At 66.9% G+C, this 57,671-nt stretch carries 45 protein-coding genes (2 of these 45 cut by a window edge); 22 read left to right on the forward strand and 23 right to left on the reverse strand.

The genetic code is table 11. The annotated features are described in order from the left end of the window. Positions 1-138, reverse strand: the 5' portion of a protein-coding gene (locus GZH52_RS06100) for a glycosyltransferase family 2 protein (protein ID WP_163315597.1). 906 nt of this gene lie to the left of the window's left edge; 138 of the gene's 1,044 nt are visible here — the first part of the coding sequence; its start codon is at positions 136-138; its stop codon lies off the left edge, out of view. Between the two features lie 239 nt (positions 139-377). Between GZH52_RS06100 and GZH52_RS06105 the strand changes: the two genes are divergently transcribed. Beyond that, a complete protein-coding gene (locus GZH52_RS06105; protein WP_163315598.1) occupies positions 378-1,157 on the forward strand; it encodes a DUF8692 domain-containing protein in 780 nt (259 codons plus the stop codon). A 50-nt stretch (positions 1,158-1,207) separates the two neighbouring features. On the opposite strand, the gene GZH52_RS06110 is transcribed toward GZH52_RS06105, so the two are convergent. From GZH52_RS06110 to siaA, 11 genes are all read right to left on the reverse strand, one after another. Further along, positions 1,208-1,939: a peptidylprolyl isomerase gene (locus tag GZH52_RS06110; protein WP_163315599.1), complete on the reverse strand. Its 732-nt coding sequence runs from the start codon at positions 1,937-1,939 to the stop codon at positions 1,208-1,210. 92 nt (positions 1,940-2,031) lie between these two features. Then, the gene (msrB, locus tag GZH52_RS06115) at positions 2,032-2,430 is read right to left on the reverse strand and encodes a peptide-methionine (R)-S-oxide reductase MsrB (RefSeq protein WP_163315600.1); all 399 of its coding nucleotides are present in this window, start codon (positions 2,428-2,430) and stop codon (positions 2,032-2,034) included. A gap of 15 nt (positions 2,431-2,445) precedes the next feature. Continuing rightward, the gene (locus tag GZH52_RS06120; protein WP_163315601.1) at positions 2,446-3,537 is read right to left on the reverse strand and encodes an aromatic ring-hydroxylating oxygenase subunit alpha; all 1,092 of its coding nucleotides are present in this window, start codon (positions 3,535-3,537) and stop codon (positions 2,446-2,448) included. Positions 3,538-3,746: 209 nt separating this feature from the next. Beyond that, a complete protein-coding gene (locus tag GZH52_RS06125) occupies positions 3,747-3,986 on the reverse strand; it encodes a DUF2789 family protein (RefSeq protein WP_163315602.1) in 240 nt (79 codons plus the stop codon). 224 nt (positions 3,987-4,210) lie between these two features. Then, positions 4,211-5,404: a hypothetical protein gene (locus tag GZH52_RS06130; RefSeq protein WP_163315603.1), complete on the reverse strand. Its 1,194-nt coding sequence runs from the start codon at positions 5,402-5,404 to the stop codon at positions 4,211-4,213. A gap of 205 nt (positions 5,405-5,609) precedes the next feature. Next, positions 5,610-6,671: an AI-2E family transporter gene (locus GZH52_RS06135; RefSeq protein ID WP_163315604.1), complete on the reverse strand. Its 1,062-nt coding sequence runs from the start codon at positions 6,669-6,671 to the stop codon at positions 5,610-5,612. 58 nt (positions 6,672-6,729) lie between these two features. Further along, the gene (gene dsbD, locus GZH52_RS06140; protein ID WP_163315605.1) at positions 6,730-8,505 is read right to left on the reverse strand and encodes a protein-disulfide reductase DsbD; all 1,776 of its coding nucleotides are present in this window, start codon (positions 8,503-8,505) and stop codon (positions 6,730-6,732) included. 42 nt (positions 8,506-8,547) lie between these two features. Then, positions 8,548-9,327, reverse strand: a complete 780-nt coding sequence (gene siaD, locus GZH52_RS06145; RefSeq protein WP_163315606.1) for a biofilm regulation diguanylate cyclase SiaD — start codon at positions 9,325-9,327, stop codon at positions 8,548-8,550. Beyond that, positions 9,324-9,707: a biofilm regulation phosphoprotein SiaC gene (gene siaC / locus GZH52_RS06150; RefSeq protein WP_163315607.1), complete on the reverse strand. Its 384-nt coding sequence runs from the start codon at positions 9,705-9,707 to the stop codon at positions 9,324-9,326. Before siaC ends, siaD begins: the two co-directional genes overlap by 4 nt. Positions 9,708-9,724: 17 nt before the next feature. Further along, entirely contained in the window at positions 9,725-10,267 is a 543-nt protein-coding gene (gene siaB / locus GZH52_RS06155; protein ID WP_163315608.1) for a biofilm regulation protein kinase SiaB, read from the reverse strand. Further along, on the reverse strand, positions 10,264-12,267 hold the full coding sequence (siaA, locus tag GZH52_RS06160) for a biofilm regulation protein phosphatase SiaA (protein WP_163315609.1): 2,004 nt from the start codon (positions 12,265-12,267) through the stop codon (positions 10,264-10,266). Before siaA ends, siaB begins: the two co-directional genes overlap by 4 nt. A 131-nt stretch (positions 12,268-12,398) precedes the next feature. Between siaA and GZH52_RS06165 the strand changes: the two genes are divergently transcribed. After that, complete coding sequence (locus GZH52_RS06165) at positions 12,399-13,217, forward strand: alpha/beta fold hydrolase (RefSeq protein ID WP_163315610.1); 819 nt, start codon at positions 12,399-12,401, stop codon at positions 13,215-13,217. A gap of 47 nt (positions 13,218-13,264) precedes the next feature. Here the strand turns inward: GZH52_RS06165 and GZH52_RS06170 are convergent, their stop codons facing one another. Next, entirely contained in the window at positions 13,265-14,464 is a 1,200-nt protein-coding gene (locus GZH52_RS06170) for a branched-chain amino acid ABC transporter substrate-binding protein (protein WP_163315611.1), read from the reverse strand. A 340-nt stretch (positions 14,465-14,804) separates the two neighbouring features. Here GZH52_RS06170 and GZH52_RS06175 point away from each other — a divergent pair, with 340 nt between their 5' ends. After that, the gene (locus tag GZH52_RS06175) at positions 14,805-16,418 is read left to right on the forward strand and encodes an EAL domain-containing protein (protein WP_163315612.1); all 1,614 of its coding nucleotides are present in this window, start codon (positions 14,805-14,807) and stop codon (positions 16,416-16,418) included. A 48-nt stretch (positions 16,419-16,466) separates the two neighbouring features. On the opposite strand, the gene GZH52_RS06180 is transcribed toward GZH52_RS06175, so the two are convergent. From GZH52_RS06180 to GZH52_RS06200, 5 genes are all read right to left on the reverse strand, one after another. Continuing rightward, positions 16,467-17,696, reverse strand: coding sequence for a branched-chain amino acid ABC transporter substrate-binding protein (locus tag GZH52_RS06180; protein WP_163315613.1), 1,230 nt, complete (start codon positions 17,694-17,696; stop codon positions 16,467-16,469). A gap of 134 nt (positions 17,697-17,830) precedes the next feature. Beyond that, complete coding sequence (gene hemH / locus GZH52_RS06185; RefSeq protein WP_163315614.1) at positions 17,831-18,919, reverse strand: ferrochelatase; 1,089 nt, start codon at positions 18,917-18,919, stop codon at positions 17,831-17,833. Positions 18,920-18,963: 44 nt separating this feature from the next. Next, positions 18,964-21,258: a DNA translocase FtsK gene (locus GZH52_RS06190; RefSeq protein WP_163315615.1), complete on the reverse strand. Its 2,295-nt coding sequence runs from the start codon at positions 21,256-21,258 to the stop codon at positions 18,964-18,966. 62 nt (positions 21,259-21,320) lie between these two features. After that, a complete protein-coding gene (locus GZH52_RS06195) occupies positions 21,321-22,421 on the reverse strand; it encodes an anhydro-N-acetylmuramic acid kinase (protein WP_163315616.1) in 1,101 nt (366 codons plus the stop codon). Positions 22,422-22,438: 17 nt separating this feature from the next. Next, positions 22,439-23,779 carry a M23 family metallopeptidase gene (locus GZH52_RS06200; RefSeq protein WP_163315617.1) on the reverse strand — a complete coding sequence of 447 codons (1,341 nt, stop codon included), beginning with the start codon at positions 23,777-23,779 and terminating at the stop codon, positions 22,439-22,441. 248 nt (positions 23,780-24,027) lie between these two features. On the opposite strand from GZH52_RS06200, the gene GZH52_RS06205 reads away from it, so the two are divergent. The 7 genes from GZH52_RS06205 (at position 24,028) to GZH52_RS06235 (ending at position 33,224) form a co-directional block, all read left to right on the forward strand. Beyond that, on the forward strand, positions 24,028-25,044 hold the full coding sequence (locus tag GZH52_RS06205) for a hypothetical protein (RefSeq protein WP_163315618.1): 1,017 nt from the start codon (positions 24,028-24,030) through the stop codon (positions 25,042-25,044). Further along, entirely contained in the window at positions 25,035-26,717 is a 1,683-nt protein-coding gene (gene recJ, locus GZH52_RS06210) for a single-stranded-DNA-specific exonuclease RecJ (protein ID WP_163315619.1), read from the forward strand. Before GZH52_RS06205 ends, recJ begins: the two co-directional genes overlap by 10 nt. Before the next feature lie 9 nt (positions 26,718-26,726). Continuing rightward, positions 26,727-28,190: a DNA recombination protein RmuC gene (locus GZH52_RS06215; RefSeq protein WP_163315620.1), complete on the forward strand. Its 1,464-nt coding sequence runs from the start codon at positions 26,727-26,729 to the stop codon at positions 28,188-28,190. Between the two features lie 3 nt (positions 28,191-28,193). Next, entirely contained in the window at positions 28,194-29,120 is a 927-nt protein-coding gene (locus GZH52_RS06220) for a LysR family transcriptional regulator (RefSeq protein WP_163315621.1), read from the forward strand. Between the two features lie 76 nt (positions 29,121-29,196). Next, a complete protein-coding gene (locus GZH52_RS06225; RefSeq protein WP_163315622.1) occupies positions 29,197-30,327 on the forward strand; it encodes an adenosine deaminase family protein in 1,131 nt (376 codons plus the stop codon). Continuing rightward, positions 30,324-31,643, forward strand: coding sequence for an NCS2 family permease (locus GZH52_RS06230; RefSeq protein WP_163315623.1), 1,320 nt, complete (start codon positions 30,324-30,326; stop codon positions 31,641-31,643). Before GZH52_RS06225 ends, GZH52_RS06230 begins: the two co-directional genes overlap by 4 nt. 114 nt (positions 31,644-31,757) lie before the next feature. After that, the gene (locus GZH52_RS06235) at positions 31,758-33,224 is read left to right on the forward strand and encodes an SLC13 family permease (RefSeq protein ID WP_163315624.1); all 1,467 of its coding nucleotides are present in this window, start codon (positions 31,758-31,760) and stop codon (positions 33,222-33,224) included. 64 nt (positions 33,225-33,288) lie between these two features. Here the strand turns inward: GZH52_RS06235 and GZH52_RS06240 are convergent, their stop codons facing one another. Further along, the gene (locus GZH52_RS06240; RefSeq protein WP_163315625.1) at positions 33,289-33,783 is read right to left on the reverse strand and encodes a GAF domain-containing protein; all 495 of its coding nucleotides are present in this window, start codon (positions 33,781-33,783) and stop codon (positions 33,289-33,291) included. Position 33,784: 1 nt separating this feature from the next. Beyond that, positions 33,785-34,684: an esterase/lipase family protein gene (locus GZH52_RS06245; protein ID WP_163315626.1), complete on the reverse strand. Its 900-nt coding sequence runs from the start codon at positions 34,682-34,684 to the stop codon at positions 33,785-33,787. Positions 34,685-34,964: 280 nt separating this feature from the next. Between GZH52_RS06245 and GZH52_RS06250 the strand changes: the two genes are divergently transcribed. From GZH52_RS06250 to cobA, 9 genes are all read left to right on the forward strand, one after another. After that, the gene (locus tag GZH52_RS06250; RefSeq protein ID WP_163315627.1) at positions 34,965-36,215 is read left to right on the forward strand and encodes a CmpA/NrtA family ABC transporter substrate-binding protein; all 1,251 of its coding nucleotides are present in this window, start codon (positions 34,965-34,967) and stop codon (positions 36,213-36,215) included. 10 nt (positions 36,216-36,225) lie between these two features. Next, positions 36,226-37,098: a nitrate ABC transporter permease gene (gene ntrB / locus GZH52_RS06255; protein ID WP_163315628.1), complete on the forward strand. Its 873-nt coding sequence runs from the start codon at positions 36,226-36,228 to the stop codon at positions 37,096-37,098. Position 37,099: 1 nt separating this feature from the next. Then, positions 37,100-37,894 (forward strand): ABC transporter ATP-binding protein, encoded by a 795-nt coding sequence (locus GZH52_RS06260; protein WP_163315629.1) that lies wholly within the window; start codon positions 37,100-37,102, stop codon positions 37,892-37,894. Positions 37,895-37,964: 70 nt separating this feature from the next. After that, positions 37,965-38,540: an ANTAR domain-containing response regulator gene (locus tag GZH52_RS06265; RefSeq protein WP_163315630.1), complete on the forward strand. Its 576-nt coding sequence runs from the start codon at positions 37,965-37,967 to the stop codon at positions 38,538-38,540. Positions 38,541-38,603: 63 nt separating this feature from the next. Next, a complete protein-coding gene (locus GZH52_RS06270; protein WP_432417432.1) occupies positions 38,604-40,118 on the forward strand; it encodes a helicase HerA-like domain-containing protein in 1,515 nt (504 codons plus the stop codon). Between the two features lie 215 nt (positions 40,119-40,333). Further along, positions 40,334-42,766, forward strand: a complete 2,433-nt coding sequence (nirB, locus tag GZH52_RS06275; protein WP_163315632.1) for a nitrite reductase large subunit NirB — start codon at positions 40,334-40,336, stop codon at positions 42,764-42,766. Between the two features lie 25 nt (positions 42,767-42,791). Then, positions 42,792-43,118, forward strand: coding sequence for a nitrite reductase small subunit NirD (gene nirD / locus GZH52_RS06280; protein ID WP_163315633.1), 327 nt, complete (start codon positions 42,792-42,794; stop codon positions 43,116-43,118). Positions 43,119-43,131: 13 nt separating this feature from the next. Further along, positions 43,132-45,798: a nitrate reductase gene (locus GZH52_RS06285; RefSeq protein WP_203525639.1), complete on the forward strand. Its 2,667-nt coding sequence runs from the start codon at positions 43,132-43,134 to the stop codon at positions 45,796-45,798. Positions 45,799-45,815: 17 nt separating this feature from the next. Then, positions 45,816-46,571 carry a uroporphyrinogen-III C-methyltransferase gene (gene cobA, locus GZH52_RS06290; RefSeq protein WP_163315635.1) on the forward strand — a complete coding sequence of 252 codons (756 nt, stop codon included), beginning with the start codon at positions 45,816-45,818 and terminating at the stop codon, positions 46,569-46,571. 3 nt (positions 46,572-46,574) lie between these two features. On the opposite strand, the gene GZH52_RS06295 is transcribed toward cobA, so the two are convergent. Genes GZH52_RS06295 through GZH52_RS06305 form a run of 3 tightly spaced genes read right to left on the reverse strand, consistent with a single transcriptional unit; the run spans position 46,575 to position 52,358 of the window. Beyond that, complete coding sequence (locus GZH52_RS06295) at positions 46,575-47,987, reverse strand: efflux transporter outer membrane subunit (protein ID WP_163315636.1); 1,413 nt, start codon at positions 47,985-47,987, stop codon at positions 46,575-46,577. After that, positions 47,984-51,148 (reverse strand): efflux RND transporter permease subunit, encoded by a 3,165-nt coding sequence (locus tag GZH52_RS06300; RefSeq protein WP_163315637.1) that lies wholly within the window; start codon positions 51,146-51,148, stop codon positions 47,984-47,986. The genes GZH52_RS06295 and GZH52_RS06300 overlap by 4 nt, the downstream gene beginning before the upstream one ends. A gap of 16 nt (positions 51,149-51,164) precedes the next feature. Further along, positions 51,165-52,358: an efflux RND transporter periplasmic adaptor subunit gene (locus tag GZH52_RS06305; protein WP_163315638.1), complete on the reverse strand. Its 1,194-nt coding sequence runs from the start codon at positions 52,356-52,358 to the stop codon at positions 51,165-51,167. Between the two features lie 442 nt (positions 52,359-52,800). On the opposite strand from GZH52_RS06305, the gene GZH52_RS06310 reads away from it, so the two are divergent. The 3 genes from GZH52_RS06310 to GZH52_RS06320 form a co-directional block, all read left to right on the forward strand. Continuing rightward, a complete protein-coding gene (locus GZH52_RS06310; RefSeq protein ID WP_163315639.1) occupies positions 52,801-54,393 on the forward strand; it encodes an OmpP1/FadL family transporter in 1,593 nt (530 codons plus the stop codon). A 130-nt stretch (positions 54,394-54,523) separates the two neighbouring features. Further along, a complete protein-coding gene (locus tag GZH52_RS06315; RefSeq protein WP_163315640.1) occupies positions 54,524-56,899 on the forward strand; it encodes a 3-hydroxyacyl-CoA dehydrogenase/enoyl-CoA hydratase family protein in 2,376 nt (791 codons plus the stop codon). A 100-nt stretch (positions 56,900-56,999) separates the two neighbouring features. Continuing rightward, positions 57,000-57,671, forward strand: partial view of an acetyl-CoA C-acyltransferase gene (locus GZH52_RS06320; RefSeq protein WP_163315641.1) — the 5' portion only. The gene runs 531 nt beyond the window's last position; 672 of the gene's 1,203 nt are visible here — the first part of the coding sequence; the start codon lies at positions 57,000-57,002; its stop codon lies beyond the right edge, outside the window.

A 57,671-nucleotide genomic window follows, 5' to 3' on the forward strand; every position in this document is an offset into this window, starting at 1 on the left:
GTCGGTCGAGCCGTCGTCGACCACGATCAGCTCGTAGTCGTCAAAGTTCTGCGTCAGTACCGAGCGCAGGCAGCGTCCGATGTATTTATCGATATTGTGCGCGGTTACGACGACCGAGAGCAGTGGCTGTTTGGGCATGGGGTTGTCGCGGGAAGAAGGCGTCAGATCGTGTGGGCCGTTTTTGTTTCCTTCTGTTGACATAGACCTTGCATTCATGACGTGCAAGCCTTTGTCATGAAAATTGACTGCTTGAATATCTATGGGTATCGCTTAGCGTTGGGAGATGGGGGCAGTCAGGGTAAACCGGTGGTAAAAAGTGTGCCGGCGGCCTGTCTGTGCAGGCGTGTGGCATGAGGCTGACGGGAAAGGCGGGGGGTATGTCTGCGAAGGTCATCAGGTTCGACGTCAACCGTATCGTTCGCGTGCTGTGTACGGCGGTAGTCGTGCTCTTGGTGCTGAGCGTGCTCTTCGAGTGGCTGAAGCTGCAGCGGGGAGCCGAGCGGGTGTTCGGTATCCGTAACTTTTTTGCCGTCGACGAAGAGTTCAACCTGCCTAGCGTGTTCTCTTTTCTCGACATGCTGTTTGCGGCCTTGCTGCTGTTCCTGCAGGCGAGGCTGGAGCAGGGTGTCAAATTGAAACGCTACTGGACGGGGCTCGGTTGCGTGTTTGTCTACTTGGCGTTTGACGAACTGTTGTCGATTCACGAGCGGCTGGGACCGATCATGCGCGCCGAGTTCGGTGCCACCCATGGTGCGTTTTACTTTGCCTGGGTGCTGGCCGCGCTGCCGCTGCTTGCCGTATTCGGGCTGGTCTACCTGCGTTTCTTGCTGTGGTTGCCCAGACGCTTGGCGCTCGGACTGGTACTGGCCGGCACCGTATATCTGGGTGGTGCCCTCGGCGTGGAGATGATCGGCGGCTGGTACTCGGAGCAGTACGGCGAGCAGAACCTCGGCTACAAGTTGATCACGACCCTGGAGGAAAGCTGCGAGATGTTCGGCGTCTTGTTGCTGGTGAGGTTGATGCTGCACCAGTTGGCGCCCAGGGGCGCGGTCAGCGTCGACTTCAACGTGGCGGCGCAGCCGGCATTGCAAACGGGAACGGACGGAGTTTCTTCCGGCAGCGCGGCCGGCAGCGGGCTCTGGCAGAAGCGCAGGTAGGTGCGCGGACAAGAAAAAACCGGGGCAAGCCCCGGTTTTTTCGTTCCGGCTTACAGTGCCGGCATCGTGTAGCCTTCGATCTTGGCGTCGCGCACCAGCGAGGCCAGGTACTCGTGCATCGCCTTGCGGCCGGCCATTTCGTTCAGGTACTGGATCAGGCGCGGCTTGATCTCGTCGAACGACACGCTGCCACCTTCGTGGCGGGCGTCGACCTGCACGATGTGGTAGCCGAACTGGGTCTTCACCAGCTCGGGGGCGAGTTCGCCCGCGGCGGTGCCGAACACGGCCTGCTCGAATTCGGGGACCATCTGGCCGCGGCCGAAGCGGCCGAGGCTGCCGCCTTGCTGGCCGGACGGGCAGGTCGAGTGTTCGCGCGCGAGCGTCTCGAAGCGCTCCGGGTTGGCCTGCAGTTCGGCGAGGATGCCCTCGGCCTTGGCCTTGACCATGGAGTCGGCGAAGTCGTCGGCGCCTGCGGCAAACAGGATGTGGCGCGCTTCGGCGCTGTCGCCCTGGCTGAACTGCTCGGGGTATTGCTGGTAGAACGCCAGTGCGTCTTCCTCGCTTACCGGGGTGTACGCGAGTTCCTTGTCGAGCAGCGCGCCGATCGCCTCGCCCTCGTTGTCGCCTTCGATGCCGCTCGCGCGCGCCTTCTGCAGCAGCAGCTGGTGCAGGACAAGCTGCTGGATGGCGCCGTCGCGCGGGCTCGGGTTGTCCTGGTGGTTGGCAAGTTCTGCCTCGATCTGCGCTTCGCTGAGTTCGACGCCGTTAACGGTAATGGCCATGAAAAATCCTGTCTAAATAAAATGGCGCGCCGCCTGGCGCGCGCGGGAAACTTACCACAGCCAGGTGGGGACTGTCGTGCGAAAGGCAAGCGCTAAATATCGACTTCGAAGGTCAGTGCGAGGGAATTGATGCAGTAGCGCTCGCCGGTCGGCGGCGGGCCGTCCGCAAACACGTGCCCCAGGTGCGCGTCGCAGCACGCGCAGCGCACCTCGGTGCGCAGCATGCCGTGGCTGGTGTCCTCAAGCCTCTTGATCGCGCCCTCGGCGGCCTCGTGCCAGAAGCTCGGCCAGCCGCAGTGTGACTCGAACTTGGCGGTCGACGGGAACAGCAGCGCGCCGCAGCACGCGCACAGGTAGCGGCCGCGGCGCGTCTCGGCGAGCAGCGCGCCGGAGAACGGCGGCTCGGTGCCGCCCAGGCGCGTGACGCGGAAAGTCGCCGGGTCCAGCCGCGCATGCCAGCTGTCTAGGTCGAGTTCCAGCTTGTCGGTCATGATGGAGGCCTCCTGTCAGAACTTGCCCATGCGGGCGCGGTACCAGCGGTGGAAGTGCTGCATGCCAAGCTCGGTCGGGTCCTGGTAGGGGCCGGTCTCGTCAAGCCCCGCCTGCCACAGCGCCTTGCGTCCTTCGTGCATGCGCAGGCAGATCTCGTCGTCTTCCTTCGCCGTCTCGAAGTACGCTGCCTGCTCGGTGGCGATGAAGTCGGGCTCGAACCAGACGATGTCTTCCGGGTAGTAGAACTCGGTGGTCACCGTGCACTTGTCGACGCCGCGCGGCAGCGCGCAGCTGACGACGATGCAGTGCGGATAGCACTCGACCATGATGTTGGGGTAGTAGACCAGCCAGATCGCGCCGAACTCGGGCATGCGCCCCGCGTAGCGGCGCAGCACCTCGTCGTGCCACTGGCCGTACACCTTGCTGCCGGCGCGGGCGAGGCGGTTCTTGATGCCGACCGTTTGCACATGGTAGTGCTCGCCCCATTCCCACCTGAGCTCCCCGCAGTCGACGAAGTTGCCGAGGCCGGGGTGGAAGGGGTCGACGTGGTAGTCCTCCGAGTACACCTCGACGAAGGTCTTCCAGTTGAAGTCGTAGTCGGTGCTGTGGCTCGAATGCCAGGCGAAGCCGGAGAAATCGATATGGCGGGCGACGCCCAGTTGTTCGAGGTCACGCGCGACATTGCGGCGCGCATCGAACGCCAGGCCGTGCCACTCGGTGACCGGCGTCTGTGCGAGCGCAACGCATGGCGTTTCCGGGAAGTGCGGCGCGCCGATCAGCTCGCCCTTGCCGTCGTACGTCCAGCCGTGCAGGTTGCAGGTGATGGTGCGGCCGTTGCCGCGGCCCTGGTAGATCAGCGCCTGGCGGTGGCGGCAGACATTGGAGACGACCCTGAGCCTGCCCTCGACGTTGCGCAGCATGCGTGCGTGGCCCGTCCAGCCGAGCGTGTGGTAGTCGTCGGGCTTGGGCACCATCAGGCGGTGGCCAAGGTAGACCGGCGCGTCGGCAAACAGGCGCGCCTCTTCCTGCGCGTGCACGGCAGGGTCGAAGTAGCAGCGCACCGGCAGTTGCGGCGCGTCGAGTGATTGTGTTGCCAGATCAGACATTATTCCCACACCCCCAAAGATCCGAAGATATAAGACCAGCCGAATCCCGCCCGCGTCACCTGCGCGGGCGCTGCCGCCGTTGCCGGCGGCGGGTTTCGAGGGGGGGGATTGTGCCCACTAAGCCGCCCCGGGGCAAGATGCAATTTGTATAAACAGGTGTCTTTCCCGGCGTCTGGGCCGAAGGCACGCCTTTTGCACATTTGGAAGCATCAGGGTGCGCGCCTGAGTTCGGCGTCGAGCAGGTCCACCGCCTCGGCCCAGTCTGCGTCCTCGTCGCGCTCCTCGCGTAACAGATCGCTTTGCGCCGGGCGCCAGAATGGTGCGTCTTCCAGCCGGATCGAGGCGGGCAGCGGCGCGTGCGCGCGGATGAAGGCGTCGATCGACGCGTGGTCGGCGGCAAGACCAAGTTGGGCGAACAAGAGGTGCAGCGGGTGACGGTGCGGGTGCATGGTGAGATCCATCCTGGAAGATGACCTGACCAGCGTAGACGCAGGCGGCGAGCCTTGCTCGGCCTGCGTAATTTTTGCGCACCTGCTGAGCAGGTCTTGATTGAAAAGGATTTTCTGTAGGAATGTGCGAAAATTTGCGCAGTTTTTCCACAGATTCTGTGGAAAACAGGGGGCGCAAAAAAACGCGCACCGAAGTGCGCGTTGGTGGTGGGGGAGATCAGCGCTTACTTGACCTGTGTAAACTCGACCATCCCATCGTTTGCAACAACCTGGAGTTTGCCGTCAGCGATGCGCATGGAGAGTGTCTTAAATTCGCCGTTGGTACCCGTATTGGCGTCAGAAAGCCCCCAGTCTCCAGTCTGATCGTACAAGACTTTGTAACTCAGTAAGTTGTTGGTCCAGCTATAGAGTCCCTTCTCGAAACCCCAGCACTCTCTGTCAGGCAAGCTGCAGGTGTTGCTGCCTTTTTCGCTCAGTACATACTTGATACCTGTGCTGTCGGCTGCCTTGCCCGTGTTGTAGAAGCTCAGCAAGACATCGTTGCCACCGGCTTTGGTGACCCAACTGCCATAGAGCGGCAGGTCTGTGTTCGGCGCTAGCTTGTAGAAGGTCGGCTTGTCCACGCTATCGGCGATGGTTAGCAGGCCATCCTTGTCGAGGCTTGCCTTGAACTTGCCGATTGGGTGTGACAACCCCCATTCGCCGTTGGTATCCACCTCCCGGGTGGTGTCCAGCGTGCCGTCTACCGCGTTCCAGGCGTATTTGCCCCATTCGATACCGGCTTGCCCCGAGCTGTCTGCTTCGCCTTCATGCGAGAGGACGTAACTGCCATCCGACATGAAGGTCACCAGCACCAGCGGCGCGTTGTCGTCGTTGAGCCGCCAGGTGCCGACCAGTTGCTTGCCGAGGCTCGTGTTCATGTGTGCGGTTGCCGCGGTTTCGTCGACCAACGGTTTGCCCAGCGTAGTCGCCGCATTGGTGTCGAAGTTCGGATCACCAAAAGCAAGCGTCTTGCCGGCAAGTTGTTGCACATCCTCCGGGCCGATGCTGATGATGCCGTCGGCGGGGTTGCTATCCAGCGTCTGCAAGAGCTGGGCAATGTTGACGGCGACCGTACTGTCTCCGGCGGCCAGCGTCAGCGGCGTTACCAGTTCGCCTGCCTTAGCCGGCGGCAGGGTCACGCCGCCGATGCTGAAGGTGACCGTCTCACCCGGGCGGTACTGGAAGGTGCCGCCGCTGCCGGTTGTGCCGCTCAGCGTTTCGGTGCGGTACGCGATCCCCTCGACGGGGGCGTCGACGAACTTGCCGGTCAGCGCAGCAGTTTGCGGGCCACCAGACGAGCCTCCACCGCCACCACCACCGCAAGCAGCCAAGGCGAGCGGAACCAGAAGGGCGAGCCATGTTTTGTGTGCTGACATTTTCGTTCTCCTCGTACGGGGTTTATCCCCTGCTCACCTTCAACATATGCTTGGCATAAATACAGAAATTGATTTACGTCAATCGCAATAATGGGCGAGAGAAAAACGTCGCATTTCTGCAGTGCCGCGGCGCCAAACCTGTTGCGGAAAATAAAAAGGCCCGCCGAGGGCGGGCCGGTGCGTGTTGCGGCGCTGGGGAAGGCGCTCAGCCGGTGGGGTGATCCGCCTCGCCCAGCCAGTGGCGGTACAGCGTCAGCGCGACCGCGAGCAGGGTCGGCCCGATGAAGAGGCCGATCACGCCCCACGCCAACAGGCCGCCGATCACACCCATGAAGATCATGATCAGCGGCATCTGCGCGCCCTGGCTGATCAGTAAGGGCCTCAACACATTGTCGACGGTGTTGACGAGCAGGAAGCCCCACAAGAGCAGGAACACGCCGTACGTGTTGTCGCCGCTGTAGAACACCCAGCCGGCGGCGGGTAGCCAGACCAGCAGAGTCGGCAACTGGGCGACGGCAAACACGAAGCACAGGAACCCCAGCGCCAGGGCGCCCGGCACGCCGGCGATCAGAAGGCCGATCACGCACAGGATGGTCTGCGCGAGCGCGGTGCCGACCACGCCGTTGGAGACGCTGCGCACGGTGCGGGCGACCACTTCGGCAAGGTCCCCCGCGGGCGAGCCGCCCAGCTTGCTCAGGGTCAGGTTGGCGCCGTCCCACAATTCGTCGCCCTTGGTCAGCAAAAAGCCGGACAGCACGATGGCGAGGATGATCTCGAGCAGGCTGAAGCCGACGCTGGCGCCTTGTTCGAGGATCCACAGCGCGACCTTGTTGACGGTTGGCCTGAGCTTCTCGAGCATGCCCGGCAAGTCGCCCTGTACCGACAGCCAGAACTGGGTCAGCTTGTCGCCGGCAAGCGGGATGCGCGCGAGCCACTCGGGCGGTGGCGGCAGCGGCGCGTGGCTGAGCGTCTCCAGCGACTGCGCGTCGGGCAGCACGTGTGCGAGCTTGACCGCCATCAGGCTGATCGGTCCGGCGATAGCCAGCATCAGCAAGGACGAGATGAGCAGCGCGGCGAGCCTGCGCCGGTGGCCCAGCAGGTGCGCGAGGCGCAGGTACCACGGCCAGACCGAGATCGAGATGATGGCGGCCCAGATCAGCGCGCCGGTGAACGGCAATACCACTTTCAGGCAGGCGCCGATCAGGAGTAGCACCGCGCCGATGCGCAGTACGGTCATCACGTTGATGGCAGGCGTTTCGTTTTGCATGATTTTTGGCGGCAATGGAATGCGTTCAGTCTGGCACGCGCGGGCGCGTGCCGCCGGGTCAAGCCTTCAGCGCCGCGGCGAGCGTGGCCGCGCCGACAAAGCCGGTGTAGCGCTGGCGCTCCTGGCCGTTTGCGTCGAGGATGATCAGGCCGGGTGGCCCCCACAGCCCGTACCGCTTGAGCAGCGCCTGCTGTTCGGGGGTGTTGTCGGTGACGTCGACCCGGATCGCGGCGTAAGGCGCGAGCGCGCCGCGCACGGCGGGGTCGGGGAAGGTTTCGGCGTCCATCTGCTTGCAACTCACACACCACTGAGCGGTAAAGTCGATCACCGCCGGGCGGTTTGCTGCGCGCGCGTCGGCGAGCTGGCGGTCAAGTTCTTCGCTGCCAGTGACGGTGTGCCAACTATCGAGTGGGCGCTTGCCCTCGGCGGACGCCTGCGCGGCAAGCCAGGCCAGCGGCCTGGCTGGGTCGCGCTCGCCGGCGAGCACGCCGGCCAGTTGCGCGGTGCCGACGACAAACAGCGCGAGGCCGAGCGCCTTGCCCAGCTTGCGCGCGGCGCCCGCGTTGCCCGGCAGCGCCTCGAAGGCGCGCAGGAAGACGGCCGAGCCGATCGCAAGCGCCGCCCACGCGAGCATGACCAGCGCCGGCATCAGGAAGGGTGCGGCCATGCGGATGGCCAGCGCGAGCATCACGACGCCGAACACGGCCTTCACCGTCTTCATCCACGCGCCGGCCCGCGGCAGCGCGTGCCCGCCGAACAGCCCCAGCAGCAACAGGGGCGCGCCAAGGCCCAGCGCCATCGCGTAAAGAGCCGCGCCGCCGAACAGCGCATCCCCGGTCGCGCCGATGTAGCCGAGCGCGAGCGCGAGCGGCGGCGCGACGCAGGGGCCGACCAGCAGCGCGGAGAGCGCCCCCATCAGCGCGACGCGCGCGAAGCGCCCGCCGCCGACACGGTTGGAGCGTTCGGCGATGCGCGACTGCCAGCTGCTGGGCAACTGCAGGGCGAACACATCGAACATCGACAGCGCCATCAGCACCAGAAGGGCGCTGGCCGTCAGTACGACCACAGGCTGCTGCAGCCAGACGGTCAGCAAGGCACCGGTCATGCCGGCGGCGACGCCGACGGCGGTGTAGGTGAGCGCGAGCCCCTGCACGTAGGCAAAAGCCAGGGCGAAGCCGCGTCGGCGGGTGATGGCCGCGCCTTCGCCGGCGATCAGTGCCGAGACGATGGGAAGTAGGGGGTACATGCACGCGGTCAGCGCCATGCCGAGGCCCGCGACAAAGAAGAGCGCGAGGGTGGTCAGTGGCGGGCCGTCGCCGAGGCGGGCCGACGGGCTGCCTGCAGCCGGCGCGCCAAGCCACGCGGCGAGTGCACCCTTCTTGGTGTTGTCGCCGGGTTTCAGTGTCTGCGTCACCGGCGGGTAGCAAACGCCGATGTCCGCGCAGCCCTGGTAGCGCACCTCGAGCGCGGTGTCTGCCGGGGCGTCGGCCGAAAGCGGCAGCGTGATGGACAGGGCGCTGGTATAGATTTGCTGCAGGCCGAAGAAGGGGTCGTCCTTTTCCTTGCCCGCGGGCAGCGCGGGGACCGTGACGGCACCGGCCGGGATCGGGCGGATGCTGATGCGTTCGCGGTACAGGTAGTAGCCCGGCGCGATCTCGAAGCCAAGCCTGAGGGCGTCGCCGTCACGGATAAGGCTGGGAGCGAACGCCTTTTCGGGCGGCAGCAGGTCGTCCTGTTCGATGGCCTGGACCGGCCAGGCGAACAGGGCGATGAGCAGGGCGGCAAAGGCGGCAAACAGGCGGGTGCGGGTCAGGGCACAGGATGTTTTCGGCATGGCTGGATTGTCGGGGGGCGCGAGCCCGCTGGCAAGCCTGAACTACGCGTCGACGGCGACCCGGTCGCGCCCGGCGCGCTTGGCGCCGTACATCGCGCGGTCGGCGCCGGCCAGCAACTGGGTGAGCGTCTGGCCTGCATGGGCCTGGGCGACGCCGAAGCTCATCGTCATCGGGGGCAAGGTGCCGTCCGGTTCTGGCGTCAGGACCTTGAGCGCTTCGCGCAGGGACTCGACCAGCGTCAGCGCGCCGGTGAGCGTTGTCTGCGGCATCAGCAGCAGGAACTCCTCGCCGCCCCAGCGCGCGCACAGGTCGCTCGCGCGGATCCGTCCTTCCAGCGTGCAGGCGACCAGGCGCAGCGCTTCGTCACCCGCGCCGTGCCCCCAGCCGTCGTTGATGCGCTTGAAGTGGTCGACGTCGCCCAGCGCGATGCAGAAGGGCTCGCCGCCGCGGGCGAGCCGCTGCAACTCGGCTTCGATCCGGCCGTACATGTAGCGCCGGTTGTAAAGGCCGGTCAGCTCGTCGCGCTCGGACTGTTCGCGCAATTCGTCGTTGAGCTCCTGCAAGGACTTCTGGTAGCGGTCTGAAATGCGCAAAAGCCGGGTGAGCTGTCGCAACTGGCGCTCGTAGCGGTCGGCGTATCCCATCCCGCGCTCTCGCTCGGCGTTCTGGTAACGGTCGGCGATGCGGGTGAGGCGCTCCAGCGCGTGGGCGTGTTCGCCGTAGCGCTGGTAGAGCTCGGCAAGCGCGTCGCGGAGCGGGTGGCCGTGCCACTGGGGGTCGGCCAGCAGCTCGGCGATGCGCGTATCCAGAAGATCGCTCATCGGGTTTCGCAAGCCTCGATGGTGAAGGGGAAGCTGCAGTCTTCGCGGAACTCCTCCGCAAGCTCGGCGACCCGTTCGTTGTCGCTGTCGTAGCGCCAGGTCAGGCTGACGTCGCGCCCGGCCTGGAACGCCTCTTCGGCCTGGTCGAGGATGTCCATCAGGATGCGTACGCTGCTGGTGTTCAGGTAGAGCAGCGCAAGCTCCAGGCGCAGCGGCGCGTCGGTCTGCGCCAGGTGCTGTTTGACCCACGCGAGCAGCGGCGCGAAGAATTCGAACGCGTGTTCGGGGTAGGAGTCGCCGGCCAGTTGCAGGGTGCCGCTTGCACCGTCGGTGCGGATCATCGGGGTCGAGTTGGTCGCGATAATGTTCAGTTCGTTCACTTTGTTGCCTCCAAAATTCAGATGACGACCTGCAGGCTGAAAAAGCCCAGCGCCGGGTCCATGCGCTGCAGGAAGGCCGCCGGCGGCTGGCTGGCGCGGCGGGCAATGTCGATCAGGCCAAGCCCCGCGCCGCTGGCCGCGTCAGGTTCGATCGGCGCGCGCAACTGCGCCTTGTAGGCCGCCTTGAGCGCCGCCTTGTCGAGGCCTGCTAGCGCCTCGACGCGCGCGAGCAGGGCTTCGCCGTCCGCGTACTGCACCACGTTGCCCGCGCACACCTCGTAGCGGCCGTCGGCGCGGTGCGAGATGACCAGCGTCGCGCCGGTGTGCACGTCGGGGACCGCGTTGCGCGACGTGTAATGGCGGATGTTCTGCGTCAGCTCGATGTAGATCGCGAACACGTCGGTGATGGACGAAGGCGCCGCCTCCAGTGCCTCGAGGTGGCGTCTGAGCGCGAGCCCGATCTCCTCGATCAGCGTGGCCGAAAAAGGGCCGTTGAAGCTCATCAGGATGGCGTTGCGGTCGAAGGTTTCTCTGAGGGCGAGCAGGTCCTGTGGTTTCATGCGGTCTCCAGGGCGCAGGGCGCGACACCGAATACGGCGATGTCGTCCAGTTGGGCGTTGTGGGTCTGGTAAGCGTCAAGCGTGGCGGCGAGCGCGGCCGCGCGTTCCGGCCAGGGCAGGCCGGCGAGCGATACGAGCGTGGCCTCGAAGCGGGCGCGGCCGAACGCGCGCAGCGGCTCGCCCCCGCGCTGGTCGAGCAGACCGTCGCTGGTCAGGTAAAGCGCGAGGGTCGGGGTCAGCGCGAGGGTCTGGTTGGCGGGCGCGGGGGGGCGCTTGTCCCCCAGCGCGCGGCGGTCGCCGCCGAGCACGCGCACGGCTTCGCCGTCGGCGCAGTAGAGGTCCATATGTGCACCGGCGAAGGTCGCGCTGCCGCTTGCGTGGCAGACATGGCAGAGCGCGGCGTCCATCGTGGTGCTCACCTGGGCGTTGTCCGCGGCGAAGCGGCCGCGCACCGCGGCGTCCATCGCGCGAAGCAGGGCGGCCGGGTCGTCATCCGGCGCCTCGAGCAGGGCGGTCTTGAACGCGGCGTGCGCGAGCATGGTCATCAGCGCGCCGGATACGCCGTGGCCGGCGCAATCGACCAGGCCGAACAGGAAACCCTGTCGGGTCGGCGTGAACAGGTAGAGGTCGCCGCTGACCACGTCGCGCGGGCGCCAAAGCACCAGGTGGCGGCCGGGGAGCGCCGTGCCGAGCGCGGCATCCGGCAGGATGCCTTGCTGGATCAGGCTCGCGTAGCGGATGCTGTCGGACACCTTGCGGTGGGTCTCGCTGAGCGTGCGGTGGGCGTCGCCCAGCGCCTGTGTGCGCTCGGCGACCTTGTCCTCGAGCTCGTGGGTGTGCGTCTCGATGGTCGCCGAGAGCTGGCGGCAGGCGTCGGCGAGCTGGCCGACCTCGTCGCTGCGGTGAACCGGCACCCGGGTCGCGTAGTCGCCGGCAGCCATCCTGCGCACGGCGGCGGTCAGCCGGGTCAGGGGCCTGAGCAACTGGTGGTCGAGGCTGATGGTCAGCAAGAGCAGGCTCAGCAACAGCAGCACGCCAACCGCGGCGAAGGCGCCCCACAGCAGCGAGGCGTCGCCTGCGGCGACCCGCTGCGGATCGACCGTGGTCACGTTGAACCAGTCAAGCAGGGGCAGGTAGGCCACGGCGATCACCTGCTCGCGCCCGTCCAGCCGGCCGACCAGGGTCTTGACCTTGCCGTCCGCCGCCGCTGACGCGAGCGCCGAGGCCAGCGCGTCCCGTGCGGCGGTGTCTGCCAGCAGCCCTGCGAGGCGCTGGGCGTCGGAGGCCGGCGCTGCCGTGCCGAATGCGATGTTGGCGACGTCCTGGTGCGCGCGGATCACCCCGGCGCGGTCGAGCAGCATGCCGCCCACCCCGGGGCGGCTGCCGTGCACGTACTGGTCGACAAAGGGTTGCAGCGACAGGCCGGTGCCGATCACGCCAAGGCCCTGGCCGCCGTCGCGCACCTGCACGTTGAACCACAGCATGCTGCGCTGCATTTCTTGGTTGACGTCGATATTGACGCGGTAAGCCTTCTTGCCGTGCAAGGTGGTGTAGAACCAGCGGTCGTCCGCCTTGCCCGCCTGCAGGGCGTAGCGCGCGGCGTCGCTGAACGGCAGCTTGTTGTCGTTGTAGTAGTAGTAGCCGGAGGCAGCCGGCACGACGAAATAGGACTGGTCGGTGAACAGCTGGCGGTAGGATTCCGCCTCGGCAAAGAAGATCCGGCGGTTGTCCGGGTCATCTTCGTCTCGCATGAAACTGCGGGTCAGTTCGGCGTCGGCCAGCTTGCGTGCGAGTGCGAGCTCCCGGCTGATCGGCGCGAGCAGTTTCTCGCGGTTGAGTGCCGCGTGCTCGCGCGCGAAGGATTCGGCCAGCCGTGTCTGCACGCGGTCCATCGCGAACAGCCCGACCGCCGCGGCGATGGCCAGCGTGAGCACTGCAAGCAGTGCGGTCATGAGGACGACGCGGGCACGGATGCCCAGCTGGCGAAGGAAGTGCGGCATGCGCTTGATCGGGTGCTCCGGAGCTGCAGTGGGCGGATTGTAACGACACGCCATTGCAATGACAAACAATTGATATCATTGCGGGGCGTATGACATAAAAGCAAAAACAAGACCAACTCGAGGACGAACACATGTCGCACAGCACGCCCTTATCGCGGCCGCCGCTACATTTCGCGCACGCCAATAGTTTCCCGGCGAGCGTGTACCGCAAACTGCTCGCCGATCTCGCCACGCACTACGAGGTGGGTTTCATTGACGCCATCGGCCACAACCCGGCGTTCCCGGTCTCCGATTGCTGGCCGCACCTGGTGCGCGAGACGATCGCGCATATCGAGACTAACTACCGCGAACCGGTGTGGGGCGTCGGGCACTCGCTGGGCGGCTTCATGGTGTTCTACGCGGCGATCGAGCGGCCCGACCTCTTTCGCGGCATCGCGATCCTCGACTCACCCCTGATGGGTCCGCTGCGCTCGCGCGGCATCTGGCTGGCCAAGCGTCTGGGCTTCATCCACAAGGTGACGCCGGGGAAGAACACCTTGACCCGGCGCGACAACTGGGCGGGGGTCGACAGCGTGCGCGACTATTTCGCGAGAAAGCCGATGTTCGCGCGCTGGGACGCCGACTGCCTTGCCGACTACGCGAGGCACGGCACAGTCGACAACGGCGCGGGCGGGCGGCGCCTGAAGTTCAGACCCGCCATCGAACATGCGATCTACGGCACCTTGCCGCACAACCATCCGCGCCTTAGCGGCCGGCTCAAGGTCCCCGGCGTGTTTGTCGCCGGCGCTGACTCCGACGTGTTGCGCAAGGGCGACCTCTCGTGGATGCAGCGTCACTTCGGGCTGGACGTCGTCCACCAGCGCGGCAGCCATCTGTTTCCGTTCGAGCACCCGCTGGAGACCGCGCATCTTCTGCGCACCCAACTGGAGCGGCTGGCCGCGCGTACGTGAAAAAGCCCGGCACGGGCCGGGCTCGGGCAGCGGGGGTATGGCCGGGTTTACTTGGCCGCGGACGCCGCCTGCGCGGCAGGGGCTTCGACCGTCTTCCAGGCGCCGTTCTCCAGCCGGTACAGGGTGACGGTGCCGCCGACGATGTCGCCCTTGGCGTCGAAGGCGATCGGGCCGGTCACGCCGTCGAGCTTGGTTTTGGGCAGTTCGGCAAGGTACTTGGCCGGCTCGGCCGAGTCCGCGCGCTTCATCGCGTCGATCAGCACGCGGGTCGCGTCGTAGGTGTACGGCGCGTACGCTTGGATGTCGCCGCCGAAGCGCTTCTTGAAGCGCTCGCTGAACGTGGCGTAACCCGGCATTTTCTCCTTGGACGCGCCGGCGCTCGACGCGTAGCTGCCGTTGGCCGCCTCGCCGCCAAGCTTGACGAATTCGGCGGTGTTCACGCCGTCCGCGCCCATGTACGGCACGGCAAGGCCGACTTTCTTCATCTGCTTGACCATCGGACCGGCCTGCGCGTCCATGCCGCCGTAGAACACCAGGTCAGGCTGGCTGCCCTTGATCGAGGTGAGGATGGCCATGAAGTCGCTGGCGCTGTTGGTCGTGTACTCGCGCTTGACCACCTTGCCGCCGGCCGCCTCGACCGCGCGCGCGAAGTCGTCGGCCAGGCCCTGGCCGTAGGTGCTGCGGTCGTCGATCACCGCGATCTTCTTCGCGCCGAGCGCGCCCACCGCATGCGCGGCCAGGGCGTTCCCCTGCTGGGTGTCGTTGGCGATGATGCGGAAAGTGTTGGCGTAGCCTTGCTGGGTGAACTTCGGGCTGGTCACCGACGCGGCGACCATCGGCACGCCGGCGTCCGAATAGATGCGCGAGGCGGGGATGGTCGCGCCCGAGGTCAGGTGGCCGACGACGCCGGCGACGCCCGCGTCGACAAAGCGCTGGGCGACCTGGGTGGCGACCTTGGGGTCGGCCTGGTCATCTTCAGAGACCACCTCGAACTTGATTTTCTGCCCGCCAAGCGTCACGCCTTCTGCGTTGGCTTCCTCGACGGCGAGGACCACGCCGTTGTCGCTGTCGCGGCCCCAGTGTGCGAACGGGCCGGTCAGCGGGTTGGCCGAGCCGATCTTGACGACCTGGACATTGTCGGCCGCGGCGGACGACGCGTCGGTGGCGGCGGATTCGGCGCCTTGTTTGCCGCAGGCGGCGAGGGTGGCGAGCGCCAGCGCGCCCAGGGTGAAACGGAATGCTTGCATGGTGTGCCCTTTGATATGAAATGGAGGTTTCGTTTTTTAGGGTCCAGCAGCGTTCAATGCTTGTGGCACTGTATGCTTCGGCGCGGCGGCTTGCCGTTCCGGCTTTAATCGATTGGATGCAATCGATTAATGACATGGCGTTATATTTATCGCACTGTGGCAATCAGGTCAATTGCATTGTTGGTTTATAAAGAGCAGTTAATATTGCCCGGCTCTATAAAAAGAGAGTAATTTCATGGACAATTGTTAGGAATTGCCTAACCCCGCAAAAGCCTTTGAGCCAATGAACTCTCTCCCTGTCCTGACACAGGCCCTGGATCAAGGGGTCCGCAGTGACCTCGTGTTGCCGTTGCTGCTTGAAAACTCTCCCGAGAGCATTGTCGTCACCGATGTTGAAGCGAATATCGTCTACGCCAACCCGCGTTTTTGTGCGTTGACCGGTTACCGGGCGGACGAATTGATCGGCCGTAACCCGCGGGTGCTGAAGACCGGCCACACGGACGACGAAACCTATCGCCAGATGTGGCGACAGCTGAGCCGGGGGGAGCCCTGGCGCGGCACCTTCCTTAACCGGAAGAAAAACGGCGAGGCGTACTGGGAGGACGCGCGGATCCTGCCGGTACGCGACGAGACGGGCCTGATCGTCCGCTACCTGGGCATCAAGGAAGAGATCAGCGAGCGCTTGCGCATGCAGGAGAAGCTTGCGCGTCTCGTCCATTACGACGCGTTGACCGGACTTGCCAATCGCGAGCGGCTTGGGGCGGAGCTGAGCCGGCTGAGCCTCGACAGCCGTGACGGTTTGCTGCTTTTCTGCATCGACCTCGATGGCTTCGGCAAACTGGCAGCCCGGCTCGGGGCACTTGGCACGGATGCATTGATCTGTGAGCTGGCCGACGGATTGGCCATGCTGGCGGGCGAGGGCGGGGTCGCCGCGCGGCTGGGCGACGACGAATTTGCATTGCTCGCAAACGCCAGCGAAGGGGCGCGCCTCGCGACGGCCATCCCCGAATTGCTTGCCACGCTGACCACACCCTTGTTCGCGAGCATCGGCGAGGCCCGCCTGCCGGCTTCGTTCGCCGGACAACAACCTGCGGCACACCTGGTCAGGCATGCCATGGAGGCGATGCATGCGGCCAAGCACGCTGGAGGCAACCGCCTGGTCGTGTACGGTAAGGCTGGAACTCGCGCAGCGCCTTCGCACTGTCCGTCGCGAGACATGCTCAAGGATGGGTCGCTCATCCTGTTCTACCAGCCCATCGTCCATGCGGACGGCTCGCTCGCCGGCGCGGAGGCCTTGCTGCGCAGACGGCGGCCAGACGGCATCTACCTGCCGCCTGCGGACGTGCTCGCCACATTCGCCGCCGATGGCATTGAGTGCGAACTCGACCTTTACGTGCTCGCGCAGGCGCTTTCACAAATCGTCTGCTGGCTGAAGGCCGGGCGTGGGGTCGACGTGTCTGTCAACCTGCATGCGCAGACGCTGCAGTCGCCCGGGTTTGTCGATACGCTAGCCTCCATGCTGGAGGGGCATGGTCTTTCCGGCGCGCCGCACCTGACGCTCGAGATCCTGGAGGGCGTCGCGCTGACCGACCTTGCGCACGCGCGAAAGGTGGTCAGCGAATGTCGCGCCCTTGGCGTAGGGGTCGCGATCGATGACTTCGGCAGTGCGTATGCGTCGCTCGGCTATCTGCGCAGCCTGCCGGTGACCCGCGTCAAGCTTGAGCGCACTTTCGTGCAATCGATGTTCGACGACGAGGGTGCGCGGGTGATTGTTGAGAGCGTGCATGCCTTGGTCAGCGCCTTCGGCGCAGAGCTGGTCGCCGAGGGCGTGGAAACCGAGCGCCACGCCCAGCACCTGGCGACATTGGGCCCGATGCTGATGCAAGGCTACGCTTTCGCGCACCCCATGGCTGCCGCCGATTTCGAATCCTGGCGCGCCAGCCGCGCGCCGTAAAAACAGAAAAGCCGCCCGGGAAGGGCGGCTTTGCGAAACGCAGCAGGTTTACTGGGCGGCGCTGGCGGCCGGCGCGGAAGCCGCTGCGGCCGGGGCGGCGGCACCGCCGACGGTGGTCAGCACTTCCCACTTGCCGTTCTTGACCTGGTAGACGGTGACCGAACCGTTCTTGATGTCGCCCACCTCGTCAAACTGCAGGTTGCCGGTCACGCCATCGTGGTTGGTCTTGCCGACTTCCGGCAGGTACTTGGCCGGTTCGGTCGAGCCCGCGCGCTTCATCGCGTCGACCAGGATCATCACCGCGTCGTACTCGTACGGCGCGTAGATCTGGATTTCCTGGCCGTTGAAGCGCTTCTTGAACTTGTCGTTGAAGCTCGCGAAGCCCGGCAGTTTTTCCTTCGGCTGGCCCGGGCTCGCGGCCAGCTGGCCTTCGCTAGACTCGCCGGCGAGCTTGATGAATTCCGGAGTCTGCCAGCCGTCGCCGCCCATCAGCTTGGCCTTGATGCCCAGGCGCTGCATCTGCTTGGCCAAGGGGCCTGCCTGCGCGTCCATGCCGCCGTAGAAGATCACGTCCGGGTTGGTCGCCTTGATCGAGGTCAGGATCGCGTTGAAGTCGGTCGCGTTGTTGGTGGTGAACTCGCGCTTGACGACCTGCGCGCCCTTGGCCTTGACCGCGCCTTCGAACTGGTCGGCCAGACCCTGGCCGTAGGCGGTGCGGTCGTCGATGATCGCGACTTTCTTCGCCTTCAGGTTGTCGACCGCGAATTCGCCCAGCGCCTTGCCCTGCTGGATGTCGTTGGCGATCACGCGGAAGGTGGTCTTGAAGCCCTGCTTGGTGTAGTCAGGGTTGGTCGCCGACGGCGAGATCTGCGGGATGCCCGCGTCGGAGTAGATCTTGGACGCCGGGATGGTGGTGCCGGAGTTCAGGTGGCCGACCACGCCGACCACGCCGGCGTCAACCAGACGCTGTGCGACCTGGGTGCCGATTTTCGGGTCCGCCTGGTCGTCTTCGGAAACGAGTTCGAACTTGACCTTTTCGCCGCCGATTTCGGTGCCCTGCGCGTTCAGCTCCTCGATGGCGAGGATGGCGCCGGCTTCGTTGTCCTTGCCGAGGTGGGCGATCGGGCCGGTCATCGGCGAGACCTGGCCGATCTTGACGACTTTCTCGCCGGCCGCGGCCGGTGCCGATGCGTCGCCGGTCTTGGCTTCTTCCTTGCCGCAGGCGGCGAGGGTCATGACGGCGGCGGCGATGATGCTCAGACGGGCAATGTTTTTCATCCCTGTGTTTCCCCTGGTTGTCCTTGTTGGGTTGACCGGCGATGTCGCCGGCATGAACACAGTTTATGTTATCTGCCCGTCGGTATGTCAATCGGGTTTATGGCGCGCCATGGCTTTCAAAACAAATAAAAATTTTATTGCGTAGCACCGGCTGATTTGGCAATTTCCAATCGATTATCCGCTTTAACCTTGGCGTTTTGAGTCCAGTCGCCGAGTGTGGCGACCGTGATCCGCCCGAGCGCGGCGATCCAGTCGCTGCTTTCGTTCAGGCACTCGATGTAGCGGTAGTCGCGCCCGCCCGCGGCCATGTACGCCTGCTTGCCTTCCATCGCAATTTCCTCAAGCGTCTCCAGGCAGTCGGCGACAAAGCCCGGACACGCGATGTCGACGCTCGAGACGCCCTCACGGGCGAGTTTCTCCAGGGTCGGCTCGGTGTAGGGCTGCAGCCATTCGGCACGCCCGAAGCGGCTCTGGAAGGTGACGATATAGTCGTCCTTGGCAAGATCCAGCGTTTGGGCGAGCAGGCGGCCTGTCTTCAGGCATTCGCAGTGGTAAGGGTCGCCAAGATCCAGCGTGCGGCGCGGCACGCCGTGGAAACTCAGCACCAGCTTTTGCGCGCGCCCGTGGGTGGCCCAGTGCGCGCGGATGCGTTCGGCCAGCGCGCCGATGTAGCCGGCATCGTCGTGGAAGTGGCGCACCGTGCGTACTTCGGGCATGTTGCGCTGCTTCATGAGTGCCCGGAACACCGCGTCAAGCGCGGTGCCGCTGGAAGAGGCGGCGTACTGCGGGTAAAGCGGGATCACCACCAGCCGCTCGACGCCCTGAGCACGCATGCGCGCGAGGGTGTCCGCCACCGACGGGTTTCCGTAGCGCATCGCGAAGTCGACCACCATGCCCGGCAGCCCCTGCTCGCCCAGCCAGCCTTTGAGCAGTTTTGCCTGGCGCTGCGTATGTACGAAAAGCGGCGAGCCTTCGGCGGTCCACACCGACGCGTACTTGGCGGCGGATTTCTTGGGCCGCAGGGTGAGGATCACGCCGTTGAGGATGGGCCACCACACAAGGCGCGGGATCTCGACGACGCGCCTGTCCGACAGGAATTCCTTCAGGTAGGGGCGCAGCGCCTTGGCGGTCGGCGCCTCGGGGGTCCCCAGATTGATCAGCAATACGCCGGTTTTGGGCGTGTAGTCGTGGCGGAATTCTGGCTCTGGCAGGAAGTCGGGCATGGCGTCTGTTTTTCTTGGTCGGGCCCGGCACGCGCCGGGCGGTTTCACATTTCTTCGCGGGCGGGCACCAGCACGGTGCGGTTGCCGTTGGTCTCCATCGGAGAGACGATGCCGGCCGCTTCCATCTGCTCGATCAGCCGCGCCGCGCGGTTATAGCCGATGCGCAAATGGCGCTGCACCGAAGAGATCGACGCCTTGCGCGTCTTCATCACGATGGCGACCGCCTCGTCGTACAGCGCGTCCGCTTCGCCGTCCGGCGCCGCGCCACCGGCCGCGTCCCCCGTTTCGCCGTCGCAACCGCCGGTGAGGATGCCCTCGACGTAGTCGGGCGCGCCGGTGGATTTCAGGTACTCGACCACATGGTGCACCTCGTCGTCGGCGACGAACGCGCCGTGCACGCGGTTGGGATAGCCGGTGCCCGGCGGCAGGAACAGCATGTCGCCCATGCCCAGCAGCGCCTCGGCGCCCATCTGGTCGAGGATGGTGCGGCTGTCGATCTTGCTCGACACCTGGAAGGCGACGCGGGTCGGGATGTTGGCCTTGATGAGGCCGGTAATCACGTCGACCGACGGACGCTGGGTGGCCAGGATCAGGTGGATGCCGGCCGCGCGCGCCTTCTGCGCGAGGCGGGCGATCAGCTCCTCGATCTTCTTGCCGGCGACCATCATCAGGTCGGCCAGCTCGTCGATCACCACCACGATCAAGGGCAGGGTGTCCAGCGGCTCCGGCGTCTCCGGGGTCAGGCTGAACGGGTTGGGGATCTTCTCGCCGGCCTTTTCGGCCTCGCGGATCTTCTGGTTGTAACCGGCGAGGTTGCGCACGCCCAGCTTGGACATCAGCCGGTAGCGCTTCTCCATCTCGGCCACGCACCAGTTCAGCGCGTTGGCCGCGTGCTTCATGTCGGTGACCACCGGCGCCAACAGGTGCGGGATGTCCTCGTAGATCGACAGTTCCAGCATCTTCGGGTCGACCATGATCAGGCGCACTTCCTTGGGGGTCGCCTTGTAGAGGATGGACAGGATCATCGCGTTGATCGCGACCGACTTGCCCGAGCCGGTGGTGCCGGCCACCAGCATGTGCGGCATCTTGGCGAGATCCGCGATCACCGGCTGGCCGGCGATGTCCTTGCCCATCGCCATGGTGAGCTTGGACGCGTTGTTCTGGTAGAGCCCGGAGCCAACGATCTCGGAGAGGCGGACGATCTGCCGCTTGGGGTTGGGCAGCTCAAGGCCCATGTGGGTCTTGCCGGGGATGGTCTCGACCACGCGGATCGACACCAGCGACAGCGCGCGTGCCAGGTCCTTCATCAGGTTGACGATCTGCGCGCCCTTGACGCCGACCGCCGGCTCGATCTCGTAGCGGGTGATCACCGGGCCCGGGTAGGCGGCGACCACCTTCACCTCGACGCCGAAGTCGGCCAGCTTGCGTTCGATCAGGCGCGAATTGAATTCGACCGTATCCGGCGACACCGGGTCCTGCTGCGCCTTGGGCGCTTCCAGCAGGGTGAGCGCGGGCAACTCGGTGTGCTCGCCGTCGGAGAATAGCGACGCCTGCACCGGCTTGGCGAGCGCGGGTGCCTGCGGGATGTCGAGCACCGGCGGCTCGATGCGCACCGGCGGCTTGTCGGCCAGTTTCTGCTTTTCTTCCTGAACCTTGCTTTCGCGCTTTTCCTTGACCATGGCGCCGACCTTGCGGTCTTCCCGCGCCTGGTAGCGCTGGTAGAGGCGCAGGACAAAGTCCTCGAGCGCGCCGCCGACCCGCTCGGAGAGCTCGAGCCAGGACAGGCCCGTCCACAGGGAGACGCCGGAGGCGAAGGTGACGATCAGCAACAGCCCCGCGCCGGTGGAGCCGAAGGCATGGGTCAGCAGATTGGCGACGCTCTCGCCGAACAGTCCGCCGGCAGCCAGCGGCAGCGACAGGGCCTTGCCCGAGAGCAGCATGGATTCGATGCCGGCGCTGCCGACCATCAGGCAGGCGAAGCCGGCCAGCGTCGGCCACGGCGGCGGCGCTTCGTCGGCGCCCTGGCCAAGCTTGCGGTAGCCCAGCGCGATGCCGGCCAGGCACAGCACGATCAGCCACCACGCCGAGTAGCCCCACAGGTAGAGCAGGATGTCGGAGAGCCAGGCGCCGAAGCTGCCGCCGTAATTGGTGATCGTGCCCCCGTCTACGCTGTGCGACCAGGACGGATCGGTGATCGAATAGCTGGCGAGGCTGATCACCAGGTAGACGGCGCTGGCGGCCATCAACAGCCACCACGCCTCGCGCAGCAGGCTGGCGAGGTGCGGGGACAGGGGAGTTTTCGAGTTTTTTACGGCTGCTTTGCGTTTGAATAGACGCATGTCACTTGTTCATGTCCGGTGGTTGCGCCCGATTATAACGGCTTGTGCCGTGTTGCGACGCGTCAGCGCGGGTAGAGGGCGCCCAGCACGCGGTTTCCGGCAGCGCCGGTGACCGCCGGCAGGTTGCCGGACAGGCGGTGGACCAGGCGTCTGGCGAGCCAGGCGAACGCGGCGGCCTCGACCTGGTGCACGGGCAGCCCGAGCAGGGCGGTGTCGCCGACGGTGGCTTCGGGCAGGAGCGTGGCCAGGCGGCGCACCAGCGCCCCGTTCAGCGCGCCGCCGCCGCACAGGTAGAGCTCGCGGGTGGCCGGTGCGTGCTGGCGCACCGCGTCGGCGATGGAGGTGGCGGTCAATTCGAGCAGCGTCGCCTGCACGTCGGCGGGTGCGGCATGCGGGTGGTGCGCGAGGTGCGCGTCCAGCCAGGCGAGGTCGAACAGGTCGCGACCGGTGCTCTTGGGCAGCGGTGCGGCGAAGTAGGGCTCGGCCGCGAAACGCGCGAAGAGCGCCGCGTCGACGCTGCCGCTGGCCGCCCACGCGCCGTTCGCGTCGTAGGGGCGGCCGGTGTGGCGCCGGCACCACGCATCCATCAGCATATTGCCCGGGCCGCTGTCAAAACCGGTCACCGTTTGTCCGGGGGTGAGCCGTGTCAGGTTGGCGATGCCGCCGATATTGACGATGGCGCGCGCGACGGACGGGTGCGCGAAGCATTCGTGGTGGAAGGCCGGTACCAGCGGCGCGCCCTGGCCGCCGGCGGCGATGTCGCGCGAGCGAAAGTCGCAGCCGACGTCGATGCCGCAGCGTTCGGCGAGCAGTGCGCCGTTGACGATCTGCAAGGTGTAGCCGTCCTGCGGCGCGTGGCGAACGGTCTGGCCGTGGCAGCCGACGGCGGTGACGGCGCTGGAAGGCACGCCGGCGCGATCGAGTACCGCGGCGACGGCCTCAGCGTAATGGCGGGAGAGGGTGTTGGCGAGCATGGCCGCGCGCGCGAGTTCGTTGCCGCCGACAGGCTGCAGCGCGAGCACCGCGTCGCGCAGCGCGTCGGCAAACGGCACGAAGGCGTCGGCCTCGACGGCCAGCGTGCCGGCCTCGTCAAAACGCACCAGCACCGCGTCGACGCCGTCGAGGCTGGTGCCGGACATCAGCCCGATATAGCGTTCGGCCATAGCTCGCCCCTGTTTGCCTAGTCGAGCTGGGCGACGTTGACCGGCAGCGCACGCAACAGCGCGAGGCGGGTCTCCAGCGACTTCTGGTTGGCCGCAAACGTGCTTTTCTCGGCACGGGTCAGTTCGCGGGCCGGCATCGCGACGGTGACCGGGTTGACCGTGTCGCCGCCGACGCGCACTTCCATATGCAGGTGCGGGCCGGTCGAGCGGCCGGTGCTGCCCACGTAGCCGATCAGATCGCCGGCCTTCACCGTCTTGCCGGCCTTCATGCCCGGCGCGAAGCGGCTCATGTGTGCGTACAGCGTGGTGATGCCCTTGCTGTGCGCGAGGCGCACCACGTTGCCGTAGCCGCTGTCGCGGCTGGCGGAGGCGACACGGCCGTCGGCCGGCGCGTAGATCGGCGTGCCGGTCGGCGCGGCGTAGTCGATACCCTTGTGCATGCGCATGCGCTTGAGGATGGGGTGAAAGCGGAAGCCGTAGCCCGAGCTGACCCGCGCCCCCTTGACCGCCTGCAGCGAGAAGCCCTTTTTCAGCGCCTTGCCGTTTTCGTCGAAATAGGCGCCGGTCTCGCTGTCGAAGGCATGGTAGAACGCGCTGTGGCGCTCGCCGCCCTTCACGATCTCGACCGCGTCGATGTTGCCGGTGCTGATCGGCATCCCTTCGTAGTACATGGTCTGGTACACGAGGTTGATGCGGTCGCCGCGTTTGAGCGACTTGAAGTCGAAGCTGTCCGAGAAAATGTCCGAGAGCTGCGCGCGCACTTCGGAGGGAACGCCGGCCTGCGCGAGCGCGCCGTAGGCGCTGCCCTTGATCTCGACCGAGCGCACCGTGGCGATGGTCTCGGTCGGCAGCGGGTCGGTGCTGGCCTGCCAGGTGCCGCCGCGGTTCTCCAGCACCACCAGAATCTGTTCGCCGTTCTCGTCGTCGTTCAAAAAGCGCAGGGTGAAGAGTTCGCCCTTGTCGTTAGTCTGCACCGACAGCGTCGAACCGGCCCGCAGCTTGAGCACGTCGGCGGGCACGCTGCCCGAATACAAAAAGCGCCGGGCGTCGGCGTCGCCGATGCCGAGGCGGTTGAGCAGGTGGCCCAGCGTCTCGCCGCGCTGGATCTGCGCCTCGCGCCAGTAGCGGGTGGTGTCCGGCGCGGTGCTCGTGAAGGCGGGCAGCGCGAGGCGTTCGCTGACTTGCTGCACGGTCGGCAGCGGCTGTTCGGCCGCGTTTTTCTCGTCTGCGGCGACGGCGACGGTGGTCACCACGCCAAACAGCGGCAACGCGGCGACGACGCCCAGCCAGGCGAATTTGTGGTTGGCGATGAAGCCGGCCATCTTTTGCGGGATGGCCTGCAGTTTGCGATAATCCATGTCCTGCCTGTCCTGTGCCCTCGGGGGCTCTGGCTCCGCCGCCGGCTTGTCGCGGCAACGGGCAAAATTCGAAAAGCCGATGCTATCAAAAAAGTGTCGGCGCTAAAAGATAAAATCCCACTCAAAACAAGGGGATGGTGCGCGTGCGCCAGCGATGCAGATGGCAAGACTAATTTGGTGCGCCGAGGTTCCGCGCCTTGAATTTTGTTTTGCGCGCTGATCCCCCATTTTCACCCGGATTGAAACCGATGAAGTTGACGCTGGCCCTGCCCGGCCTGATCTGGCCGGACGGCCACGACGCGAAGGAAGTGCTCGCCGGCTTGCCGCTACCCGCGCTCTCTTACCTGCTTGGCCGAGGCGTGCTCTGCCCGGCGCCCGCCGCCTTGTCCGCCCTGCAGTCCGGCCTGTTCGGCGCTGCCGCACTAGCGCCCGCCCGCGCGCTGGCGGCCGAAGCCGGCCTTGAAGCGGCGGGCGGTGACTGGCTGCTGGCCGACCCCGTGCACCTGCGCGTGAACCGTGACCGCGCCGAACTTGCCGACGTGGGCATCATGAAACTGTCGCAGGCCGAGGCGGCCAGCCTGATCGCCACGCTGAACGAGCTGTTCGGCGAGGACGGGCTCAAATTTTACGCGCCCGAACCCGGGCGTTGGCTGCTTAGGGTGCTGGCCTTGCCCGACGCGCGCTTCACCGCCCTGTGCGACGCGCTGGGCGAAGACGTCAACCGCCTGTTGCCTGCCGGTGCGGAAGGCCTGCGTTGGAGCAAGCTCATGGGCGAGATGCAGATGCTGCTCTATACGCATCCGGTCAACGACGCGCGCGAGGCGCGCGGCGAGCCGACCGTCAACAGCGTGTGGCTGTGGGGCGGCGGTGCGCCCGAAGCGGCCGCTGCGCCCGAAAGGGCGGTTTATTGCGACGACGCGTGGCTCGCGCGCTGCGCCAAGGCGGTGCAGCCCTTGCCGTGGGAGGCGGACGCCGTACTGCAGGGCGGGCAGGACGCGCTGGTGTGGCTCGACCGCTTGCTCGCGCCCGCCCGCTACCGCGACGCGTGGGGCTACCGCGAGGCGCTCGCCGAACTCGAGCGCGGCTGGTTTGCGCCCTTGCTGGCCGCCCTGAAGGCCGGGCGGATCACCGAGCTTGAAATTGTGTGCGACGGCGAGTCGGGTTTCTCGCTGACCGTGTGCGCGGCCGACCGCTGGCGCTTCTGGCGCAAGGCGCGGCCGCTCGCCTCGGTGGTCGGCGAAACAGGGGGTGCGTCATGTCCTTGATCCGTACCCGTGAAGCGCCGGCCGCGGCGACGCACGCGCTTGCCGAGCAGGGTGTGCACCCCTTGCTTGCGCGGGTGTTCGCCGCGCGCGGTGTCACCGATGCTTCCGACGTCGACTACCCGCTCGCCGGCCTGTTGCCGTGGGAGTCGCTGAAAAATATCCGCGCGATGGCTGCGCGCCTTGCCGACGCGATCGCGCGGCGCGAGAAGCTGTTGGTCGTCGCCGACTACGACGCGGACGGTGCGACCGCGTGCGCGCTGGCGGTGGAGGGTCTCTCGCGCATGGGCGCGGTGGTCGACTACATCGTCCCCAACCGTTTCGAGTACGGCTACGGCCTGTCGCCGCAGATCGTCGAACTGGCCGCCAGCCTCGCGCCCGACGTGATCGTCACCGTCGACAACGGCATCGCCAGTGTCGACGGCGTGAAGGCAGCGCGCGCACGCGGCATCGAAGTGCTGGTCACCGACCATCACCTGCCGGGCGACAGCCTGCCCGACGCGCTGATCGTCAACCCCAACCAGGGCGACTGCCCGTTCCCGTCGAAGAACCTGGCTGGCGTCGGCGTGATGTTCTACGTGCTGCTGGCGTTGCGTGCGCACATGCGCGAGACGGGCGCGTTTGCCGACGGCAAGGGACCGAACCTTGCCGAACTCTTGGACCTGGTCGCGCTGGGCACCGTCGCCGACGTGGTGAAGCTTGACCGCAACAACCGCATCCTGGTTGAGCACGGCCTGCGCCGCATGCGTGCGGGCAGGATGTCGCCCGGGGTCGCCGCCTTGTTCCGCGTCGCCGCGCGCGACGCGAAGAAGGCCAACACCTTTGACCTGGGTTTCACGCTGGGGCCGCGCCTGAACGCCGCCGGGCGGCTGGACGACATGAGCCTCGGCATCGCCTGCCTGTTGTCCCGCGACGAGGAAACCGCCACGACGCTGGCGAGCGAGCTTGACCGCCTCAACCGCGAGCGGCGCAATATCGAGGCGGGCATGCAGGAGGAGGCGCTGGCCGATTTGGCGCTGGTCGACGCCGAGGGGCGCTACACGCTCGCGCTGTTCCACGACGACTGGCACCAGGGCGTGGTCGGCATCGTCGCCTCGCGGCTGAAGGAGCGTTTTCACCGGCCGACCATCGTGTTCGCGCCGGGCGACGACGGGCAAATCAAGGGTTCCGGCCGCTCGATCGCGGGCTTTCACTTGCGCGACGCGCTCGACCTGGTCGCCAAGCGCCACCCCGGGGTCATCGTCAAGTTCGGCGGCCACGCGATGGCGGCCGGGCTCACCATTAACGCCGACGCCTTCGACGACTTCTGCCGCGCCTTCGAGGCGGTCGGCCGAGAACTGCTGACGCCCGACACCCTCGAGCGGCTGATCGAGACCGACGGCGCGTTGCCGGCCGACTGCATGGTGCTTTCCTTTGCCGAGCAACTGGGCGCGATGGTGTGGGGGCAGGGTTTCCCGGCACCGACCTTCCAGGGGCGCTTTTACGTGGTCAGCCAGCGGGTGGTCGGCGGCAAGCACCTGAAGCTCAGGCTGATGCAGGGCGACGCCGAATTCGACGGCATGTTCTTCAACCGCGGCGAATGGCTGCCGGAGACGGTGGACGCGGTCTACCACCTGGCCGCCAACGAATGGCAGGGCCGCAAGGAATTGCAGGTGTATATCGACCATGTGCTGTAAGGGGCAAATATGGAGTGGCTGATCGCGCTGGTCGGCGGTGTGCTTGCCGGCGGCGGCGCGGCGGTGTTGTGGTTGCGCGGCCGCGCCGCGCAGGCCTTCCGCCAGGGGCAGGACGAGGGGCGGCTGGCGGTGGCCGCGCTCGAGGGGCGGCTCGATGCGCTAACCGGCCAGTTGGCCGAGGCGCGCGAGCGGGCGGCCGCCCAGGAGCGGCGCTGCGACGAAATGCGCGCGCTGCTTGCCGACGCGCAGCAGAAACTCGGCGCCTACGGCGCGCGCGCCGCGCGGGTGCCCGAGCTGGAGGCGCGGCTCGCGCAGCTTGAAGCCGAGTTGAGTGCCGAGCGCAGCCGTGCCGCCAGCCTGGACAGCCAGCTCGTGGCGCAGGCGGCACACCACGAGGAGAAGCTCGCGATGCTCGCGTCGGCGCGCGCCGAACTTTCCGACCAGTTCCGCGCGTTGGCCGGCGAAATCCTGGAAGAGAAGACGCAGCGCTTCACCGAGCACAACCGCGAGCAGGTCGGCCTGCTGCTGGGCCCGCTCTCCGAGCGGCTCGGCGAATTCGGCCGTCTGGTGCAGGACACCTACGACAAGGACAGCAAGGAGCGGCTGACGCTGGAGAACGAGCTCAAGCGGCTGACCGCGATGAACGCGCGTCTGGGCGAGGACGCGCTGGCGCTCACCCGCGCGCTGACCGGCGCCAACAACAAGGCGCAGGGCACCTGGGGCGAGATGGTGCTGGAGAAGGTGCTCGAGGCGTCGGGCCTCACGCGCGACCGCGAGTACCGCGTGCAGGTGGCCGACACCGTCGACACCGGCGAGGGCGTCAAGCGTTACCAGCCGGACGTGGTGATCGACCTGCCCGAGGGCAAGCAGCTGGTGGTCGACGCCAAGGTGTCGCTGAACGCTTACGTGCGCTACACGGCAGCGAGCGACGAGGCCGAGCGCGCGCGCGAGCTCGCCGCGCATATCGGCGCCTTGCGCACCCATATCCGCACGCTGTCGGAGAAGCGCTACCAGGACCTCTACCAGCTCAAGACGCTGGACTTCGTGTTCATGTTCGTGCCGGTCGAGCCCGCCTACCTGTTGGCCGTGCAGCACGACATGTCGCTGTTTAGCGAGGCCTTCGAGCGGCGCATCATGATTGTCGGCCCGTCGACGCTGCTGGCCACCTTGCGCACCGTTGAGAGCATCTGGCGCTACGAGCACCAGAACCGCAACGCGCAGGAGATCGCGCGCCAGGGCGGCCTGTTGTACGACAAGTTCGCCGGCTTCGCCGAGACGCTGGAGAAGGTCGGCCGCCAGCTCGACACCGCGCGCGACAGCCACGCGCAGGCGATGCGCCAGTTGAAGGATGGCCGCGGCAACCTGATGTCGCGCGCCGAGAACCTGCGCCTGATGGGCGTCAAGGCGAGCCGCCAGTTGCCCGCACACCTGCTGCCGGAGAGCCTGGACCCCGACGGCGCGCCCGAGGGCTAAGCGGTGGACACCAAGTGGCTGCTCGACTTTGTCGCGCTCGCCGAAGAGCGGCATTTCTCGCGCGCGGCGGCGCGCCGGCATGTCACCCAACCCGCGTTCGGCCGGCGCATCCAGGCGCTCGAGGCGGCGGTCGGCGCGCCGCTGATCGAACGCGGCACCACGCCGGTGACGCTGACCGACGCCGGCTGCCAGTTTCACGCGCTCGCGCGCGGCCTGCTTGCGCAACTGGACGACGGGCTCGAGCGGATCCGCGGCGAAGAGGGCGCGCTTGCCACGCCCATCCGCGTCGCCGCACCGCACGCGCTGGCGTCGCGCCTGCTGCTCGACCTGTTGCAGGCGGGGGCGGACGGTTGCCGAACGGCGGTCGAGGTGATGCGGGTCGACGAGGCAGCCGAGGCGCTGCTCGAAGGGCGCATCGATTTTTTGCTCGGCTTCGAGCTTTTGGCGTTGATGGCGCCGCCTTACCGTAACCTTGCGTTGGGTGACGGCCATTTCCTCTTGGTGTCGGTGCCGGACGCCGCCGGCGCGCCGCGTTTCGACCCGCGTGCGGGCAGCGTGCCCTACCTGCGCTACAGCGCCGATGCCTACGGCGCGCGCCTGATTGCACGGCACAACGCCGACGCCGGCCTGCAACTTGTGCCGCGCTTCGAGACGTCGATGTGCCAGTTGCTTGCCGAAATGGCATTACGCGGTGAGGGCGTCGCCTGGCTGCCGGACGCGCTGATCGCAGGCGACTTGGCCGAGGGGCGGTTGGCCGCCGTCGCGCCCGACACCCTGCGTATCCCCTATCAGGTGCGGCTGTACCGTTCGCCGGCGCGTCAGGGCGAGGCGGCCGAGCGGATGTGGACGGCGCTCGAGGCGCGGCTCGCCGGCGACTGGCGGCTGCTCGCGCCGTGGTGTCCGCAGCGTGCTGATGCCGATCCGGCATAGGCAGACTCTAATCGGCATTTCACAGCGCGCGGCCGATCCGGACAATCGCCCGGGTCTTTCATTTGCGTCTGTTGCCATGAAACCCGATTCGCTGTCGCTGGCCGACTTCTACCGGCTCATTCCCAAGGTCGAACTGCACTACCACCTGTTGGGTGGCGTGCGCCTTGCCACCATGCTTGACCTTGCACGCAAGTACGCGGTGCCGCTTACCGAGCGCGACGCCAAGTGCTACTACCGCGCCCACCAGGCCGAGACCGGCGAGGCGAAGGGCGGCATCGCCGCGCTCGAGTGCCTGTACGCGCTGATGCGCGAAGCAGGCGACTACGCGCGGGTGCTCGAAGAAGTCGCCGAAGACGCGCACGCCTGCGCGGTGCGCTACCTGGAACTCTTCTGGAACCCGAGCGACACCGTGCCGCCTACCGAGGGCGTCGTCGCGGCGCTCGCTGCGGCCATCGCCCGCGTCGAGGCACGCTACGGGATGCGGGTGCGGCTGATCGCGTCGATCAACCGCGAGAAGACGCCGGAAGACGCGGTGGCGATGGTGCGCGAAGTCGCGCGGCTCGCCCACCCCTATGTGATCGGCGTCGGCATCGACTACCGCGAGGACAAGGCGCCGATCGAACATTTCTGGAAGGCGTACCGCCTCGCGGCCGAGGCAGGCCTCAGGCTGACCGGCCACTGCAGCGAATTCGGCCTGCACTGGCGCAACGTGGAGGCCGGCGTCGAGCTGATCGGGCTCGACCGCGTCGACCACGGCTACACCATCGTCGACAACCCCGAGCTTGCCGGGCGCTACGCGAGCCAGGGCGTGCCCTTTACCGTGGTGCCGTCGAACACCTGGTATTACCGGCAGTGGCCCGACCATGACGAGTGGCGGCGCCGCCACCCGATCCGCGCGATGGGGCAACTGGGCTTGTCCATCGTGCCGGCCACCGACGACTGGCATATCCACGCGACCGACGCCGCCAACTGCTACCGCACGCTGGTCGAGGACTTCGGCTTCGACCTCGATAGCCTGCGCGCGATGCTGGAAGTTTCGGTGCGCGCCAGCTGGTTGCCTGAGGCTGACAAGGCGCGGCTGGGGGATGCCTGGCTCGCCGACTTTGACGCGCTGCGCGCGCGCCTGGCGTTTGAACCCGACATCGACGAAGTGTGGCGCATCCGTTACCGGCCCGGCTTTGCCGGGCAGATGGGGGGTGAGGCATGACGACGCTCGCCCAGAAACTGGATGCGCGCTTCGCGCTGACGGCGCAGCACACGAGCGTGCGCCAGGAATTGATCGCCGGGCTGACCACCTTCACCACCATGGCGTATATGGTCGCGGTGGTGCCGGGCATGCTCGCCAAGGCGGGGTTGCCGTTTGGCGCCGCGCTGACCGCGGTGATCGTGATGACGGTGCTGACCACGCTGGCGATGGGGCTCTACACCAACCGTCCCTTCGTGCTGGGGCCGGGCCTGGGTAGCGTCGCCATCTATTCCTACACCCTGCTCGGTGGCGGCGTGCCGCTGGCGGTCGCCAACGGCATCGTGCTGGTCAGCGGCCTGCTCTTCATGGCGGTTTCCTTCCTGGGCGTGCGCGACTTCGTGGTGCGGGTGATCCCGCACGGGGTCAAGGTGTCGGTCGGCGTCGGCATCGGCCTCTTTATCGCGCTGCTCGGCTGCAAGCAGGCGGGCATCGTCGTCGCCGACGCCAAAAAGAACGTGCTGGTGTTCGGCGACTTGTCCGCACCTGCGACCCTGCTCGCGATCGCCGGCTTCTTCCTGGTGCTCGGCCTGTCGGTGCGCAAGGTGCGCGGCGCGATCATCCTCGCCATCGCGCTGATCACGTTGGCCGCCTTGCCGATGGGGCTGACCCGGCTGCCGGCGTCGCCCCTGTCCATGCCCGAGTCGATCTCGGCGCTGGCCTGGCAGGTCGATCTCGTCTCCGCGCTGTCGCCGGCCTACCTGCCGTTCCTGCTCGCGTTCTTCATCCCGGACTTCTTCTCGACGCTGGGTACCCTGCTCGGGGTCGGTGCGCAGGCGGGCTACCTCGACAAGGACGGCAACCTGCCGGGTATCGACCGCAACTTCCACGTCGACTCGACCGCCACCGCCGCCGGCGCCTTGCTGTCGTGCCCGGTGTTGACGACCTACGTCGAGAGTTCGGCCGGGGTTGAGGCGGGCGGGCGCACCGGGCTGACTGCCATCTTTGCCGCGCTGTGCTTCGCGCTCGCGCTGTTCGCGGCGCCCTTGGCCGGGATGATCCCGACCGCCGCCACCGCGCCGGTGCTGATCTATATCGGCGTCGGCATGATGGCGTCGATCCGCAAGGTGAACTTCGACGACGTCACCGAATGCCTGCCGGCCTTCGTCTGTGTCGCGGTGAGCATCTTCAGCTTCAACGCGGGCAACGGTATCGCCGCGGCGATGCTGGTGTACGCGTTCATGAAGCTCGCGACCGGCCGTTACCGCGAGGATCACTGGTCGGTGTACGCGATCGCCTTGCTGATGGTGTACTACTTTTCCATCGTCGCGCGGCATTGAGCGGACGGGCACTAGGGGGAATCCCCAACGGCCCATACGCTTGAAATAAAATGCGATTGTACTTTATCCTTTGTAGATAGATTTCAATAACAATCATTTGCAAAGGAGAAGCGCATGAACGTGGTTTCCGTCCACCGCGCCGAAGTGAAGCAGGAAATGGGCTGGACAGCGTGGGCAGGCTTCGCGCTGGGTCTGGCCTTGCTGTTGTCGACCTGGGTGCTGCCCGCGCCGGGCGGCATGAGCGCCGAAGCCTGGCATTGCGTCGGGCTCGCGCTGTTGATGGCCACCTGGTGGTCGACCGAGGCGATCCCGATCCCGGCGACCGCCTTGCTGCCCATCCTGCTCATCCCGCTACTGGGTCTGGGTTCGATCAAGAGCGCGTCCGCGCCCTACGCGAACCCGACCATCTTCCTGTTCCTCGGCGGCTTCATCCTCGGCCTCGCGCTCGAGCGCTGGAACCTGCACAAGCGCATCGCGCTGATGACGCTGCGCGCGGTGGGCTACCAGCCGCGCCGCCAGGTCGCCGGCTTCATGATCGCGACCGGCTTTGTCAGCATGTGGGTGAGCAATACCGCGACCACCATCATGATGCTGCCGATCGGCCTGTCGGTGATCGGCCTTCTGATGCAGGACAAGGAGACCGACGAGCAGGAAGCGTTCGCGACCGCCTTGCTGTTGGGCATCGCGTACGCGGCGAGCGTCGGCGGCATCGCCACCTTGATCGGCACGCCGCCCAACGCGCTGCTGGCGGCCTTCCTCAAGGACAGCTACGGCGTGCATATCGGTTTTGGCCAGTGGATGCTGATCGGCGTGCCGGTGTCGGTAGGCATGCTCGCCTTTACCTGGTGGTGGCTGACGCGCAAGGGCTTCACGGTCGACACCGGCAAGGCCGGGTCGCTGATCCAGCGGGAACTGGACGCGCTGGGGCCGATGAGTCGTGCCGAGAAGATGGTCGCCGTGGTGTTCGTGCTCACCAGCCTCGCCTGGGTGTTCCAGCCGCAGCTCAAGGCGCTGCTGCCGGCGGTCAACGACACCAGCATCGCGATGGCGGCGGCGCTCGCGCTCTTTTGCATCCCGGTCGACGCCAAGAAACGGGTATTCCTGATGAGCTGGGAACACGCGGCCAAGGTGCCGTGGGGCGTGCTGCTGCTGTTCGGCGGCGGCCTGTCGCTGGCCGGCGTGATCTCGAGCTCGGGCCTGGCCCAGTGGATCGCTACGGCTTTGGGTTCGCTCTCCGGGCTGGAGGGCATCCTGCTGGTGCTGTTGGTCGTCGGCGTGATCATCTTCCTCACCGAAGTGACGTCGAACACCGCGACCGCCGCCGCCTTCCTGCCGCTGTTGGGCGCGCTCGCCGTCGCACAGGGGCTGCCGCCCGAGATGCTGGCGATCCCGGCGGCGATTGCGGCGAGTTGCGCGTTCATGATGCCGGTGGCGACGCCGCCCAACGCCATCGTGTTCGGCACCGGCCACATGCATATCGGTGCGATGATACGCAACGGTTTCGCGCTCAACCTGTTCGGCATCGTCTTCGTGTCGGCGCTCAGTTACGCGCTGGTCGGCGTGATCTGGACGGTGGCCTGAGCCGGATCCCTTTCAAAGCAAAACCCCTGCCGATTTGGCAGGGGTTTTGTGTTTTTTGGGGCGGTCAGCCCTGCGCGCTCAGGCAGGGCGCAAAGAGCGGAATCAGCGTCTCCAGCGCGGCGCGGTCGGTGTCGTCGAAGTCGGCCAGATGTACCGAATCGATGTCGAGCACCGCGGCGACGCGGCCGGCGCTGTCGGTGAGCGGCACCACGATCTCGGAGCGCGACAGCGACGAGCACGCGATATGGCCGGGGAAGGCGTCGACGTCGGCGACCACCAGCGTTTCATTTTTCGCCCACGCGCTGCCGCATACGCCGCGCCCGTGCGGGATGCGCGTGCACGCGACCGGCCCCTGGAAGGGGCCGAGCACCAGCGTGTCGCCGACCACCCGGTAAAAGCCGACCCAGTGCCAGCCGAAGGCTTCCTTCAGCGCGGCGGATACGTTCGCCATCACCGCGATGGCGTCCTCTTCGGACCCGATCAGGGCGGCGAGTTGCGGCAAGAGTTCGCGGTAGCGGCCGGCCTTGTCGGCGGCGGTAAGGGTCAAGGTAGTGGACATTTCAGTTTCTTTCTTGTGGATGGGGGGCGGCGAGCGCCTGGCACGCGTGCGCGAGCGCACGGCCGGAAAACAGCAGCGCCAGGTGGCCGACGCCGGTAAGGGGCACGTCCTGCATGCCGGTGAGCCGCTGGCCGTCCTGCGGGCAGACGAAGTCGTCGTGCGTCGCGCGCAGCGAGAGCGCGTGCGGCGGCAACGGCCAGCCTGCAAGGGATGTAAGGAAGGGCGAGGCAGGTTCCATCTGCCGCGCGTTGTGGCCAAAGCCCAGCCGGGCGAGCGCGCTGCCCTGGTGCGGCGTCGCCAGTGTAATGAGTAGCGGCACCGGCGCGTGCGGGTATTGCTTCAGGTAGGTGCGCGACACCAGCCCACCCATGCTGTGGCCGATCAGCAGCACTTCTTGAGCGCCGGTCGCGGCCTGCACCTCGCGGATGCGGGCAGCCAGTACGCCGGCCAGCGCGTCGATATCCGCCCACGGCGGGTTCAGGCTGACGGTGGCCACTATATGGCCGGCGGCCTCCAGGCGGCGGCGCCACCACCACCACACGCCGCGGCTGCAGCCGTAGCCGTGCACCAGCAGCACCACCTGGCGCGCCGGGCGCAGCCTGTCCGGCCGCATCCATAAGCCTTCCAGCGGCAGCAACACGACAAAGCACGCGAGATACGCAGCGAATTCGGCACCCAGCATCTTCAGCCAGGCCCAAGCGCCCAGTGGCGGCGCGCTGGACGCGTGCGCGCGCGAGAAGCCCCAGATAAACGCCTGTTGCAGGGCGCGTACGGCGAGCACGGCGGCGAGTGCGAAACCGAAAGCATCAGGCCAGGCGTGCCCCAGCATGCCGTGGCCGATATTGGTCCAGAAGAGAAGTTCCAGCGCGATCAGCGCGCGTAGCAGCACAGGCATCGTCATGGCGGAAGCTTCGCGGCAAACGCCACGGCGCGTCAAGTTGGCGCCTTGGGTGCACGCCTTGCACTTGTGCGGTGCATCAATGGATCGGGCCGGTGTGCTGGCATGCCCGTAGACCTGCATCCATGCGCCTTGCGCTGCTTGGCACGCCACTTGCTAAGGATGGGGCAAGGCCCGCCAACGGCGGCGGGTTTCCAGGCGGACAACGGCGTCCGTCGGCGTGAGCCTCCCAGGGCCTGCGCCGGCGGACGCCTTTTTCATGGTTAGACGAAGGAGGCACACGATGGGCATGGACGACAAGGCAGGCAACACGGGCGGCGCGCGCCGCGACTTCCTCAGGGGCGCCGTTGCGGTGCTGGGTGCGGTGCTGGCGCCAACGCTGCCGGGCGTCGCGCAGGCGGCAGCGTTGAAACCCGAGAAGACCGAGGTGAAAGTCGGCTTCATCCCGCTGACCGACTGCGCGTCGGTGATTGTCGCCTCGAAGATGGGCTTCGACAAGAAGTACGGCATCACCATCGTCCCCTCCAAGGAGGCGAGCTGGGCCGCGGTGCGCGACAAACTGGTCAACGGCGAACTCGACGCGTCGCACGCCCTGTACGGGCTGGTTTACGGCGTGCACCTGGGCATCGGCGGGCAGAAGAAGGACATGGCCGTGCTGATGACGCTCAACCAGAACGGGCAGGGCATCACCCTCTCCAAGCAGCTCAAGGACAAGGGCGTGACCAGCGGCGCGACGCTGGCCAAACTCGTCAAGGCCGAGCCGCGCGAGTACACCTTCGCGCAGACCTTCCCGACTGGCACCCACGCGATGTGGCTCTACTACTGGCTGGCCGCGCAGGGCATCGACCCCATGCGCGAAGTGAAAACCATCGTGGTGCCGCCGCCGCAGATGGTCGCCAATATGCGCGTCGACAATATGGACGGCTACTGCGTGGGCGAGCCGTGGAACGCGCGCGCGATCGCCGACAACATCGGCTTTACCGTCGCCACCACTCAGCAGGTGTGGCCGGATCACCCGGAAAAGGTGCTCGGCACCACCGGCGACTGGGTCAGGCAGAACCCGAACACCGCGCGCGCGCTGGTCGCCGCGCTGCTTGAGGCGTCACGCTATATCGACGAGCCGAAAAACCGCCCGGCGGTGGCGCGCATGATCGCCGACAAGGCCTATGTGAACGCTCCGGCGCCGGTGATCGAGGGGCGCTTTACCGGCGCCTACGAAGACGGGCTCGGGCGTAAGTGGCAGGACGCGAAGCCCATGAAGTTCTTCGACGGCGGCAAGGTCAACTTCCCCTACCTGTCCGACGGCATGTGGTTTTTGACCCAGCACAAGCGCTGGGGCCTGATCAAGGCCGACCCGGACTACCTGGGCGTCGCCCGCCAGATCAACCAGCTGGCCGTCTACCGCGATGCGGCGAAGCTCGCCGGCGTGCCGGTGCCCAAGTCCGAGATGCGCGCATCGAAGCTGATCGACGGTGTGGTGTGGGACGGCAAGAACCCGGCGGCGTACGCGGCCAGCTTCAAGATCAAGGCGTAGGGGGTAGACCATGATGAGCAAGACCCTGGACATCCGCGTGGCAAGGGGCAAGGCGGCTAGGCGTAGCTTGCCGCTGCCGGCACTCCTGGAGCCGCTGCGCTCGCCCTTTGTCGCCGTGACGCGCACGCTGGTGCCGCCCGCGCTCGGCATCGTCGCTTTTCTGCTTTTGTGGGTGCTGGTCGCGCAGGGCAGCGGCGGCAGCCTGCCTGGGCCTGTCAGTACCTGGCGGGCCGCCGTGCTGCTGTTCGCCGACCCCTTCTACCAGAACGGCCCCAACGACCAGGGCATAGGCTGGAACGTGCTGATGTCGCTGGGCCGGGTCGGCGCGGGCTTCGGCCTCGCCGCGCTTGTCGGCATCCCGCTGGGCTTCATGATCGGCCGCTTCGACTTTCTGGCCCGCATGAGCGCGCCGGTGATCAGCCTGCTGCGTCCGGTGTCGCCCCTGGCGTGGTTGCCGATCGGCCTTTTGGTGTTCAAGGCGGCGGGGCCCGCGTCGATCTGGGTGATCTTCATCTCCAGCATCTGGCCGATGATCCTCAACACCGCGGCTGGCGTGCGCGCGGTGCCGCAGGACTACCTGAACGTCGCGCGGGTGCTGCGCCTGTCCGAATGGAAGGTGTTCACGGTCATCCTGCTGCCCGCGGCGCTGCCGGCCATGCTCACCGGCGTGCGCCTCGCCGTCGGCGTCGCGTGGCTGGTGATCGTCGCCGCCGAGATGCTGACCGGCGGCGTCGGCCTCGGCTTCTGGGTGTGGGACGAGTGGAACAACCTGAACGTCGAACACATCATCATCGCGATTTTCGTCGTCGGCATCGTCGGCCTCATGCTCGAGCAGGCGCTGGTCTGGCTCGCACGCAAGGCAAGCTTCGGGGAGGAACACTGAAATGGAACGTTACGTCGAGCTAGACCAGGTCGGCATGCACTTTGACGGCAAGAAGGGGCGCTTTGTCGCGCTCAAGGACGTGAACCTGACCATCGCCCGCGGCGAGTTCGTCTCGCTGATCGGCCACTCCGGTTGCGGCAAGTCGACCGTGCTCAACCTGATCGCCGGCCTGCTGCTGCCGACCGACGGCATCGCGCTCGCCAATGGGCGCGAGATCGCGGGCCCAGGGCCTGACCGCGCGGTAGTGTTCCAGAACCACAGCCTGCTGCCGTGGCTCTCCTGCTGGGGCAACGTGCACCTGGCGGTCGAGCGGGTGTTCGGTGCGCGCGAGACGCTCGCGCAACTGGCCGAACGCACCGACGCGGCGCTCGCGCTGGTCGGCCTCAGCCACGCCCGCGACAAGCACCCGCACGAGGTGTCCGGCGGCATGAAGCAGCGGGTCGGCATCGCGCGGGCACTGGCGATGGCACCCAAGGTGCTGCTGCTGGACGAACCCTTCGGCGCGCTGGACGCGCTGACGCGCGCCCATCTGCAGGACGAGCTGATGGGCATCGTCGCGAACACCGGCAGCACGGTGGTGATGGTCACCCACGACGTCGACGAGGCGGTGCTGCTGTCCGACCGCATCGTGATGATGAGCAACGGCCCGGCGGCGACCATCGGCGACATCCTCGAGGTGCCGCTTGCGCGTCCTCGCGACCGCCTCGCGCTCGCGGCCGACCCCGAGTACCAGCGCCTTCGCGCCGAAGTGCTCGACTTCCTGTACCGCCGCCACGCACGGCCTGAAGCCGCGTAAGCCGGCAACCACGCCGCCGTGCCCGTTTCCGGGCACTGCGTTTGCTTTGGCAGGCAGAGGAGGATTCACCATGCTCAAAATTCTGCTCGTCAACGACGGCGAGGGCCGCACCCGGCTGCTCAGGGACGCGCTGGGCGCGGCCGGCGTGCGCGTGATCGGCGAGATAGAGGCGTGCGCGGACCTTGCGCGGGTGCTCGACGCGCTGCGCCCGGACATGGTGCTGATCGACACCGACGCCCCCTCGCGCGACACGCTGGAAGCGGTCTGCGTGGCCAGCGAACACGGCGGGCGGCCGGTGGTGATGTTTACCGACGACGGCCGGCGCGAAAGCCTGCGCTCCGCGATCCGCGCCGGGGTGTCGGCCTATGTGGTCGGCAGCGTCGACGGTGCGCGGGTCGAGAACGTGCTCGCGGTCGCCGCCGAGCGCTTCGAGGTGGAGCGTACGCTCAAAGACGAGCTGGCCAAGAGTCGCGCCAGGCTTGCCGAGCGCCAATGGGTCGACAAGGCCAAGGGCCTGTTGATGCGGCTGAAAAACCTCGACGAAGACGAGGCGTTCCGCCTCTTGCGCACGCAGGCGATGCGCGAGCAAAAGCGCATCGGCGAGGTCGCGCAGGCGATGGTCGAGGCGGCCGGCTGGCTCGCCTAGCGGGCGGGCGACATCTACGCTCAATCAGGATGGTTATTTCTGCCTGAAGGAGCTGCCATGAGCATTACCCCGCTGCGCATCGCCCGCGCATCCGATAGAGACCTTGAACTGTTGCCGGCCCTGGCCAACCGCCACGGCCTGATCACCGGTGCGACCGGCACCGGCAAGACGGTCACGCTGATGCGCATGGCCGAGGCGTTTTCCCGCATCGGCACCCCGGTGTTCGTCTCCGACGTCAAGGGCGACCTCGCGGGCCTGGGCGCCGCGGGCGAGGCCGGCGACAAGCTCGCTGCCCGTTGTGAAAAGCTGGGGATGGCGCTGCCCGAGATGGCCGCGTGCCCCGTGGTGTGCTGGGACGTGTTCGGCGAACTGGGCCACCCCTTGCGCGCGACGGTGTCCGACATGGGGTCCTTGCTGCTCGCGCGGCTGATGGGGCTCAACGACCTGCAGCGCGACCTTCTGCAGATGGTGTTCCGCATCGCCGACGACAACGGCTTGTTGCTCATGGACCTGAAGGATTTGCGCGCGATGCTCGCGCACGTGGCCGGGCACGCGAAGGACTACGCGGCGCAATACGGCAACGCGAACGCGGCGTCGGTCGGCGCGATCCAGCGCGCCTTGCTCGCGCTGGAAGAAGAAGGCGGCGACGCCTTCTTCGGCGAGCCGATGCTGGACATCCGTGACCTGATGCGCCGCGACGCGGTAGGGCACGGCGTCGTCAACGTGCTCGCCGCCGAGCGGCTGATCCGCTCGCCGCGCGTCTACGCGACTTTTCTCTTGTGGCTGCTGGCCGAACTCTACGAGACCCTGCCCGAAATCGGCGACGCCGACGCGCCGGGGCTGGTGTTCTTCTTCGACGAGGCGCACCTCTTGTTCGACGACGCGCCACCGGCGCTTGTCGACAAGGTCGAGCTGATCGTGCGCCTGGTGCGCTCGAAGGGCGTCGGCGTCTACTTCGTCAGCCAGAACCCGCTCGACATCCCCGAAACCGTGCTCGGCCAGCTCGGCAACCGCGTGCAGCACGCGCTGCGCGCGTACAGCCCGCGCGACCAGAAAGCGCTGCGCGTCGCCGCCGAAACGCTGCGCGCGAACCCGGCGTTCGACGCCGAACAGGCCATCGCCGAGCTCGCCGTCGGCGAGGCACTGGTGTCCTTCCTGCAGGCAGACGGCGCGCCGTCCGTCGTCGAGCGCGCGTGGGTCTATCCGCCCGGCTGCCGGATGGACCCCTTAAGCAGCGACGAACGCGCGGCGCTGGCGCGCGCATCCGGCATGGCGAGCCGCTACGACACGGCGCTCGACCGTGAATCCGCCTACGAGAAGCTCGCCGCTGGCTTTGGCGCGGCCGCCGCTGCTGCGCCGAACGGCGCCGCTGCGGAGACGCCCGAGGCCGAAGGTGAGGGCGGAGGGCTCGCCGCCACCCTGTCGGGCATCCTGTTCGGCAGCCGCGGGCCGCGCGGCGGACGCCATGAGGGCGTACTCGAGTCGGCCGCCAAGAGCGTTGCCCGCGCAGCCGGCTCCAGCGTCGGGCGCGAGCTGGTACGCGGCATTCTGGGCTCCTTGCTCGGCCGGCGGCGTTAAAAGGGTGCAGGGGCACCGCCTTGGTGCGCTGCAGCGGGAGATCGGACAGGCCGGGCCGGCCTAACAGGGGGTGAGCGGCTGGCACGGCAGTTGCTAAGGATGGGCAGGGGCGCGCGCCAACGGCGGTACGGGCCATCGCAAGGACAACGGGGTCCGCTGGCGCAAGGCGCCGGCGGACCCTTTTTTCATTCTGCCTGTCAGGCAAGGAGAACACGATGGGCCGCAAGAAACTCGTCATGGTCGGCAACGGCATGGCCGGGGTGCGTACGCTGGAGGAGCTGCTGAAGCTCGCGCCCGACGCTTACGACATCACGGTATTCGGCGCCGAGCCGTGGGGCAACTACAACCGCATCCTGCTCTCGCCGGTCCTCTCCGGCGAGCAGGCCTTCGACGACATCATCCTCAACGACCCGGCGTGGTACGCCGAGAACGGTATCACGCTGCACCTGAACGCCAGGGTGACCGAAATTGACCGTGCGCGCCGCGTGGTACGCACCGAGGGCGGCCTGGAAGCACCGTACGACCGCCTGCTGCTCGCGACCGGCTCCAACGCCTTCGTGCTGCCGGTGCCGGGCAAGGACCTTGCGGGCGTCGTCGCCTACCGTGACTACCACGACGTCTGCACGATGCTTGACGCCGCAGCCAGCCACCGCCACGCGGTGGTGATCGGCGGCGGCCTGTTGGGGCTGGAGGCGGCCAACGGGCTGGCCGCCCGCGGCATGCAAGTGACGGTGGTGCACCTCGCGCCGTGGCTGATGGAGCGTCAGCTCGACGCGCAGGCAGGCGGGCTGCTCAGGGCCGCGCTGGAAGCGCGCGGCATCGCGTTCGCCTTGTCGGCGCAGACGTCGGCCTTGCTGGGCGACGAGACGGGCCGCGTGCGCGCGCTGCGCCTCGACAACGGCACCGAGATCGCCGCCGACCTGGTGGTGATGGCCGCCGGCATCCGCCCGAACACCGAGCTTGCCGAGCAGGCCGGCCTCTATTGCCACCGCGGCGTCACGGTCGACGACACCCTGCAGACCTTCGACCCGCGCATCTACGCGGTCGGCGAGTGCGCGAGCCACCGCGGCGTCGCCTACGGCCTGGTCGCGCCACTGTTCGAACAGGCGAAAGTCGCGGCCAACCATCTGGCCGGCCACGGCATCGGCCGCTACCTGGGCAGCGTGACCTCGACCAAGCTCAAGGTGACCGGCATCGACCTCTTCTCCGCCGGCGACTTCATGGGCGGCGAGGGCACCGAGGCGATCACCCTGTCCGACCCGATCGGCGGCGTCTACAAGAAGCTGGTGATCCGCGGCGAGCGCCTGGTCGGCGCCTGCCTGTACGGCGACACCGCCGACGGTGCGTGGTACTTCCGCCTGATCCGCGAGGGCAAACCGGTGCACGAGATCCGCGACGCGCTGGTGTTCGGCGAGTCGGCGCTGGGGGATGTCGGCCACGGCGGCGAGAACCGTGCGGCGTCGCTGCCGGACTCCGCCGAGATCTGCGGCTGCAACGGCGTGTGCAAGGGCACCATCGTGGCGGCGATCCGCGACAAGGGCCTGTTTACCGTCGACGCGATCAAGCAGCACACCAAGGCGGCCAGTTCATGCGGTTCGTGCACGGCGCTGGTCGAGCAGGTGCTGATCAACACGGTGGGCGGCGCGGCGGACGTGACGCCCAAGGGCGAGAAGCCTGTATGCGGCTGCACCGCGCTCAACCACGCCCAGTTGCGCCAGGCAATCCGCGACCGCCACCTCACCAGCATTCCCGAGGCAATGCGGGTGCTTGAGTGGCGCGCTCCCGACGGCTGCGCAAGCTGCCGCCCGGCGCTCAACTACTACCTGATCTCGACCTGGCCGGGCGAGGCGAAGGACGATGCGCAGGCGCGGCTGATCAACGAGCGCGCGCACGCCAACATCCAGAAGGACGGCACCTATTCGGTGGTGCCGCGCATGTGGGGCGGCGTCACCACCGCCGACGAGCTGCGCCGCATCGCCGACGCGGCCGACAAGTACCAGGTGCCATTGGTCAAGGTGACCGGCGGCCAGCGTATTGATCTTCTGGGCGTGAAGAAAGAAGACCTGCCCGCGATCTGGCAGGACCTGGCGATGCCGTCCGGCCACGCCTACGGCAAGAGCCTGCGCACGGTGAAGACCTGCGTGGGCAGCGCGTTCTGCCGCTTCGGCACGCAGGATTCGACCGCGATGGGCATCGCGCTGGAGAAAGACCTGTTCGGCATGTGGAGCCCGGCCAAGGTCAAGCTCGCGGTGTCCGGCTGTCCGCGCAACTGTGCCGAGTCCGGCATCAAGGACGTCGGCGTGATCGCGGTCGACTCGGGCTGGGAAATCTACGTCGGCGGCAACGGCGGCATCAAGACCGAGGTCGCGCAGTTCCTTTGCAAGGTGGCCACGTCCGACGAAGTGCTCGAGGTGACCGGCGCCTTCCTGCAGCTTTACCGGGAGGAGGCGTTTTATCTGGAGCGCACCGTGCACTACCTCACACGGGTCGGTCTGGACCACGTGAAGGCGCGGGTACTGGACGATGGCGAGGCACGCGCGGCGCTCTACGCGCGGCTCAAGTTCGCGCTGGGCTTCGAGTCCGACCCTTGGCAGGCGCAGATTGCCGACGCGAACAAGCGCCGCCAGTTCGAAACGCTGGCGGTATAGGCCGGCGCAACAGGAGATCAAGCAAATGAACGACTGGATCAGGGTGTGTACGGTAGGGGAAATTCCGGCGCAGGGCGCGCGCGTGCTCCGGCAGGCGGGGGAGGTCGACATCGCGGTGTTCCGCACCGCGGCCGACGAGGTGTTCGCGCTGCGTGACCGTTGCCCGCACAAGGGCGGCCCGCTCTCGCAAGGCCTGGTGCACGGCAAGACCGTCACCTGCCCGCTGCACAACTGGACGATTGAGCTGGATACCGGCAACGCACGCGCGCCGGACATCGGCTGCGCCGGTCACCTGCCGGTGCGCGTCGAGGCAGGCGACGTTTACGTCAGGCTGGGCCGCCGCCATGGCTAGCGAAGGCGTCGGGATGGATAGGACCGTCAAGTCGGTGTGCTGCTACTGCGGCACCGGCTGCGGGGTCAACCTCACGGTGAAGGACGGGCAGCTTGCCGCGGTGGAGGGGGACGCTGCCCACCCGGCCAACTTCGGCCGCCTGTGCAGCAAGGGGCGCACCCTCGGGCTGACCGTGCGGCGCGACGAGGCGCGGGTGCTGTCGGCGCAGCTGCGTTGCGATCGCGGCGCGGCGCTTGCCGCCGTGCCGCTGGAAACTGCGCTCGATGCGGCCGCGGACCGGCTCGCTGACATCATCAGGCGCGATGGGCCGGACGCGGTGGCGTTTTACCTCTCGGGCCAGTTGCTGACCGAAGACTACGTGGTGTTCAACCGTCTGGCGCGTGGTCTGGTCGGCACCCGCCATATCGACAGCAATTCCCGGCTTTGCATGTCGAGCGCGGTGTCGGCTTACAAGGCGTCGTTCGGCGCCGACGCGCCGCCCTGCAGCTACGAGGACCTGGACGCTGCTGACTGCGTGCTGATCGCCGGTGCCAACCCGGCCTACGCGCACCCGGTACTGTTCAGGCGCCTGGAAGAGGCGAAGGCGCGCCGCCCCGGCATGAAGGTGATCGTCATCGATCCCAGGCGCACCGATAGCGCGGAATTGGCCGACCTGCACCTGGCCATCGCGCCGGGTACCGACGTCGTGCTGTTTCACGCGATGCTGAACCAGCTGGTATGGGACGGCCTCGTCGACGACGCGTATGTCGAGCGGCACTGCGAAGGCTATCCGGAGGCCAAGGCGCGGGTGCGCGAATTCACCCCCGAGGTCGCCGCCGGCGTGTGCGGGGTGGCCGCGGCCGACATCGTCAAGGCCGCGCGCTGGTTCGGCGAGGCGGGCGCGGCGCTGTCGCTCTACACCATGGGGCTCAACCAGTCGGCCGCCGGCGTCGACAAGAACCGTGCGCTGATCAACCTGCATCTGGCCTGCGGCCACATCGGCAAGCCCGGCGCCGGCCCCTTCTCGCTGACCGGCCAGCCCAACGCAATGGGCGGACGCGAAGCCGGCGCGATGGCGACGCTGCTGCCCGGACACCGCGACCCGGACAACGCGCAGCACCGCGCCGAAGTCGCCGCCGCGTGGGGCGTCGACGCGCTGCCCGCGGGTACGGGGCTGACCGCGGTCGAACTCTTCGACGCGGTGGGGACCGGCCGCGTGAAGGCGGTGTGGATCGCGGCGACCAACCCGGCGGCCAGCCTGCCCGAGCAGGCGAAGGTGCGCGCGGCGCTTCAAAAGGCGGAGCTGGTGATCGTCTCCGAGGCGTTCGCCGGCACCGACACCCTTGCTTTCGCCGACATCGTGCTGCCGGCGGCGACCTGGCCGGAGAAAGACGGCACGCTGACCAACAGCGAGCGGCGCGTCTCGCGGGTGCGAGCAGCCTTGCCGCCGCCGGGCGACGCGCAGGCGGACTGGCAGCTCGCCTGCGCCGTCGGCACGCGGCTCGCCGCGCGCATCGCGCCCGAGCGTGCGCACCTGTTCGATTACACGGGGCCGGCCGACATTTTCGCCGGACACGCGGCGCTGACCGCCGGGCGCGACCTCGACTATTCGGCACTCAGCTACGCGCTGCTAGACGCGCAAGGCCCGCAGCAGTGGCCGTTCCGGCAGGGGGCGGGGCAGGTGCGCCTCTATACGGACGGCGTGTTCGCGACCGGGAGCGGCCGTGCGCGCTTTGCCGCGCCGGCCTATGTGCCGGTAGCCGACGTGGTGAACGCGCATTTTCCGCTGCGCCTGACCAGCGGCCGGCTGCGCGACCAGTGGCATACCGCGGGGCGCACCTCCCTGGCGGTGCCCCTGCTGCGCCACGTCGAGGCACCCGCGCTCGCCATGAACCCTACCGACCTCGAACGCCTCAGGCTTGCGCCCGGCGCGCTCGCCCGCGTGCGCTCGCGCCGCGGTGAACTGGTGCTGCCGGTGACCGCCGACGAGGCGGTGCGCGCCGGCCACGCCTTCGTGCCCATGCACTGGGGACGCGCGTGGATGGCGGGCGACGGCGTCAACGTGCTGATGAACGGCGCGCTCGACCCGCTGTCGCGCCAGCCCGAACTCAAGCACGCCGCCGTCGCGGTGGCGCCGGCGAACCTTGCCTGGCAGGCCGAGGCCTTTGTCGCCGGCGACGCGCCCTTTTTGCGAGGGCGTCTTGCGCACTGGCTCGAGGCATTCCCCTTCGCGCAACTGATGGCGGTCGCCGACGCCGGCGGCGGGGTGTGGCTGCGCGTGGCGGCAAAGGCGACGCCCGACGCGGCGCTGCTAGCCGACCTTGCCCGGGACTTCGGCGGGGTCGGCGCCGACCTTGCGCTGGACGACGCCGCGCGCGGCGTGCTGCGCCGGGTTTCTCTGGATGCGGGGCGGCCGCGCGCCTGGCTGTTGTGCGGCGACACCCGCGCGCGCGACGCGCTGCGTGGCTGGGCCGACGGCGGCGCAGCACCGCAAAGCGCGGCGGCGCTGTTCGGTGCTGCGCCGGGCTCGCGTTCACGCGTGGTGTGTGCGTGCGAGGGGGTGCGCGAGGCCGCGATCGACGCGGCGATCCGCCGCGGCGCCGACCTGACGGGCCTCAAAAAGGAACTGGGTTGCGGCACCGGCTGCGGCTCGTGCGTGCCGGAGATCATCGGGCGGCTGAACAGGGTGTGTGCCGCGTAAGCACTAGGAGGCAGGACATGGGACAGGGCAAGGTTTGGCTGGTGGGTGCGGGGCCCGGGGACGCCGAATGGCTGACGCTGAAGGCGGCGCGCGTGCTCGCCGCGTGCGAGGTATGGCTCGTCGACGACCTGGTCGATAAAAGCGTGCTGGAACTGGCGGGGCCTCGGACGCGCATCGTGCGGGTGGGCAAGCGCGGCGGCTGCAAGAGCACGCCGCAGGCCTTCATCCTGCGCCTGATGCTGCGTTACGCGCGGCAGGGTCGCAGCGTCGCCCGGGTGAAGGGGGGCGACCCCTTCGTGTTCGGGCGCGGTGGCGAAGAGTGGGCGTGGCTGGCCGAGCGCGGGGTGGAAGTCGACGCGGTGGCCGGCGTCAGTGCCGGGCTTGCGCTCGGTGCGGCGCTGGGCCTGCCGCTGACGCACCGGCAAACCGCGCGCGGCGTCGCGCTGGTGACCGCGCACACCACCGACGGCACGCGCCCCAACTGGCAGGCGCTCGCGCAAAGCGCGCTGACGCTGGTCATCTATATGGGCATGCAGGATGTCGCGGCACTTCAGGCGGAATTGCTGGACGCGGGCTTGCCTGATGGCACGCCGGTACTGGTCGCCGAGCGGGTCGGCTGCGAAGGCTCGCGCTCGCGCACCATGGTGCTGGGCACGCTCGCGCGCATCGTGCGCGAGGCGGGCCTGGCGAGCCCCGCGCTGGTAGTGGTCGGCGAAGTGGCCGCGCTGGCTGCCCGGCTGCCTGCAGCGGCCGTCGGGCAGCGTTGCGCGTAAGGTTTAGCGCGCGGGAGGCGGCGTGTTGATCATTGCCGCGCGGTCGACCCAGCTGCCGCCGAACACCAGATAGAGCCGGGCGGCGTCGCCCAACTGGCTGGTGCGCGCCTGTGCCTGGCTGATCTCGGCCGCGTACAGCTGGCGGCGCGCGTCTAGCACGGTCAGGTAGGGCGCGAGGCCGCCGTCGTACTGCAGCCAGGCAAGGTCCGCGTACTCCTTGCTGCTGCGCGTCAACGCAACTTCCGACGCAAGCTTGCGCCCGTCCGCGCTGTACTGGCTCAGCGCATTTTCTACGTCGGCGAACGCCTGCTGCACGGTCTTCAGATACGTCTGTTCGGCCGCACGCTTCTTCGCCTCGGCACTGCGCACCTGGCCGAGTGTCGAGCCGCCGGAGAACACCGTGCCGGCCACCGCGGCGCCGACGCCCCAGATCGAGGTGCCGCCCTTGAAGAGGTCGCTCAGCGCGAGGCTGACGTTGCCCGCGTTGCCGGTCAGGCTGATGGTCGGGAAGAACTGTGCGCGGGCGACGCCGATCTGCGCGTTGGCGGCGACCAGTTGCCGCTCGGCTTCGAGGATATCCGGGCGCTGGGTGAGCAGGGTGGACGGCAGCGCGGCCGGCACCTGCGGCAGGGTCAGCGCGTCGATGTCCTTGCCGCGCGCGATCGGGCCCGGGTTGCGTCCGAGCAAGAGGCTCAGCGCGTTCTCGCTCTGCGCGATCGCGGCTTCCAGCGGCGGGATTGCCGACAAGGCCTGCTGGTACTGGCTCTTCACCTGTTCGACGTTGATGCGCGCGACCGCCCCGTAACGGAACTGCAGCTCAAAGAGCTTGACCGTCTCATCGTAGCTTTGCGCGGTGCGCCGGGTGATCTCGAGCTGGCGGTCCAGTCCGCGCAGTTGCAGGTAACCCTGCACCACGGTGCCGGTCACGCTCAGGAGCACGCCGCGGCGCGCCTGTTCGCTCGCGGCAAGCTGGGCGCGGGCCGCCTCGCGCTGCCGGCGCAAGCCGCCCCACAGGTCGATCTCCCAGCTGGCGTTGCCGAGGAACTGGTAGGTGTCGTTGCTCTTGCTGTCGCCGGCGAGCCTTTGCGTCGCGGTCACCCCGCGCTGGCCGTTCAGCTGGTAGCCAAGCTGCGGGTAGAGCGCGGCCGACGCCGTGGTCAGTTGCCCGGCGGCAGCCTCGACGTTGGCCAGCGCGATCGCGAGGTCGCGGTTGTTGCGTAGCGCCTCGTCCACATAAGTGTCGAGCACCGGGTCGCCAAAGGCACGCCACCAGTCGTGGTCCAGCGCCGCAGCCTGCGCGTCCTTGGTGGCGTACCGGAAGGCGTTCGGGGTATCAACAGCCGGCTGCCGGTAGTCGGGGCCGACCGCACAGCCGGTTGCCAGCGCGACAAACGAGAGGGTCAGGAGCTTTTTCATGGTTGTCCCTCCTTGGAAGTCGCGGCGGCCGGTTCGGGGGTGTCGCCGGTCTTGCCTTGCCCTTTCTCGCGCCAGCGCTCGAACAGGTAGTAGAAGAGCGGCACGAAGATCAGCGCAAGCGTGGTGAGCAGGAGCATGCCGCCGACGATGCCGGTGCCGATCGAATGCCGCGAGTTGGCGCCGCTGCCGGTGGCGAGCGCCAGGGGCAGGGTGCCGAAGATGAACGCGAGCGAGGTCATCACGATCGCGCGCAGGCGCAGTTCGCCTGCGTCGACCGCCGCCTCGATCAGGCTCTTGCCGGCCTTGCGCTGGATCACCGCGAATTCGACGATCAGGATCGCGTTCTTGGCGGCCAGACCCACCAGTACCAACAGGCCGATCTGCATGTAGACGTCGTTGTCCAGCCCGCGCAGCCAGGTGGCAAGCAAAGCGCCCAACAGGCCGAAGGGCACCGCCGAGATCACCGCCGCCGGTAGCGCCCACGACTCGAACATCGCGGCGAGGATCAGGAACACCATCAGCATGCCCAGCAGGAAGATGAACGCCGAGTCGTTGCCCGCCGTGGTTTCCGAGTACGACAGGCCGCTCCACGCGTAGCTGTAGCTGGAGGGCAGTGCTTCGGCGGCGGTCTCCTCAAGCGCCTTGATTGCCTGTCCCGAGCTGTAGCCGGGCGCGGGCGAGCCGGTCACTTGCACCGCCGGGAAGCTGTTGAAGTGCGACATCAGCGCAGGGCCGTTGGTGAATCGCGTGTTGACGAGTGCCGAGAGTGGCACCATCTCGCCGCTTTGCGAGCGGGTATACACATGCGCGATGTCCTCGGGCGTCTGCCTGTACTTGGCGTCGGACTGCAGGGTGACGTCCCACACCCGGCTGAACTGGTTGAACTGGCTGGCTCTAAGCGAGCCGAACTGCGCCTGAAGCGTGGAGAGCACCTCGTTCACCGGTACACCGATCAGGTTGCTGCGCGCACGGTCGATGGTCACCTTCAGTTGCGGGCTGTTGGCGTTGAAGGTGCTGGTCATGCGGCCCAGTTCCGGGCGCTTGGACGCGGCCTGGATAAAGCGCTGTACGATGGCCTGCATCTGCTCGGGGCCGTCGGTACCGCGGTTCTGGATCCATAACTCGAACCCGCCTTGCGTACCGATGCCAGGAATCGGCGGCGGCACGATGGGGATCACCGTGCCCGCAGTCATCGCCTGCGACTGCGCGCCGATCTTGCCGGCAAGCGCGAACACCGACTCGTCGGCGTCGGGGCGTTCCTTGAATGGCTTAAGACCGATGAAGGCAGTCCCCGCATTCGACTTGACCTGCCCGTCGAGCAGGCTGAAGCCGTCGATCATGGTATTGAATTGCACCTCCGGGTTGCTGCGAACGATGGTGTCGAGCTGATCGCCCGCCTTGACCGAGCGTTGCAGGCTGGCGGCTTCCGGCATGATCAGTGCAGCCATCATGTAACCCTGGTCTTCCTGCGGCACGAAGCTGGATGGCACCATGCGGAAGAGCTGCCACAGGCCGACCAGCATCACCGCGAGGCAGAGCAAGGAAAAGAACGCCTTGCGGATCACCATGTGCGACAGGCGCCCGTACGCCTTGGTGGTGCGCTCGAAGAAGCGGTTGAACACGGCGAACGGCCCCCTGGACGGCGGCGTGGTGCGCTTGAGTAGCAGCGCGCACAGCATCGGCGTCAAGGTCAGCGCGGAAATGCCGGACACCAGCACGCCGCTGGCGATGGTCGCCGCGAACTGCTTGTAGAGCTGGCCGGTGGTGCCCGAGATGAATAGCGCCGGGATGAACACCGCCGAGAGCACCAGTGTCATGCTGATCACCGCGCCGGAGACTTCCTCCATCGACGCGATCGCCGCCTCCTTGGGCGTCATCTCCGGGTGGTCGTGCATCATCTTTTCGACGTTCTCGATCACCACGATCGCGTCGTCGACCACCAGGCCGATCGCGAGTACCAGCCCGAACAGGGTGAGCAGGTTGATCGAGAAGCCCAGCGCATAAAGCCCGATGAAGCCGCCTAGCAGCGACACCACGATGGCGATGCCGGCGATCAACGTCGCACGCAAATTCTGCAGGAACAGGTAGATCACCACGATGACGAGCACCATCGCCTCGATCAGCGTCTTGACTACTTCCTTGATCGAGTCGCGCACGAAGTCGGTTGTGTCCAGCGCGACGGTGTATTCGACCCCCTTGGGGAAGGTCGCCTTCATGTTCTCAAGCGTCTTCCTGACTGCGTCCGAGACGTCCAGTGCGTTAGCGCCTGGCGCGAGGTAAATGCCGATCGCGGACGTCGGCTTGCCGTTGAAGAAGCTCGAGCTGGTGTAAAACTGGCGACCGAACTCGACACGCGCGACGTCCTTCAGGCGCACCACCGCGTTGCCGTCCTGCGAGGCCTTGAGGATCATGTCCTCGTAGACGGAGAGGTCGGAGAACGCGCCGTCGGTGACCACCGGGAAGGTCATCTGCACTTCGCCTTCGCTCGGCGCCTGCCCGATCTGCCCCGCGCCGACCAGCGCGTTCTGCGCGGCGATCGCGTTTTTCACGTCGGTGGTGGTGACGCCCAGCGATGCCATATCGCGCGGCTTCAGCCAGATGCGGATGGCCTGGTTGGGCGAGCCGAACATCGAGGCCTGGCCGGCGCCGGGCACGCGCTTGATCGCGTCCATGATGTTGACGTTGGTGTAGTTGTCCAGCTGCTGGGCGTTCATGGCGCCGCTCTGGTCGGTGATGGTGACCACCATCAGGATGCTGGACGACTTTTTCTGTACCGACACCCCGTTCTGGGTGACGATCTGCGGCAGTTGCGGCGTGGCGAGGTTGACCCGGTTCTGCACCTGCACCTGCGCGATGTCAGGGTCGGTCGCCAGGTCAAAGAACGCGGTGATGGTGACGTTGCCGCTGGAGGAGCTGCTCGAACTCATGTAGAGCAGGTTGTCGACGCCGGTGATCTGCTGCTCGATCGGCGCGGCGACGGTCTGCGCGGCGGTCTGCGCGTCGGCACCCGGGTAGTTGGCGGTGACCTGCACCTGCACCGGCGCGATGGTCGGGTACTGCTCGATCGGCAGGCCGGACATCGCCAGCACGCCGATCAGCGAGATCACGATCGATACCACCGCCGCGAAGATCGGCCGTTCGATAAAGAAGCGGGAGAACATGGCGGACCTCCCGCGTTCAGGGTTGGGTGGCGGCCGGGGCAAGGCCCAGCTCGGCGTTGACCTGCGCGTCGCTCAATGGCTTGACCTTGAGCGGGGTGTCCGGGCGCAGGGTGGCAACACCGTCGACGACGACCTGCTCGCCAGGCTTGATCCCGCGCTCGATGAACCAGCCCTTGTTCTGCCACGGGCCGACTTCGACCGGACGGTATTCCGACTTGCCGCTCTTGCCGACCACCCACACATAGTTGCTGCCCGCGCCCTGCTGGACGACCTTTTGCGGGACGAGAATCGCGTTGGGGCGGGTGGCGCCGGTGAGGCGGATGTTCACGTATTGGTTGGGCATCAGCACGCCGTCCGGGTTGGGGACCGACGCGCGGACCATGAAGGTGCCGGTGTCGCTGTTGTAGAAGGGCGACGCGAAGGTGATCTTGCCGGTCTGCCCGTACTGCTGGCCCTCGCCTAACAGGATCTCGGCGTTGAACATGCCTCCCGGCGGCGTCTTGAGCAGGCCCTTGCGCGCGGCGGCATCCAGACTCTGGCGCTGGCTCTCGGACATGCTGAAGTTCACCCACATCGGCGAGAGCGTCGCCACCGTCGTCATCTTGCTGTTGGTCGGGCTGATATAGGTGCCGACCGACGGGATCGCCATGCCGGACACCCCGTCAACCGGCGAGGTGATCACCGTGTAGCTGAGGTTGAGCTCGGCCTGCGTCACCGCCGCCTCGGCCTGCTTCACGCTGGCCATCGCCTGCTGGTAGGTGCCGGTCGCCTTGTCCAGATCAGCCTGCGCCGCCGCGCCGCGCGGGGTCAGCTCCTGGTAGCGCTTGAGGGTGAGCCGTGCGGTCTCGAGCGCCGCCTGGCTGTTGGCCAGTTGCGCGCGCGCCGAATCGAGCGCGGCCTTGAACGGCCGCTGGTCGAGCACGAACAGTGTCTGCCCCTTCTTGACGCGACCGCCTTCGGTGTACTGCTTGCTGTCCAGATACCCGGCGACCCGCGCGTTGATCTCGACGTTCTGCGAGCTCTCGACCCGCGCGACGTAGGTGAAACTGACCGGCACGTCGCGCGCGGCGACCTTCATCGCGGTGACGGCGGTCGCTGCTTGCTGGGGGGGCTGTTGCTCCTTGCCGCAGCCGCTGACGGTGATGGCCAGCGCGAGCAAGCTCAGGGTGCTGCCGGCCTGTGCCAGGCGCAAATCTGTTTTTGGTGTCATGCCCACTCCTAAGCATCGGTCGATCGGATGCCGGCCGCGTTGCGTACCGACTACACTACGAACGTCGTACCGGCCGTCTGGCCGGTACGGTGATCCGGAGGCCGTCTGCGTGCACGCGCAGACGGCCTTTTTATCTTTACACCCTAGTGCAAGCGGGCAAGATTGCACTATGCGTATGCATTAGAAGTGACGTGCGACCGGGGTCGAGCCAGGGAGAGGGGCGGTGGGGCTGCACCGCATCATGCGACGGGGGTATTCACGCGAAATAAAATCGGGTACATTCACCCGCATGGATTCAAACGATCGTTTGGAACGCACAATTAGAACGATCAATCTAAAAACTGGTGGAAATACTCTAGCGCTCTGGTAGTATCGCATTGCCTTGCAATATGCGGGCAACATAGGCAAACAACATCAAAGCCGCACACAGAGGGACACACACATGAAGCTCAAGCACCTCAGCCTGTCCGTGATGCTGATCGGGGCCACTTCCACCGTTTTCGCTTCCGGCTACCACTTCGGTACCCAGTCGGTCAGCGCCCAGTCGACCGCCAACGCGAGCGCCGCCGAGGCCGCCAACGCGTCGACCATCTTCTACAACGCCGCCGGCATGACCAAGCTGGAAGGCACCAATTTTGCCGGTGCGCTGAACCTAGTTGCGCCGAGCGTGAAGTACAGCAATGCCAAGGCGTACACCCCGCCTAACCCGGCCACGGGCTACCCGGGCACCGAAATCAAGGGCAAGCAGTCGGGCAAGATCACCGACGACATTCTCGCGGTGCCGCACCTGTACTTGACCCATCAGCTGAACGACAAGATGACCGCCGGCTTCGGCGTGTACGTACCGTTTGCCTCGTCGACCGAATACCAGCGCGACTCGGTGTTCCGCTACAACCTGAACGAGACCGCGCTGAAGACCATCGCTTTTAACCCGACCATCGCGTTCAAGCTGAACCCGCAACACTCGGTCGCCGTCGGTGTCGTCGCCCAGTACGCAGATGCCAAGCTGCGCCAGTACGCAAACTTCGCTCAGTCGTTGGCGGGTTATTACAGCAGGCAAGTAAATCAAGCTACCACAGACGCAGTTAAAGCATACGCAGCATATCAACTGGCTCCTACTGACCAAAATAAAGCTTTGGCCTTTGCCAAAGCAGCAGCCGCAGCTGGTATTGATCCTAAGTCTACTGCTGGTCAAGAAACCTTGAAGAAGGCTGGTGCGACCCTTAAGCAAGCAGCTGGATATCTTGCTCAGGATGGTGCAGTCGGTGTTTATGATGGTTATTCCAAAATCAACGGTGACGACTGGGGCTTCGGCTTTACGCTGTCCTGGTTGTGGGATATCAACGAAAACGCCCGCGTCGGTCTGAACTACCGCTCCAAGGTCAAGCACAAGCTCGAAGGCGACGCCGACTGGACGGTGCCGGGTGGTGCCGAAGGTCAGATCGTGGCAGGCCTCGGCTACGTCGACAGCAGCGCCAAGGTCGATATCGATACGCCAGAGTCGCTGTCGCTGCACGGCATGTACAAGTTCAACCCGAAATGGACCGGCTTCGGCGACCTGACCTGGACCAAGCACTCGCGTTTCGATCAAGCTGCCGTAGTGTACGGCGTGCCCAAGCAGGTATTGCCGCCTCCAGCGGGCAAGGCCGATAAGACCATTCTGAGTCCGGAGTGGAAAAATACCTACCGCCTGTCGCTGGGTGCCGCATACGAGTACAGCGAGCCGCTGCAACTGCGTGCTGGTATCGCATATGACAAGTCTCCGGTTCCGTCCGAAGACAAGCGCCTGGCTACCATGCCGGACAGCAACCGTATCTGGTTCTCGGTGGGTGCCAACTACGAGCTGAACAAGCAGTCTTCGCTGGATGTTGCGTACAGCTACATCCATATTGCGGACGCCAAGGCCAAGGTGAACGGTTACTGCGGTGGTTCCGCCCCGCGCGAAGTCAACTGCGTGTCCAGCTATACCAAGGGCTCGGCTGACTACAAGTCTTACGCCAATCTTCTTGGCGTGCAGTATAACTACCGCTTCTAAGCCCTCACCGGTGAGTTTGGGAGCGTGAGTTCTCGGGGTTGGCCGCCGCAAGGCGGCCCGCCCTCAGATGCAAGACGGCCCTGCAGGGGCGCCGTCTGATGATTGTTGTGTTTCAACCAACGAGGAAACCATGTCTCAATCCAAATTCATCGTACGCAAGGTTGCCGTGCTCGGCGCCGGCGTGATGGGCGCGCAGATCGCCGCCCATCTCGTGAACGCCAAGGTGCCGACCGTGCTGTTCGACCTGCCGGCGAAAGAAGGCGACAAGAACGGCATCGTTCTCAAGGCAGTCGATGCGCTGAAAAAGCAGAAGCCGTCCCCGTTGTCGAACAAGGAAGCCGTGCTGCACATCACGCCGGCCAACTACGAAGACCACCTGCACCTCTTGAAGGACTGCGACCTGGTGATCGAGGCGATCGCCGAGCGCGCCGACTGGAAGGCCGACCTCTACCGCAAGGTCGCGCCGCATCTGGGCGAACACACCATCTTCGCCACCAATACTTCCGGCCTGAGCATCAACATGCTCGCCGACGCCTGCCCGGAAAGCGTCCGTCCGCGCTTCTGCGGCGTGCACTTCTTCAACCCGCCGCGCTACATGCACTTGGTCGAGATCATCCCGTGCGTGACGAGCGACGCGGGCATGCTCGACAACCTCGAGCGCTTCCTGGTGACCACGCTGGGCAAGGGCGTGATCCGCGCCAAGGACACCCCGAACTTCGTCGCCAACCGCATCGGCGTGTTCTCGATGCTGGCGACCATCGCCAACGCCGAAAAGTTCGGCATCCGTTTTGACGTGGTCGACGACCTGACCGGCCCGCGCCTGGGGCGCCCGAAATCCGCCACCTTCCGCACCGCCGACGTGGTTGGCCTCGACACCTTCGCCCATGTAGTCAAGACCATGGACGACACGCTGCCGGCCGACCCGTGGCACGCGCTGTTCAAGTCGCCCGAGTGGCTGCAGAAGCTGATCGCCGACGGCGCGCTCGGTGCCAAGGCCAAGCGTGGCATCTACAAAAAAGACGGCAAGATGATGCTGGTGTTCGACCCCGCTGCGGGTGAGTACACCGGCGCCGGCCAGAAGGGCGACGACGCGGTCAAGGAAATCCTGAAGATTTCCAACCCGGCCGACAAATTCAAGAAGCTGCGCGAGAGCAGCCACCCGCAGGCGCAGTTCCTGTGGGCGTGCTTCCGCGACGTGTTCCACTACATCGGCTTCCACCTCGCCGATATCGCCAACTGCGCGCGCGACGTCGACTTCGCGATCCGCTGGGGCTTCGGCTGGAGCGTCGGCCCGTTCGAAACCTGGCAGGGTGCCGGCTGGCAGCAGATCGCAGGCTGGGTGGCCGAGGATATCGCCGCGGGCAAGTCGCTGGGCAACGCCCCGCTGCCGGCGTGGGTGCTGGAAGCCGACCGTGCTGGTGTCCACTTTGACGCGGGCTCCTATGACGCTGCTTCCGGCAAGCTGATCGGCCGCTCGCAGCTTGACGTCTACCAGCGCCAGTTGGCGCCGGCCAAGGTGCTGGGTGAAACCAACGCGCCGCTGGGCGAGACCGTGTTCGAGAACGCCGGCGTGCGCGCCTTCACCTCCGGCGACGACGTGTTGGTCGTGTCGTTCAAGTCCAAGGCACACGCGATCGGTCCGGACGTGATCGACGGCCTGAACGCCGCGCTCGACATCGCCGAAGACCGCTTCAAGGCGCTGGTGATCTGGCAGACCGAAGAGCCGTTCTCGGTCGGGGCGGATCTCTCCTCGATGATGCCGGCCTTCATGATGGGCGACTGGGACGCGATCGAGAACGCGGTGACCCGCTTCCAGTCGATGTCGATGCGCCTGCGCTACAGCCAGGTGCCGGTCGTCGCGGCGACCCAGGGCTACGTGTTCGGCGGCGGCTGCGAATTCGTGCTGCACGCGGACCGCGTGGTGTCCCACCTCGAGAGCTATATCGGTCTCGTCGAAGTCGGCGTCGGCCTGCTGCCGGGCGGCGGCGGCTGCAAGGAATTCGCGATGCGCGCGGCCGCCGAGGCGCGCGGCGACATCCTGTCCGCGCTGAAGGACTACTTCATGACCATCGCCATGGCCAAGGTCGCCACCAGCGCCGCCGAGGCGCAGGAAATGGGCTTCCTGAAGAAGGCCGACGTGGTGGTGTTCAACGCGTACGAGCTGCTGTACGTCGCCAAGAGCGAAGCGCTGGCGCTGGCCAACGCCGGCTACCGCCCGCCGCTCAAGAGCAAGGGCTTCCCGGTGGCCGGCCGCGCCGGTGCCGCGTCGATCAAGGGCCAACTCGTCAACATGCTGGAAGGCCGCTTCATCTCCGAGCACGACTACTTCATCTCCGGCCTGATCGCCGACGTGATGTGCGGCGGCGACGTGGAGCAGGGCACGCTGGTCGACGAGCAGTGGATCCTGGGCCTGGAGCGCAAGGCGTTCATCACGCTGCTGAAGCACCCGAAGACGCAGGCGCGCATCGCCAACATGCTGACCACCGGCAAGCCGCTGCGCAACTGACGCGACGTCCGCAACGCATAGACAGACTTTAAGCGGCAGGGTGGCCGGCCACGAGGGGCCGCCCGGCGCGCCAGACGCGCACCGCAGGAGAAAACAAGGTATGACCAAGCAAGTACAAGAAGCGTATATCGTCGCCGCCACCCGCACCCCGGTGGGCAAGGCGCCGCGCGGCATGATGCGCAACGTGCGCCCGGACGACATGCTCGCGCATGTGATCCGTAGCGCGATGGCGCAGGTGCCGGAACTCGACCCGGCGCTGGTCGCCGACGTGGTGACCGGCTGCGCGTTCCCGGAGGCCGAGCAGGGCCTCAACATGGCGCGTATCGGCGCGCTGCTGGCAGGCCTGCCGGACACCGTCGGCGGCATCACCATCAACCGCTACTGCTCGTCCGGCATCAACGCCGTGCAGATGGCGGCCGACCGCATCCGCCTGGGTGAAGCCGACGTGGTGATCGCCACCGGTTCCGAGTCGATGTCGATGGTGCCGATGATGGGCAACAAGGTGTCGCTCAACCCGGAAATCTTCGCCCGCGACGAAAACCTGGCCATCGCCTACGGCATGGGCCTGACCGCCGAGAAAGTCGCCCAGCAGTGGGGCATCTCGCGTGAAGACCAGGACGCGTTCGCCGTCGAGTCGCACCGCCGCGCCATCGCCGCCATCGAGTCCGGCGCGTTCAAGGCCGAGATCAGCCCGCTGACCGCGACCTACCGAACGCCCAACCTCGAAACCGGTGAAGTCATCGTCAAGACCCGCGTGCTCGACACCGACGAA

The sequence above is a fragment of the Crenobacter caeni genome (assembly GCF_010435965.1).
GTDB lineage: Bacteria > Pseudomonadota > Gammaproteobacteria > Burkholderiales > Chromobacteriaceae > Craterilacuibacter > Craterilacuibacter caeni.

Excerpts from the sequence above, each read along its gene's own strand:
- GZH52_RS06105 (WP_163315598.1), top strand. The coding sequence starts at position 378 with ATGTCTGCGAAGGTCATCAGGTTCGACGTCAACCGTATCGTTCGCGTG.
- GZH52_RS06110 (WP_163315599.1), bottom strand. The coding sequence starts at position 1,939 with ATGGCCATTACCGTTAACGGCGTCGAACTCAGCGAAGCGCAGATCGAG.
- msrB (WP_163315600.1), bottom strand. The coding sequence starts at position 2,430 with ATGACCGACAAGCTGGAACTCGACCTAGACAGCTGGCATGCGCGGCTG.
- GZH52_RS06120 (WP_163315601.1), bottom strand. The coding sequence starts at position 3,537 with ATGTCTGATCTGGCAACACAATCACTCGACGCGCCGCAACTGCCGGTG.
- GZH52_RS06125 (WP_163315602.1), bottom strand. The coding sequence starts at position 3,986 with ATGCACCCGCACCGTCACCCGCTGCACCTCTTGTTCGCCCAACTTGGT.
- GZH52_RS06130 (WP_163315603.1), bottom strand. The coding sequence starts at position 5,404 with ATGTCAGCACACAAAACATGGCTCGCCCTTCTGGTTCCGCTCGCCTTG.
- GZH52_RS06135 (WP_163315604.1), bottom strand. The coding sequence starts at position 6,671 with ATGCAAAACGAAACGCCTGCCATCAACGTGATGACCGTACTGCGCATC.
- dsbD (WP_163315605.1), bottom strand. The coding sequence starts at position 8,505 with ATGCCGAAAACATCCTGTGCCCTGACCCGCACCCGCCTGTTTGCCGCC.
- siaD (WP_163315606.1), bottom strand. The coding sequence starts at position 9,327 with ATGAGCGATCTTCTGGATACGCGCATCGCCGAGCTGCTGGCCGACCCC.
- siaB (WP_163315608.1), bottom strand. The coding sequence starts at position 10,267 with ATGAAACCACAGGACCTGCTCGCCCTCAGAGAAACCTTCGACCGCAAC.
- siaA (WP_163315609.1), bottom strand. The coding sequence starts at position 12,267 with ATGCCGCACTTCCTTCGCCAGCTGGGCATCCGTGCCCGCGTCGTCCTC.
- GZH52_RS06165 (WP_163315610.1), top strand. The coding sequence starts at position 12,399 with ATGTCGCACAGCACGCCCTTATCGCGGCCGCCGCTACATTTCGCGCAC.
- GZH52_RS06170 (WP_163315611.1), bottom strand. The coding sequence starts at position 14,464 with ATGCAAGCATTCCGTTTCACCCTGGGCGCGCTGGCGCTCGCCACCCTC.
- GZH52_RS06180 (WP_163315613.1), bottom strand. The coding sequence starts at position 17,696 with ATGAAAAACATTGCCCGTCTGAGCATCATCGCCGCCGCCGTCATGACC.
- hemH (WP_163315614.1), bottom strand. The coding sequence starts at position 18,919 with ATGCCCGACTTCCTGCCAGAGCCAGAATTCCGCCACGACTACACGCCC.
- GZH52_RS06190 (WP_163315615.1), bottom strand. The coding sequence starts at position 21,258 with ATGCGTCTATTCAAACGCAAAGCAGCCGTAAAAAACTCGAAAACTCCC.
- GZH52_RS06195 (WP_163315616.1), bottom strand. The coding sequence starts at position 22,421 with ATGGCCGAACGCTATATCGGGCTGATGTCCGGCACCAGCCTCGACGGC.
- GZH52_RS06200 (WP_163315617.1), bottom strand. The coding sequence starts at position 23,779 with ATGGATTATCGCAAACTGCAGGCCATCCCGCAAAAGATGGCCGGCTTC.
- GZH52_RS06205 (WP_163315618.1), top strand. The coding sequence starts at position 24,028 with ATGAAGTTGACGCTGGCCCTGCCCGGCCTGATCTGGCCGGACGGCCAC.
- recJ (WP_163315619.1), top strand. The coding sequence starts at position 25,035 with ATGTCCTTGATCCGTACCCGTGAAGCGCCGGCCGCGGCGACGCACGCG.
- GZH52_RS06215 (WP_163315620.1), top strand. The coding sequence starts at position 26,727 with ATGGAGTGGCTGATCGCGCTGGTCGGCGGTGTGCTTGCCGGCGGCGGC.
- GZH52_RS06225 (WP_163315622.1), top strand. The coding sequence starts at position 29,197 with ATGAAACCCGATTCGCTGTCGCTGGCCGACTTCTACCGGCTCATTCCC.
- GZH52_RS06230 (WP_163315623.1), top strand. The coding sequence starts at position 30,324 with ATGACGACGCTCGCCCAGAAACTGGATGCGCGCTTCGCGCTGACGGCG.
- GZH52_RS06235 (WP_163315624.1), top strand. The coding sequence starts at position 31,758 with ATGAACGTGGTTTCCGTCCACCGCGCCGAAGTGAAGCAGGAAATGGGC.
- GZH52_RS06240 (WP_163315625.1), bottom strand. The coding sequence starts at position 33,783 with ATGTCCACTACCTTGACCCTTACCGCCGCCGACAAGGCCGGCCGCTAC.
- GZH52_RS06245 (WP_163315626.1), bottom strand. The coding sequence starts at position 34,684 with ATGACGATGCCTGTGCTGCTACGCGCGCTGATCGCGCTGGAACTTCTC.
- GZH52_RS06250 (WP_163315627.1), top strand. The coding sequence starts at position 34,965 with ATGGGCATGGACGACAAGGCAGGCAACACGGGCGGCGCGCGCCGCGAC.
- ntrB (WP_163315628.1), top strand. The coding sequence starts at position 36,226 with ATGATGAGCAAGACCCTGGACATCCGCGTGGCAAGGGGCAAGGCGGCT.
- GZH52_RS06260 (WP_163315629.1), top strand. The coding sequence starts at position 37,100 with ATGGAACGTTACGTCGAGCTAGACCAGGTCGGCATGCACTTTGACGGC.
- GZH52_RS06265 (WP_163315630.1), top strand. The coding sequence starts at position 37,965 with ATGCTCAAAATTCTGCTCGTCAACGACGGCGAGGGCCGCACCCGGCTG.
- nirB (WP_163315632.1), top strand. The coding sequence starts at position 40,334 with ATGGGCCGCAAGAAACTCGTCATGGTCGGCAACGGCATGGCCGGGGTG.
- nirD (WP_163315633.1), top strand. The coding sequence starts at position 42,792 with ATGAACGACTGGATCAGGGTGTGTACGGTAGGGGAAATTCCGGCGCAG.
- GZH52_RS06285 (WP_203525639.1), top strand. The coding sequence starts at position 43,132 with ATGGATAGGACCGTCAAGTCGGTGTGCTGCTACTGCGGCACCGGCTGC.
- cobA (WP_163315635.1), top strand. The coding sequence starts at position 45,816 with ATGGGACAGGGCAAGGTTTGGCTGGTGGGTGCGGGGCCCGGGGACGCC.
- GZH52_RS06295 (WP_163315636.1), bottom strand. The coding sequence starts at position 47,987 with ATGAAAAAGCTCCTGACCCTCTCGTTTGTCGCGCTGGCAACCGGCTGT.
- GZH52_RS06300 (WP_163315637.1), bottom strand. The coding sequence starts at position 51,148 with ATGTTCTCCCGCTTCTTTATCGAACGGCCGATCTTCGCGGCGGTGGTA.
- GZH52_RS06305 (WP_163315638.1), bottom strand. The coding sequence starts at position 52,358 with ATGACACCAAAAACAGATTTGCGCCTGGCACAGGCCGGCAGCACCCTG.
- GZH52_RS06310 (WP_163315639.1), top strand. The coding sequence starts at position 52,801 with ATGAAGCTCAAGCACCTCAGCCTGTCCGTGATGCTGATCGGGGCCACT.
- GZH52_RS06315 (WP_163315640.1), top strand. The coding sequence starts at position 54,524 with ATGTCTCAATCCAAATTCATCGTACGCAAGGTTGCCGTGCTCGGCGCC.